The following is a 42,501-nucleotide window of genomic DNA, read 5'->3' as shown; positions in this document are numbered from 1 at the left end:
AGGGAATCAGAAAGGGGATCTGATGCCCATCGGAAGAAAATTCTGTGATAAAGGGAATCAGAAAGGGGATCTGATGCCCGTCAGAAGTGGATTCCGTGATAAAGGGAACCAGAAAGGGGATCTGATGCCCTTCGGAAGAGAAATCGGTGATAAAGGGAACCAGAATGGAGGTCTGATGTCCTTCAAAAGAGGATTTCGTGATAAAAAAAATTTCACAATTAAATTCCGCTTTACATGCAACCAAGAAGTTGCATATAATCATATTATGGATAAAATATTTAAAGCCTTGGCAGATAAAACACGCAGACAGCTGCTTGATCGGTTGTATCAACAGAATGGGCAAACGTTGAATGAGCTTTGCGGGCACTTGGAGATGAGTCGGCAGGCGGTGACGAAGCATCTTTATTTGTTGGAAGAAGCGGGACTCATTATCGTTGAATGGAAGGGGCGTACGAAGGTTCACTATTTGAATGCAGAACCGATTGCTCAGATTTACGATCGTTGGCTGAGCAAATATGATCAACATCGTGTTGCTGTTTTACAAGAATTGAAAAGTTCGCTTGAGGGGGAGAAGGATGAATAATAACACTTTTTATTACGCCACTTACATTGCCGCTACACCTGAAAACGTTTGGAAAGCGCTGACTTCCGGAGAGTTTACTGAAAAATATTTCTTTGGGAGCAAGGTTGAATCAGATTGGAAAGAAGGGTCAAAGGTGACTTATTACAGGCCGTCGAATGAGGTAGATGTTTATGGAACCGTCCTGGCCTCTGAGGAAAACAAACTGCTTTCTTTTACATGGAATCATGTAGACGACCCGTTGGAGAGGGAAGAACCAACGCTTGTCACATTTGAATTGGTGGAAATGAAGGATACTGTTAAATTGACGTTGAAGCATGAAAAATTGGCCGACTCAGATATTGTCGCCGATACATCAACTTTTTATGGGGCCAATAACGGCTGGCCGGCCATCATAAGCAATTTGAAATCCTTGCTGGAAACAGGAAAGACCCTTCCGGCTGTTGAAGTATAAAAAGCGCCATTTGGCGTTTTTTTTTGTAGATTTTCCTCCAACATCGAGATTCTTTTGAGAATCATGCATCCTTTTTCCAAATTCAATCGTCTAATAACAAAACTTTCATAAAATAAATAAAAATAGAATTAGGTGGTCAATGTGCAGGGGGAGCACAATCGGAAACAATCCGAAAGCGAAATGATGAGTGATCTTATAAAAAAATATGGAGAAGAGATAAAGAGACTCATCTTTACCTATGTGAAGGAGTGGAATACAGCTGAGGATTTGACACAGGATGTATTTATCACCGTGTATTTAAAACGGGATACATTTCAGGAACAGTCATCACTGAAAACGTGGATTTATCGGATTGCGATCAATAAATCAAAGGATTACTTGAAGTCATGGGGCAATCGCATGTTGTCCCTAACAAATTTGTTTCCTTCCAGCTATTCGGATATATCAACAGAACGACGCTACTTTACCCGTTTTGAAAACGAAAAGCTCGGCAATGCTGTATTTAAGCTGCCGGTAAAATATCGCGAAGTCATCATTCTTTACTATTATAAAGGGCTGAATACAACCGAAATAAGCGAATTGCTCCAATGTAAGCCATCCACTGTAAAAAGCAGAATTTCAAGGGCGAAAAAGCAGTTGCATTCCAAGCTGGGAGGGTTCCGCCTTGAATAAAAAAGAGTTTAGGAAGTATTTGCATCATTATATTAGTGATAATCCCGTTTTTACTAAAAAGGAGGAACAAAAGATCCTTAAATCCATTTTCAACGATTCGATTCATGATAAACGGAATAGAGGTTTCCGCTATCCAGCCGCGATCATCATGGTGTGCTTATTATTTCTTCTATTTCTGCCGGAATCTGATTACGTGTTCCATTTGCACCATACTTTGAAAGCTCCAGCTTCAAACCACTCCAGGCTTCAATCAGCCGATATAAGCGATAAATTAATCTTGGAAAAAGCAGAACAAATCAAAAGAAAGCTGAGCATGAAAATGACCAAGGAGGAAGCTGAGAAGGAATTCGGCAAACCAACAATAAAAGAGAAAGTGCAAAATCCAGAAGGAGAGCCGTTAGAAGGGTGGACTTATCAATTCTTCAAGGCGGAAAATTCCAAAGGCAACAGCAATCTTCCGTCAGGAGATATTGATGTTGGAAATTTAAAAGAGAGACATATAGGAATCGAACTAAGTTTGAATTGGAATGAAGACGCTGAAATACAAATTGCTACACTTGCTTATGTACAAGGAAAGGAAAATAAGGTGATCATCAACTTCTTCAAAAAAGATGGTTCAGTTCAAACCATTGAACAATGATAAGTATGATCTTTTGGTTGTTTACTGGTAACTTTGTTAAATCAAAAGCTGCCGGTTCATACCCGGCAGCTTGAATAAACTATATAGAACGGTTCCAGTGGCGGTGTTCCGTGATGGCTTCTAGCAGCTGTTCAGAGAATGAATCAAATTTTGTATTTTCGTCGGTCGTGATGATGCCTGCTTCATTTGAGTCGACACCGATGGTAGAGAACAATTCCGTTCCCTCAGTGGAAGCGGCTACTGCCTTGAAATGGCTATACGCTTCCTGAATGAAGCTTACGGCTTCGCGTTCTTTTTTCAGACCTTCCACATTTTCTTTCCCACCGGGTACATAAACCGCATCATATAGGACTGAGTCAACGGTGAGGAATGTATTATCCACATCCAATTCGTTGCCGTCCTTGCTTTTGATCGATCCAAGCGATCCGCTGATGATTTCCGGCATCGCCCCGGAAGCCTTCAACGTATCCATCACTTTTTGGACTGCTTCGTAGTCAAAACCATCCATTGCCAAGATGGCCAATTTCCTTGTGGCAGGGGACTTCATTGTATTCATTTGACTCAATGCCTGGGAAGATCGTTCTTCAGGAGAGCCTTCTGCATGATCCGGAACTTTTGCACCGATCCCTTTCGCGACTTCACCTGCCAAATACGTACAGACATTGCTGAACATGTTGACGACCTGCTGCTGGACTTCTTTGCTTTTGACTTTGCCAAGTTCAAAACGGAAGGCTTTGATGATATGCTGCTGTTCTACATCAGACATGCTGTTCCAGAACAGCTTTGCTTGAGAGTAATGGTCCTCAAAGCTCTCACTTCTTTTCCTCACCTTGTTGCCGTCCACTTTTTCTTGATAATGGACATACCCCCCATCTTCTTCTGCAGCTGGGGCAGGTTCGTTATTTTGCAGCGAGTTCTGGTAATAGGCTACCTGACCTGTATTGACGGTCGTTCTGTGATAGCCGTCGCGCTGGTTGTTATGGAACGGGCATACAGGGCGGTTGATCGGAATCTCATGGAAATTCGGCCCGCCAAGGCGAATGAGCTGTGTATCAGTGTAAGAGAAAAGGCGTCCCTGTAATAGCGGGTCGTTTGTGAAATCTATTCCGGGGACGACATGGCCAGGATGGAAAGCTACTTGCTCTGTTTCCGCAAATACATTATCTTGATTGCGGTTGAGCGTCATTTTTCCGATGATCTTCACAGGCACCAATTCCTCTGGCCAAAGCTTTGTCGGATCCAAAACATCGAAATCATATTTGAATTCGTCTTCTTCCTTGATCAATTGGACGCCAAGCTCATATTCCGGATAGTCGCCGTTCTCAATAGATTCCCAGAGATCTCTCCGATGAAAATCAGGATCTTTTCCGGCAATCTTTTGTGCCTCGTCCCAAACGAGGGAATGAACGCCAAGTTTCGGCTTCCAGTGGAATTTGACAAAATGTGCCTCACCTTTGTCATTGACGAAACGGTATGTATGGACACCGAATCCTTCCATCATCCGATAGCTCCTTGGAATTCCGCGGTCTGACATCGCCCACATGACCATGTGCGCAGATTCTGTATTGTTGGCAACGAAATCCCAGAATGTATCATGCGCTGATGCCGCTTGAGGCATCTCATTATGCGGCTCTGGTTTCACAGCATGGATTAAATCCGGGAATTTGATGGCATCCTGGATGAAAAAGACCGGAATGTTATTTCCGACAAGGTCATAATTCCCTTCTTCTGTATAAAATTTTGTTGCAAAGCCCCGGGCATCACGAACGGTATCACCGGAGCCACGTGAACCGGCAACGGTGGAAAACCTTACAAAGACAGGGGTTTTCACTTCAGGATCATTCAAGAATTTTGCTTTTGTAAATTCTTTCATAGATTCATAAACTTCGAATTCTCCATGTGCACCGTAGCCCCGCGCATGGACGATCCTTTCTGGAATCCGTTCATGGTCGAAGTGAGTCATTTTTTCACGGAAGTGGAAATCCTCCATCAACGTCGGTCCGCGATCTCCTGCTTTCAAGGAGTGCTCCGTATCAGATACCTTCAATCCGTGGTTAGTCGTTAATTTTTTTCCTGAATCATCGACTCGATATTCCTCCAATTGCTGATCTTTTGGGTTTTTTCGTTTGTCATTCATGCTTCCATTCCTCCTTGCTATGTATTCGTTATGCCCTGGATAGCGAGCACCCTTCAACGAAAATCAACCTTGGAAAACTATTGATGAAAATTAATGAACGATATATGTAAAGGTTTAACCGAAACAGAAAGCTATTAAACTCCTTTGTCGCAATTTACTGAAGTTTTACAATATCATTTGAAAAAAATTATACAAAATAAGATGAAGAGAATTGCTTTTTGATGAAAATAAAAAATATTTCTTATATACTGATAAGTAATATCTTTTATATGTAAAGCTAGGGGGAAGCAGTAATGCATCGCAATACAAATTTGTATCATTTTTTGTTAGACAAAGCCCAAAGATTGACTGATGAGTGGTATGATTCACTCGATAAGTCAGATCCAACTGGAGTTTATGCTTCTAAGGATCCAAATGTCATAAAGGGGTTGAAACAACAAAATTTTGATTTTCATAAACATCTTTGTGAAGTATTCATTAAAGATAAACAAGCTTTCATGGAACACTTTGATAAATGGATCCTTGAAGTGGCAAGGGATGAGGAACATTTAAATACGCCGATCCATTTTATCATCAGGGAATTCCTGCGTGTGAGGGATCAGTATTTCAACTTTATAAATGAATATGTGGAATTAAATAAGGAATCTGTTACACAAGGCGAAATCGATTTATGGAATGATGTAATCATAAAGGCGTTTGATACGGCCATTCTCAGGTTTACCGAGGAAATGCAAGCATATTCAAATTCAAGGCTGCAAGCTCAACAGGAGATGATCAACGAGTTAAGCTCACCTGTCATTGCACTGAACAATCATACAGCCATTCTTCCTCTGGTTGGCGATATCGAAACGACAAGGGCAAGGTTGATTCTGGAAAACACTTTGAAAGAGTGTTCTGAGAAAGGAATCGTCCATCTTTTCATTGATTTATCCGGTGTGATCCTGATTGACACAATGGTCGCCCACCAGCTATTTCAGCTGATTGATGCATTAAGTCTGATCGGTGTCAAAACTACACTGTCCGGAATCCGTCCTGAAATTGCTCAAACCGCGGTCCAACTCGGATTATCCTTCGAAAAGATCACGACGACTTCCACGCTAGCACAGGCTATTTCATTGAATAATAAAACCTTATTAGTTTAGTATCGCCAAGGGGGAAAATAAGTGAAAAAATTGCACGAGACCGAACCTCCGAAGAAGCAAAATAAGGATGATAGCAAAACATATACGCCGTTTGAGGAATTACAAAAAATCGAAGGCGGACCATTGAAACTAGAATATATCAATTCCACAGGAATGCCCAAGGGGATCCGTATCATTGGATATTTCATTGCAGGAGTGATGGTCCTCTTTATCCTCGCTGCCGTGATTTTCAGCTTTATTTAGGCTGTGTTCGTAACGTTTGATTGGAGCTGAAAGTGGCCCCAACGCCCCTTGGAAAGCGAGGATCCTGCAGCGGAAATTAACCCGTACTCATCCTTTGATGAATTGCAACCGACTATACGTTCAGGGCCTTAGTTTAAACTTTTTATTAAGCGAAACTGCCAGCTTTGCTCAAGCATAGAGCAAGGCTTTTTTGATGTGAGAAATTCATTTCAGGAGGCGGATGTTCGATTAAGATCGGCATTTCGTGTGCGAACATCGAACGGCCTCACTTCGTGTAAGGCCCCTCGGAAAAGGGGCACCCTTCCGCGGAAATTTACCAAAATCGACCCATAAATCAATGGAGGCAAACTCTGATGATTATAATGAGAAAAGGGAGTTTACAAAAATTACAAATGATAAAGCTAACAAAAAATAAAATATAGTGAAAGAATTGAATGGATCATCCTGTCTAATCATTAGGTACGCCAAGAGGGGGGCAGAACATGTCATCAATGGAAATGATCGAGGAATGGTTTTATGAATACAATCAGGACATTTATAACTTTCTCATATATTATGTAGGATCTACGGATGTCGAGGATATGCTGCAGGAAGTATTCATCCGTGCATTAAAGGGGATCCATACTTTCCGGGGCGAGAGCAGTCCAAAGACTTGGCTCTTCAGCATTACACGAAATGTGGCAGTGGACATGAAAAGGAAGGAACAAAGACATTTGAGAAAGCTGAACCTATTTCAGGAAGCTGCGGGTGATGAAATCGTCCATTCGCGCACACCGGAAGAAGTATATGAAATCGCCGAAAAGCGTTCTGAAATCATCAATGGTATACACTCCTTGAAGCAAAGTTATCAGGATGTCCTCTTTTTAAGGGCATTGAAAGATTTTTCTGTCGAGGAAACGGCAGAAATATTAGGGTGGAGACAGAACAAGGTCAGCGTTACATATCACCGTGCCATCAAAGCTCTGCGGTCGGCATTAGAAAAAGGGGGGGGCGTTTTCAGTGAATGAGTTCAATGATCGAGATCAAGCACTAATCCATGAAATCAAGCAGCTTCCACAAAAGTATAAATTAAGCAAGGAAAAACAAGAATCCATCATGGAGGCGATCCGCAAAGAGCATGAAGCAAGGGCAAGAAAGAAGAAAGTAAAGGCGATTGCGGCATGGACCGGAAGCAGCGCATTGCTTGTTGGGGCGGCAGCATTATTTTTATCCCTGGTATTGCATGAACCGACCGTCAACCAGCCGGGACAACTACAAAAAAATGCACCACAGCATAAAATCGAGAAGCCATCACAAGTAAAAAAGGAATCCATTGCGGAGCTCTTCAACAAGAAGACCTCCCTGCAGGCAGCTGTTATCAGCCCGATAGATGAAAATTGGGTCATCGGTACAGATCACGTATTTCACTTGGTCAATGGCAAGTGGCAGGAAACGACGCCTGAGGGATTTGCGGCAGATGACAAGAAAGTCATGTCTGAAAAAGCTGCTTTTCCTTCTAAACAGCAGGCCATCATTGCGAAGGTCATCTCACCGACTGAAACGAAGATTTACAGTACGAAGGATGACGGCGCGACTTGGAACACTTCATCGTTGAATGACACGATCACGGACGTCGATTTTTCGTTCATCGATGGTGAACATGGGTGGATGCTCGGAAAAGGTGACTCAGGAGCAGGAAGCCAGGGTTACAGGATTTATTCCACTAAGGATGGTGGGGGGAGCTGGACGAAGGTCAGTTCCCAATTGAGTTCAGGGATGAAGTTTGGAATCACTTTTGTGAATGGTTCAATTGGTTTTATGGGAGTTGCGTCAGGTCCTGACGACGGGACTGAGATTGACATCACGAAAGATGGCGGGAAAAGCTGGGATCAACAAACATTGGATTATTATCCAAATGTCAATCCACAGCTGCAAAATGCCATCGATAAGCCGACTTTCCTGGATGCCAGCCACGGCATAATGCCGGTGCGAATCGATCAAAAAATGGTTTTATACGAAACAGGGGATCAAGGGGAAAGCTGGCAACCGATGAATGAGCCACTGGATGCAAAAGGCAATGTAAATAATGTTTATATATTAAATGATAAGACAGCTTGGGCCTTCACATCGGATGAAGTGTATCATACAACCGATGGCGGGAAGACGTGGAAGAACACAGCATTGCCTGAATCTGAATCCTATATCAAACAGGTGTTCTTCACCTCAGAAGAGGAAGGCTATTTGATTACAGAAAAGGATCAAAAAACAAACGTCTATCAAACGAAAGATGCAGGAGCAACATGGACGAATCTCAACAGCTAATTAACAATAAAGAAAGCCTTCAAACGTAATAGTTTGAAGGCTTTTGCTTAACCTAAAAGATTTCCGATGCCTAAAATGATCACCAGCAAGATGGAAAGTCCGAGACTGATCAACACAGTAAACATACTCCGCAAGTATGATTTCCAGCTCCTTGCGCCGGTGAACCCCATCATACCAATAAAAAAGGAAATAACCGCCATAACTAAAACGATGGTTAATGGATGGAAAGGTAAAATACCGTCGATGATGGTAAAAATACCGGTAAAGCTGATGAGAAAAAGAAATAGGATAGAGATGAGTGATAATGCGAATGCGTACACGTTTAACTTATTGGACATTCACTGCCTCCCATTGTTCTATAAAATACTAATCCATCTTTTCAAAACCTTCGAACAATCCCGCGATGATGTCATGGAGATAATAATGCCCAAAGACCACAAAGCATAAGACCCCAAAGTATATCATGAGGCCGTACTTCCTTTTGGGCCCAATTGCAAACAAAATTATTCCGGAAATCAATAGGATCGATTCAAAAATTTCATTTAGCATAAAATGACTCCCGTTTCAAAACGCCTGTTATTTGCTGCTAAATATCAAGTCAGTCCAATCTTTGCCTCCGTTTAGGCTTTTCATTGGCAGCCCCGTCTCGAGATTCATGCCCCAGCCGTCCTGATTGGAGGTGAAATGAAGGGAGGAGAGTGAAAATCCTGCCTGGCCAATTTTTTTCCAGCTCTTACCGCCGTCACTTGTCCTTAGGATCGCAGTAGCGGGGCTTCCAACATCATTCTGCTGAGCAGCCCATCCTTGTTTAGCGTTCAAGAAAAATAAATCATTAATGTTGGATAATATCTTAAATGATTTCCAATGCGCCCCTTGATCCATCGTTTGAAAAAGATAAAGTTCGCTGCCGGACCGGATATAGACAAACCCGTCTGTTCCATTGAAAAAGACAGGGGCTTGTATATCAGGATTTTCATGTTCATACCCCTTCGGATAATGGATCTCGATTGATTTCCACGTTCTCCCGCCGTTCACTGTGCGAAAAAAGGTTTGAGAACCTTCTTTCAATGTTCCGCCAGTGATAAATCCGATTTTCTCGTTGATAAAGGTTATGGAATAAGGAAGTGCTTGAAGTGGGATGGGATCGGCACTTTCGATATCTGAGCTGTAAATGATCTCCCATTCCCTTCCTTCATTTAACGTGTGATAAATATCAAAAGGGTGCTGGCCGCCGGTATTTCCCCGCCCGATAAGTGCCCATCCTTCCTTCTGATTAATAAAGGAAGCCCGTATTTTTGGCGTTTTATCCGCATCGCCGTTTATTGAAAAAGCATTCCATGCATCCCCTGAAGTGGTCGTAGTAAAGAGTGTAGCATCTTTATAAATGATGGCCGTGTGTTGATTGGTTGCAGCAAAGCTGAATTCAGCTTCATCTAATTGGAGCTGCGGCGGTGATACATTTTGTAGATAACCATCCCTTATCGCCCAAATATCATTTTTACTTTTTGCCCAACCGTCCTTATCATGGAGAAAACGAAATTCATCGATTTGTATGGGTTCGGTCATTGCAGCATTTACTGAATGTTCTATAGGTGTAGGTATTGAAGCGGAAGATGTCATTGAATGTTCCATGTTGAGTTCTTCATGAGGTGAGTTTAAAAGAAGATCTTTCAAAGTCGGTCCTTTCGTTAGGAAAAAAATAAAAATGATGAGGACAAAAAATAGACTGCAGCCAAATAAAAAGGTTAACCATTGTCCGATGCGCCTACTCTGCATAGGCATCCCCCCATTCTTCTCTTAGGATAATTTTACCACAATTTTCGTAATAGAATAAGCAGAATTCTCTGCTAAGTCTCAACAGCATTCGATACATTTTGAAGGATTTTCAAACGTTTTGCCGAAATGGAAACGAAAGGAATCGATAGAGAGTTGGAGGATGAAATGGAATTTATTATTGATAGAAACCTGATATTAGCTGCATTGCTGGATGTAAGTTTGGCAGTGAGCACGAAAGATACCATCCCGATTTTAAAAGGTATCAAAATGGAAGTATTTGATGACAAGATCATTCTTACAGGGGGCAATCAAGTAAGCATTATTAAAAAAATTATTAAGGGACCTGCGGTAAGCATCATTCAAACGGGGTCGACCGTACTCGAGGCAAGGTTTCTTGTGGGCTTGGTCAGGAAGCTGGAGAATGATCTTCACGTGAAATCCATCAGTGGAAGTATAGTTGTCCGCTCGGGAGAAGTAGAGACCACTTTTCATGGTATGGATCCAGCTGAATATCCGAAATTGCATGATTCGGAAGCTGGAAGTGAAATGGTTCTAACAATTGAGAAGCTAAAGGAAATCATTTTGCAGACTGGCTTTGCAGCAGCAATCAATGATGCAAGGCCTGTATTGACGGGCTGCCATTGGCGATTCAAAAACCGGATATTGACGTGTGCAGCCACAGATTCACAGCGGATGGCTATGAGAAAAATCGATATAGAAAGTGATCTAAATAGAGTGGCCAATATTCCAACTGCCAGTCTATCAAAATTGCTGAAACTCTTACCGAAACAAGCCGGAAATGTTAATATCCAGATTTCTGACTCATTCATTTTGTTTAAAACCCCGGATTTTGAGCTGTATTCCCTTTTAATCACCGGCAGCTATCCACAGATTGACCGTCTCATTCCTACTGGTATTTCGACGGAAATCACTCTTAATCGAAAGACGTTGGAAAACGCTCTGGATCGGATGAATATCATATCCAATCACCATAAACATCATGACGTCAGATTATCAATATGCAATGGAGAGGTGATTGAGTTGTCTACCATCGCGTATGAATTGGGGAAAATGGTCCAAAAAATAATGCCGAATGAGATTCAAGGTAAAAAGGAATTGGACATTACCTTTGACTCTATCTTTATGTTGGAAGCCGTAAAAAGCATTCAAGATGCGCAGCTGAAATTATCATTCTACGGAGAAAACAAGCCCATCGTAGTTGAATCGACTGCCGGCAATGACCAGCTATCCCTGATATCGTCTGTACGTACAAAATAACACCAACGGAGGAATCAAGTGAAAAAAAAATGGTTTATATATGTCATGATTGCAATGCTCCTTGTCTCATTCGGATGGAATTTATATTTATTTCGAGAAAATAATAGATTCAAAGAATCAGAGGGGTCGAAATATCAATCGGCAGTGAATAAGACGATTTTCAACGTGCAACCGCAATTGCCCGATGAGTGGGCTAAAGAACTGATTGACAATGATGATGTGAAGCTTCAAGAAAGGGAAATCGATAAAATTTATGAACTGTCGCATCTATTTGGATCTTCATCCATGAACCCGCAGATGCAAGACATGATGGTAGACGAACTGAACCATGTAGTTGAACTTATGCGTATGATGCAAAAGGAATACGATAACGGACTGGATATGAAAGCAACAATGGCGGAGCTGCAAATACACGTGGATTTTATTCAAGAAGAACTGGAAGGATTGAAGGGATCCCTGGATGAAGATGGAGTGTACTGGTACAAAGAACTTACTGGGGATTCCGATATGATTGAGAAGATGTGGGGGGAATATAACGAATTTAGAGATAGTCATTGAGTTTTTCTTTAAGGTGCTAGACCTTGCTGCTTCCATCTCCGGAAATCAATCAAAGACAACCTTTGATAAATCGCAGCAAACTTTCCAAAAGTATTAAATTAATATGAGAAGGAACCATGAGAATTTTCTCGATTCTTTATCTGTATTGAGCCAATTTATAGGCTCAATTTTTATTTCTGAACAAAATTCGAAATATATTGAATTTTAAATTCTAAAAATATAGAATATTAGTAACTTAGTTAAAGAGGTGAGAAAATGAAAGTTTTGCATATGACAAGCAAGAAGCGGGAGACCTATCATATCGAAATCAAGTCATCACTGCTTTGGGAATGCGCCTTTGGGATCGCAGCCTTCACCAACGAACCACTCCTGCACACATTGAATAAACCTCAGCACGAGTGGAAACAGCATACACAAACCTTTCCGAAAAGATTATTGAAGAATCTTGACAAAGTCGCTAAACATAACACATGGAAATCACTCCTCCAAATACTGCATCAAGGAGATTTCCCGGATATTCCGTCATTTAAGAAGTATATTATGGATTCGCCCGCAAACAAATTTAAACTTGAGATAATCCCGTTTATTGGCCAAGCACATCAGGAAGATCGGATCTGTGCGGCAAAAGGAGACTCATCAGCACGTACAAGACTGATGGAAGCAGCAAAGGAAAACCCGTTTTTTCCAAGTTATATCGAATACGTCTGTTCATCCGATACCGATGAATTAAAACCCCATTTATGTGAGGTGATGGAGGACTGGCATCAACATTTCATCATGCCACAAGAAGATACAATCGACAGCATTTTAAGAACAGATGCAGAATCCAAGAAAAAGATGCTTCATTCCAAACAGCCGGAAGAATTGGTTGAGTGGGCGACAGGCGGGATCCAATATCATGCGGAACCGAGTGTCCACAGGTGTTTGTTGATTCCCCACTACATATACAGACCGTGGAATATTGAAGCTGACCTGGAAGGAACAAAAGTCTTTTATTACCCGATTGCAGATGAAAGCATCGATTCAGGGGACCGATATCAGCCAAGCTCCCAACTCGTAAACAAATACAAAGCACTGGGGGATGAGACCCGCCTACGCATCGTGAAAATGCTAGCGGACGGTCCAATGACATTGAAGGAACTGACAGCTGAACTTTCACTTGGAAAATCCACTATCCACCATCATCTAAAGCTATTGAAATCAGCAAGGATCGTTAGAGAGCAGAAATCCAATTATGAATTGAACATCCAAACGATTGAAGCCACGCCATTGGAGATGGATCGCTTTTTGAAAAATTAAAGAGGAGGAGTGACAGTTGGCTGAATTGGAGGTAAAAAGGACACAAGTTCCAAGGCTGCGAAAAAATGTACCGGTCTTCGTCTTTATGGGAGGGAACATTATCTCATTCATAGGGGATCAATTATATCTCATCGCCCTTCCCATAATGGTATTAAAAATATCGGGTTCCCCACTCAGCATGGGAGTCATTGCTGCAGTAGAAAGATTCCCGATTGTATTACAGCCATTAATGGGCGTGCTGGCAGACCGGTGGAATCGAAAAAGGATCTTGCTAGTTTGTGATTTCGGCAGGGCAGTCGTTATGGGGCTCATGGGGACTCTTTATCTAATGGACCGCGTGTTATTGCCCGAGCTCTTTGTGGCTGCCCTTGTCATCGGAGTGCTGAGCCAAATCTATCACACATCTCAATTTGCATCCATTCCTGATCTTGTCCAGACCGAAGACATACAAGCTGTCAACGCCATCAATACTGGGGCATTCAATTCTGCAGTCTTGATAGGACCCGCACTTGGAGGATTGATTCTCAGCTATTACAATCCAGGTGTATCATTGCTTATGAATGCCTTCAGCTATATCCTGGCATTTTGCTCTGTCCTAGTTGTGAAAATCCATACTCATAGAAAAAAGGATGCTGCAGCGAATTTTTTGGCAGAAGTGAAGGAAGGGTTTATCTTTGTGAGCAGGATGAAGCCTATCCTATACACAAATATGGCACTGCTCTTTTCAGTAGTGGGAACGACGATGCTGGTGACGATGATTGTCATTCATCTCAAAGAAACAATGGAGTTGACCCCAGAAAAGGTTGGGATTTTGCTATCCATTAGTGGAGGGGGAGCGATTGCAGGTGCTCTCATGACCAGTTTCTTCAATCGGTTCTTTAAAGTACAGCAGGTTTTGTTTGCCTCCTCACTGATCGGAGGAATTTCCATCATCATATTCGGGTTGAGCAGTACGTTTATTTCACTGATGGCGTGGAATGTAGTCGGTATGATTTGTGCAGCAGTGAAAAATCCCTTCATTGCCACGATGAGGCAGTCGCTGACGCCAGCAGAATTATTGGGGAGGGTCCAGGCGACGAGCAGATTCATGACGTGGCTCCTTATGCCTCCAGCTGCATTAGTGTCCGGACTGATTGCCCAGCATTTCGGGACACATGCAGTCATGATCATTGGGGGATCGATTTCGACGATCGCTTCATTTTTCTTTCTACACAAGTCATTACGCATCGATTAATGGACCACGATTTGTTTCAAAAATATTTGACATCTTCTGATTTTCTGATTATGATAGTAAAAATTACAAATGGAACGAACTGGCTGTGATGAGAAGAGTAGCCGTGCGGCAGTGGGATTCAGAGAACTCCGGTAGCTGAGAAGGAGGGAACGCGCGCTAGGTGAAAAAAGCCTCTGAGCTTCGCAAGGAACTGTTTTTACAGGGATGCTGCGACGGGATCTCCCGTTATAGTGATAGGGTATCGCAATTCACATTTGCCGTACCTGAAGAGGTTGATTTGGTGACAGATCGACAAACTGAGGTGGTACCGCGAAGTGAAAACTCTCGTCCTCAAGATGAAAATCTTGGGGGTGGGAGTTTTTTTATTTGGCTGCAAATAAATTCATTAAACAATGAGGTGATCAGATGCATTGGGCATTTAAAATGGCAGGGCAATTAATCGAAGAACATCCAAATGCAGAAACTTTTGTATGCGCTTCTGGAATAAGTCCTTCCGGAACCGTCCATATCGGGAATTTCAGGGAAGTCGTGACGAGTTATTTCGTTGTAAGGGCACTTGAGATGCTCGGGAAGAACACGAGATTTATCTTTTCGTGGGACGATTTTGATCGTTTACGAAAAGTGCCGGCGAATATTGACCCGGCACATGAACAATACATTGGAATGCCGTATTCTAAGATTCCGGATCCGAATGGCTGCCACAAATCGTATGCTGCGCATTTCGAAACAGAATTCGAAAATGCAGTTAAAGCATTTGGAATCGACGCGGAATTCATCTATCAGAACAAAATGTATGAGAGTGGATGTTATCATGAGAGTATTTTAACAGCATTGAACAAACGCAAGGATATTTACGATATCACTATGAAATTTAAAACGGGTGGACCCTGCGAGGAAGACAGGGAAAACTATTATCCAGTTGCCATTTACTGTGATGCTTGCCGCAAAGACGATACCAATATCATTGCATACAACCAACCAGCAGAATCGATCCATTATGAATGCAGCTGCGGGCACCATTCGGAAAAAGCTGTTTCCGACCTTGACTTGAAATTGAATTGGAAAATCGATTGGCCGATGAGGTGGCAAAAAGAATCGGTGATGTTCGAACCGGGGGGAAGGGATCATTCCGCTCAGACGGGCAGCTATAATGTATCGAAGGAAATTGCCAAGGAGATATTTGATTACAAGGCTCCAGCATATATTGCGTATGACTTCATTCATATAAAAGGAAGTCAGAAAAAAATGTCCAGTTCCACTGGTATAAGCTTAACCCCATCTGACTTATTAAACGTTTATTCTCCTGAGCTGATCCTGTTTCTATTCGCCAAATACCAGCCTGATTCGGCCTTTCACATAGGATTGGATGAAGATGTGATTCGTAATTACACTGAATTTGAGCGGTATAAAAGAGCATTCCTCGCTGGCACGCTAAAAGATGATGTCATCCGCCAAGCGCTGGAGCTTGTTCTAGGAGAAGCTTCTGATCGTGAGGAACCATCCTTCAGCCAACTTGCTGGGATCCTGCCGTTGGTGGACTTTAATTTACATCTGCTCCAGGAAGTGCTCCAGCAGAATGGGGAACAGTATACAATGGACCAGCTAAAAGAAGTGAGCGAAAGAGTCGAATTTTGGATCAAGCATTATCGCCAGGAGAATGTGAATGTCATCAATGAAGCACCCTACCAAAAGTATTTTGACACTTTAACTGACAAAGAAAAAGCACAGCTCCATCACTTTGCTGACATTGTCCGGGAAGGGGCTGCTCAATCGGGAGAGGATTTAATGAGGGAGATTTATGATATATGCTCTGCAGAAAATCAAAAACAAAAAAAGCAGGAGCAAAAGAGGTTATTTCAAATCATCTATCAGCTCGTTTTAAATCGGAACAGCGGACCCAGGCTGCCAATCCTGATCCGTGCAGCAGGGGCAGAAAAAATAGTCGAACTAGTAACTTTCGATACGACCAGCTGAATATCAAATAATGCTTGAAATGAAACCAATTGGTGTTATATAATTTTTGATATAAATTATGACACCTTTTGGTTTCTTATTATGTTGTTTCAAATTCAATTTGCTAATTAATTTTGGCTGTTTTCACAAAGATTGTGTTTTTAGCATTTTTTAACTCATCAACTATACGCAACCTTTGATGAAAAGCAGCAATCTTTACGAAGAGAGCCCATATTTTTTGAAGGGAAGTACTTATGTATGGAAATGCTTGTGAAAAAACTTCGCTACAAATCTGGAGAAGCAGTTGTATTGAACGCTCCAGAAGGGTATCAGCTTGGAATTGAGTCGAAAGAAACAAATCACAAAGTTGACTTTCTGCAGTTGTTCGTAAAAAACAGCAATGAGTTATCCGAATGGCTGCCAAAGGTTTTGCCGATGCTCAATGAAGATGCTCTCTTTTGGATCAGTTTTCCTAAGAAGAGTTCTAAGATGGAAACAGACTTAAACAGGGATATACTTGCAGCAAAAATGCAGGAGGAGACGATCTTTAGGCCAGTTAGCAATGTAGCGGTAGATGAAACGTGGTCAGCCCTTCGATTCAGGGATAAGGAAAAAGTGAAATCTAAGAAGTAGGGAGAAATGGTAATGGAACACATTCGAAAGACAGAGATATTCAATGCACCGATAGAAAAGGTATGGAAGGCCGTCTCCACCTCAAATGGTTTGGAAGCATGGTTCATGCCGAATGATTTTGAACCGGTTGAAGGCCACGAATTTCATTTGAACGCCGGTCAATTCGGTATGTCCCCATGCAAAGTAACGATGGTTGATCCGCCTAATGGTCTATCTTTTGACTGGGGCAAGGATTGGTTCGTCATATTTGAATTGAAGGAAGTCGATGGAAAAACGGAATTCACTTTGATTCATGGTGGCTGGGATGCCGACAAGGTAACGGAATTCGGAGCACCTCATAAGGTTGTAAGAGTAAACATGGATCAGGGATGGACAGGAATCGTTGGCAAGTTAAAAGACTTCATTGAGGGATAATGATGTCAGCGGAAAAAGCGAAACACGATGTCTTCCAAGCGGTGGCGGATCCAACAAGGAGAAAGCTGCTAATGCTCTTGGTTGAAAAAGAAATGTCAGTGAAAGCCATTACCGCCGAATTTCCGATAACTCGGACCGCTATTTCCAAGCACCTCCGGATTCTGGCCGATGCAGGGCTGGTAAAGGATAGGAAGACTGGAAGGGAGACGAAGTATAGTCTGACTCCTGAACCCTTGCAGGAATTGAAGAAATGGCTCGACTATTTTGAGCTTTATTGGGAAAATAAACTGTCGGCACTTAAACATTTGGTTGAAAATGAAGAAGATTAGTTATGAGGCTTGAGATGTTATGATCTCAAGCCTTTTGCATAGAGGCTGTTGTGTCAGGATCAGAACAGTAAAATATGTTGTTTCAAGAGAAATTAGTTTAGCTTCCTCAGTTTTTCTGCGGTTTTGCTCAACTGGACATAGGATGTATTCAATTCCTGCATACTGGCAGAATGTTCTTCAGAGAAGGCAGCGACTTGGTGAATGGTGCTGTTCATTTGATTGACGACATGTTGGATGTTTTCCAGCTGCTTCTTGATCGTTTCTGCAGATTCTTTTGATTTGACGGCCATTTTTCGAATTTCCTCCGCAACGACACTGAATCCTCGGCCGTGTTGTCCTGCCCGAGCTGCCTCAATGGCTGCGTTGATCCCAAGAAGATTGGATTGGGTTGCTATCTCATGGACAAATTGAAGGATGCCTTGGATTTGTTTAATATCCTCCGACATTGAGGAAGATTCCTCAGACAGCTCTTGAATGGAAACTGCCACATCATTTGACGCCATAGAAACTTCCTCTGACGTTTCCCTCATTTTTTCTACAGTATCTGAAATGACGATTGCTTCCTGGCGCAGCATTTCATATTTTTCCATACTGGAAATGGTGCTGATGACTCCTGTCAATTCCTCATTATCGTAAATTGGCTCTGCTTTCGATATATAAGGAAAGCCGAAAAGCTCTGGCCCCCGCTCTTCAAACTGCCTCTGTCCCGTTCGCAATGCTGTTTCAGTAACAGTACCGCGATACTTGCTGATATGATCGCCGGGATTGACCGGCAGTTTAATTTTATCGCCTTGAAGGATGGTGAGTACATTTTCTGTATCAGCTACGATGATGCAAACATCTTCCGGGAACGTTTTCTGTAGAATATCCACTGTGTTCAATATACTTTGTAATTTTGATGACATGTCAATACCCCTTTATTATATCTATTAATTAATTTATCGGTAATTTATTTGAAATTTTCACATATTGGATGGTTCAATCAGCGAATAAAAAGCAAATAGACGAACATAATGGCTAGGTCAGCAAAAATATGACTGATGATGGACGCAGTGTTTGTACCGGTTTTTTCTTTGAATATCCCCCATAATACACCTGCCAGGAAGACAGGAAGCGCTGCAACGATGGGAAATGGCCACACAAACATGGGGATAAGCGAAAGTAAATGGTAAAGGCTATAAAAGAAAGCTGTTACCAATATGGACTTTGCCGGCCCAATTGTTTCTTTTAGCATGTTCAGCATAAAAGTTCTCCAATACATTTCCTCCAAAAGAGGATTGATGAATACCAATATGAATACGAGCAAGAATACATGTGAACCGGAAAAATTCCATTCAATGAGCTGCGATTTTAATGATTCCAGATCAAATAATTTCGTCAAAAATAAAGAACACGTAATAAGAAACGCTGCTCCGCAAAGAAGGCCGCTTACAGTTCCAAGTATTATCGATGACGATAATGATACTTTCTTTTCTTTGCAGATAGTAATTTTTATCGACATTGGAATGACCAGGAGCCAGCCATAAAATAAACAAAATGTGATGCGAACACTATTAAACAGCTGAAGACCAATAAAGATCATGATTGCAGGTCCTAATAACAGAATGAAATTCTTCATTATTCCTCCTTGAGTTCAAGCTTTTAAAATGACAATACAGTATTTATCTTGATATGATGAGTACCGGCTAAGTATGTAGCTGGTAAAAAAATATTATTTGACCGATGGGTCACTTTCAGGTTTGGTTTCTGATTAGATTCCTTATGGATAATGGGTTAAGAAGATATGTCAACCGTTTGAATTTTGTTGTTTTATTAAATTTAAATGTTTGACAATGACTGTCTGGTCATTTATACTCCAAAATATCGGATTGACCCTTCGGTTTTGCTCGATGATGGTTAAACTATGAAACGATATAAATATTATTTTACTTGGAGTGTGAGAAATGGCTGAAGCGAAACAACAACCACAGGAAGATTATAACAGAATTGCCATTGTTGCTGTATTATTAGTCAGTGCTTTTGTTGCAATTTTAAACCAAACCTTATTGAATACTGCACTTCCTACCATTATGGATGATTTGAAAATCGAGCCTAATACTGCTCAATGGCTTATGACCGGTTTCTTGCTTGTCAATGGGATTATGATTCCGGTAACAGCGTTTTTGATAGGAACATTTACGACAAGAAGGCTCTTTTTTATTGCCATGGGACTTTTTACAACTGGGACCCTGATTGCTGGGCTTGCACCGAATTTCCCGGTGCTTTTGACAGGAAGGATCGTCCAGGCTGGCGGCGCAGGAATCATGATGCCGCTCATGCAGACGGTGTTATTGATGGTATTCCCACCAGAAAAAAGGGGAGCAGCCATGGGAATGGCTGGTTTGGTCATTGCCTTTGGACCGGCGATCGGCCCAACATTATCAGGCTGGCTCGTTGAACATTATACATGGCGTGTGCCTTTCTTCGTCATCTTGCCGATTGCAATCGGATCAATCATCTTTGGTATTTTTGCATTAAAAAATGTGACGAAGCAAACAAATCCTACAATTGATGTACTGTCGATTGTATTATCTTCAATCGGTTTTGGCGGATTATTATACGGGCTCAGTACGGCCGGAAGCGATGGATGGGATGATGCAAAGGTTTACGTGTCCGTCATTATCGGAGCCATTTCCCTTATTGTATTCATCCTAAGACAATTCAAATTGGAACAACCAATCTTGGAATTCAGGGTATTTAAACACGGAATATTTGCGATTGCTTCTACGACAACGATGATTGTCATGATGGCGATGCTTGGAGCAGAGCTGCTGCTTCCTATATATATGCAGAGCATGCGTGGCTTTTCGGCGTTCGAATCAGGTTTGCTTCTACTGCCGGGGGCAGTGGTGATGGGAATCATGTCTCCGATTGCTGGAAAGATCTTTGATAAAATCGGGGCACGCTGGCTCGCGGTAGTGGGGCTGTCGATTGTTGCTGCTACGACGTATCAATATACAGACCTAACTGTCGACACTTCATACACATTCATTTTGATCATTTATGCGATCCGGATGATGGGGATTTCCATGGTGATGATGCCGGTATCCACAGCAGGATTGAACCAGCTGCCAAAAAGGCTTCTTCCGCATGGGACTGCGATGAACAATACAATGCGTACCGTTGCAGGATCGATCGGGACTGCATTACTTGTGACGGTCATGTCCAATGCGACCAAGAATTTCGATCCAAACATGGCTGACTATAAGGGAGTCCCTGCCGCACAATTAAAGCAAAAAATCATGTCCGACGCTATGATCCACGGAATTGACCGTGCATTTTTCGTTGCAACGATCATTGCGATAGTCGGAATACTTCTTTCATTCTTCCTCAAGAAAACCCCGCCAAACCTAGCGGAATAACTTCATGAGGCTGGGACTAAAGTGTTTTAGTCTAAGAAGAACCCGAACAATTATTCGAAATCTTTCATTAGAATTCGGATTTGTTCGGGTTTTTTTATAAGTTGTGTTAAAGCATGTTTTGCTGTTTTCAGCATATATTCGATTTTGATTGAATGGCGATCAGGAGGGATGGCATGAGGGGGATAAAAATCCCACACGAAGGGAGGAGAGGTTGGGCGGATGTTCGATTAAGTTCGGCACGTCGTGTGCCAACATCCAACGACCTCACATCCTGTGAGGCCCCTCGGAAAGCGAGTATCCTGGAGCGAAAAATCAACCTTACACAATCTTTAATGAATAGCAGCACACTTTTCAAAAAGAGCTATTTAAAATAATGAAATTCATTTTAAAAAAGGATTTTAACCATGGAACCTCGAATAGACAGTACTGGGAATTAGGAGGGAATCAATTGAACTACATTAAACAAATGAGAAAAATGATAGGGAATGAAACACTATTCACTGCAGGATGCGGGATCATTCTTGAAAATGAGGGCAAAATTCTGCTTCAGCATCGAGCAGATGAAGATTGCTGGGGCATTCCCGGCGGCGTCATGGAAATGGGTGAAACCTTTGAAGGGACTGCGCTTAGGGAATTAAATGAAGAAACTGGACTAACGGCTTCAGCACTTCAGTTATTTGGAATCTATTCCGGGGATAGTTGTTTTGTTCAATATCCCAATGGCGACAAAATGTACAGTGTCCAAATTATTTTTCATGCAAAAGAGTATACTGGATCGCTCCAACAGGAAGGAAGCGAAGCAAGAGAGCATAAATTTTTTCGGCCAACAGAACTTCCTGATAATCTGAATCCGCGCCAGCGCTCCTTCATTGTCCAATGGGCGGAAGGAAAAGCGACTCCGGTTATTGAATAATAAGGAAGATGCCCCCACTGAATGATGGCGGCATCTTTTTACTTAAGTGAATGGATATAAGTGGATGCTCCGTATGCCTGATGTGAAAACCCGTAAATGAATAAAATAATCACTCCTGCAACCAGGATATTTAACAAGGTAGCAAAAAATGTAGAATTTAAAGGTCGGTCTGCAGGCTTAAAAAGCCAAAACAAAGTGGTAATGAATAGAGGGATGAGGAAGATGAGGAGTTCCCATTTTCTTCGCAAGTCATGGATGTTCTCACCTAATAAAGCAATGTTCAATTTGTTGCTGGCCTTTAAGGATGAAACGTTGACTGAATGGACCTCTTTATGAAATACCCCATTTGAATAAATCACAAGATTTTTATCCTCATTAAGCTCGTAGGTACAGCCGGTTGGATAAATATGAAAATACAAAAAAAGAATCGCGAGGATAAGTAAAAGAGAGTAATATAACACAAAATATTGACGAAACGTACCTGTAATGAATTGACCCACCTCATTTCTGTTTTAATTTTATCCTTAATATTCCAGTTTGTGAATCTGATTCGGCATTTTTGGAAAACTCATTCCACATCCCAGTGCATTATGGTAAGATTTTTGATAAATAAAGGTTTTTAAAATGAGTATTTTTCTTGATTAACTTTTGTTTGACTGAAGCTAATTTTTATGAAAAGAACCCAAGAAAGACAAAGAAAAGGACAAGTAGTATATACTGTCACCCATAGCGAGCCGGGGGAGGTGGGAGCCTGGTGGAAGGGTATATATGAAAAACACCTTGGAGTCGCTGACCGAACTTGTATTTACGATAGTAGGATTAGACGGATCCGGCCCGTTACAGCTGGGTGGGTATGACTGTACTCATAATAGAGGTCGTATGACGACAATCTGGGTGGCACCGCGGAAATGAATCAACCTTCCGTCCCTTTTTACAGGGATGGAAGGTTTTTTTTCTTGGAGAGGATGTTGTTTATGTTATTCGTAAAGAGCTATTTATTGGGATTTTCGGTTTCTGCACCGGTCGGTCCGATCGGGCTGCTGTGCATCCACCGGACTTTGGCGTTAGGTAGAAGTGCAGGATTCCTGACGGGTTTTGGAGCTGTTGCCGCCAATGTCATTTATGCAAGCATCGCTGCATTCGGTTTCTCCGTGATTTCAGCATTGTTACTGAATCAGGAGGAGTGGCTGAAAATCATTGGGTCGTTTTTTTTACTGTATATAGGAATTAAAACCTTTCTGAAGAAACTTCCGGAAAACGCAGCACATTTAAAGGGAGACAGCCGATGGAGCATGTTTGGTTCTACATTCCTGTTAATGATCACAAATCCAATCACCATCCTGAACTTTGTGGCGATGTTCACTGGGCTTGGATTCGACAAGACCTCAGGAACTACTTTTACTGCGATTGAATTGATCAGTGGGGTGTTTTTGGGCGCAACAAGCTGGTGGTTCATCCTTGCAGTGGGAATCAGCGTGTTCAGGAAGAAAATTACACCATATCTAGGATGGGTCAATAAACTAGCAGGAGCGACGATTATCCTGCTGGGAGTTTTCGCGGTATGGTAGATGGCTTGAATCTCGGATGATATGATTTGGTGACTACATTATAGAGATTGATGTAGACAAATTGTTTGAAGCCCGAATCTATGTTTATGGCGAGAAAACGGGAAGCAAGAGGGCAGTTTGATGCCTGAAAAAGAAGAAATATATAGAAAATGGTCATCAAAGTTCGGGTTTGACGCCCGAATCTATGTTTAAAGCATGAAAAAAGGAATCAAATCGATTGAATGATGCCCGAAAAAGTGGATGTTCATGAAAAACGGGCATCAAGACCCCGTTTTGATGCCGGCGGATCAGTGTGTAAAGTAAGAAAAACATGAATCAAACATGCTGAATGGTGCCCCCAAAAGATGATATCCATTAAAAAACCGGACACCATGAGCTTAACGGGTTCTCTTTTGGAGTAATAAAAGTTAAAAAACATAGAGAATCGCACCCGAGTGTTGAAGAAAATCAAAATTATTATTTACTTATGTCCATACGCCAATTGTTGCAATGCATGAAATTACCTGGTGGGTACTAAAATTTGCAATCTGATATTAATGAAAAGCTGAGATTTTGACAAATGGCATTTGAAGCAGGATTTTCAACTGAAGGGAAAGCGTGTATGTATCGATATTTTCTTTCCTTGATTGCTTCATTAATTGCTAGTCTAACGGCATGTGTTGCTTTCCCTTTCTCTTTCCCCTGAAGTTGTGGTAGTATGCTCCATCCAATTTCATAAACACATTCATTATTCCAAGTTGATTGCCAATATACAACTGAACCAACCGCTTCAATATCAGGACTGAGGGTGATGCTAAACACTTTCCCTTTTTCACCAAGCTCAAGATACCTTTTGTGACGCTTTAGAACCTGTTCATTACTTTCAGCCCCTCCTAAATGTTCCATCATTTCTGGAGCGTTTAATTTAACAAGTAAATCAAGGTCTTTGTCTTCCCAAATGTTAATTTGTATTTGTCGTTCTTCAATTTGTTCTGAAATATCGTCCAGCTCCTTAATTTTATTAAACTTTATCCCACTCCTCATAATTAAACTTTTTTTCCACATTCCTGCTCGTTTGTTGCTTATAATAAATTCGATTTAGCTGTCTATTAATCCTCTTTCGTCAAAATTGGAAAGGCTTTTAACAAGTGAATTCGCAAATCAAGACGCAGCTTGACAATAGTTATTGTCCACTTGATAAAACGTGTGCGAATTGGGATGCTAACTCGGACATGAAAATCTAATAAACCTTGATATAACAACAAAAATAAGCAAGCTGATTCATATGCGAATTAGCTTGCTATTTGCATTGTTTTTTTCTGTTTTGTACTCCAAAGGAGAACCCGTCACCATAATCCTGATAGGTTTTTAAAAATGTACAATAGGTTCATCTTTTATATGAACAACATCAAAAAATCCAGCCCCAAATTGATGGGGGCTGGATTTTTTTCATTCTTTGAAATCTGGATTTCGATTTAGAAATCCTTTCCAAGCTTGCATCATGCCTTCATCGATTTCGTCTCTCGTGGCTCGGAGTCGCTTTTTAGAGTCTCCGTAGCCGATTTCATTCTTTCCTTCGCGAATTTCAGAGAAGACGGAATTTGCAAAGTCATCAAGCGGCGCACCGAATGTATGTAATCCGACTCCGCCTAGATCGGTATTGACAGCTGGCGGGAGTACTTCGATGACATTGACATTTGTGTCTTCAAGCTGCAGCCTGAGCGAACGTGTAAATGAGTGAAGGGCAGCTTTTGTCGCGCTGTAGATCGGCACCCATGCTCCTGGTGTAATAGACAGGCCGGATGATACATTCAAAATTGCTGCATTTTCCTTTTTCATAAGGTGTGGCAGCAATAGCATGGTTAAGTGGATCGGGCCACCAACATTGATAGAAATTTCTTTTTGATAATAGTCCCAATCCTGTTGCGGCTTCAACAAATTGATCCGTTGTTGGATTCCGGCATTGTTGATCAAAATATTCAAGTCAGGGAATTCTGAAACTGCCCACTCACAAAGGGAAATGCGATTTGATTCTTTCGAAACGTCGCAAACGCGATAGTGAAGCTGAGGAAATCTTTCTTTTGCTTCCTTGAGCTTTTCTTCACGTCTCCCAACAATGATCACGTTGTTATCAGTCTCTAAAAATCGCTCTGCAAGGGCCATTCCTATGCCTGATCCCCCGCCAGTGATCAAAACTGTGTTCCCGGAAATTTTCATCGATTCTCCTCCTATCGGTTCTCTTGTCTCTCATATTACGCTTTTCACTGTTTGAAAGCCAATGAGCTGTTTCTTTGAATTTTTCATCAAAAGTTTGGACATTGAAAGCATTCGATGTTAAGAATAGGAATTTTCAGAAAAATACCCTTCAAAATTACATTTAATTATGCAATAGTTAGAATGAGAAAATTATACCAGAATTAATAGGGGGATTTTGATGAGGAAAGGAATCATCAGGCCAATCGTCATCTGTTTATTTCGCTATGACGACAAGATATTAGTCGCAGAAGGCATTGATCCAGCGGATAATAGTTATTTTTACAGACCCATCGGTGGTGGGATCGAATACGGTGAAAAGAGCAGCGCTGCTTTAAAGAGGGAAGTGAAGGAAGAAATAAATGCTTCAATAGATAACTTGGAATTCCTCGGAACAATCGAAAATATTTTCACCTACAACGGCGAGGTTGGGCATGAGATCGTCCAAGTCTATGATGCTATTTTTATTGATGACACATTTTATGAAATCCCTGCTTTTGAAGGAATCGAGGACAGTGGTGATTGTTTTAAGGTGATGTGGAAGCCGTGGTCTGATTTTATCAGCGGAGGGTTGAGGCTTGTACCTGAAGAACTATTGACCTTTGCACCTTCGATTCAGTCGATGCAACGTATTAATTGAAACTTTTTCCAATGTTTTACGTACAAATAAGTATTAGTGTTTTGAGGGGATGAAAAGAGATGTATAAAAAATGGGAATTTGTTGTACTGCCGATTACGAGTGCGGCTGCATTTATCGGTTTGATGTTCATTCTCGGTGAAACTTCAACCTTTTCATTTGTTGGGGCAATCCTCATTTTATTTGCTGTGCTGATTGGTCAAATTAGGGACCATCATGATGTCGAGTTTCATCGAAGGTCAACGAAAAGGAAATTGAGGAGGGAGATTTGGTCTGCAGCATCGGTGTTTTTATTAATCTATTGGATTTTTCAATTGTCTGACGTGACAATTGCAGAGCGATATGCAGCGGTAATCTACTCGTTATCCATCTATTTGCTAATGATTTTTTATCATTTGAAAAAATGGAAAAGATTTGATGAGGATGAAGTGAAATGATCAAGAATGGAATCGTTATATTAAAATGCCTGGAAGGAATGAAACTCGCTGTCATCCTGATCGGTTTATGCTTCATTTTAGATAAGAGCATGCTTAATTGGGTCCTAATAGCGGGGCTGTCAATAGTGGCCATTATCCGAGAATTTGTTTCTGGACCGAGGGTGAAAACGGTGAAATATTATCAAATGCATCTCCAGCAGCAATTTTGGCTGTATCCATTGCTTTTAGCTGTCTTATACGGGGTTGTCCTCATTCATTTCAGCGTGGAAAAGCAAGTTATGGCCGGCGTATTTCTGCTCGGATTTGCATTTTTTGAAATGACATACAGCTATTTGAGATGGAAAAGGGAAGAGCGAAAACAATGGAACAAGGTCTTTTAGGGGGACTGTAATGGGAAGGAAGAAACGAATCATTATTGAAATTATGATGGATATTGTGATGTTTCTTGGGTTTACTATCATCATGGAAGAGCAGATTTCGAGCTGGGTCGGCTTTGTGGGGATCGTAGCTGGCGCTGTTTCTGGTGTGTTTTGGGGCAGGCGGAATGATAATTTTGACGACACACTATCTTATTATCAACATAAGGCAAAACGATCGAAAAAAGGTGGTATTATCGGCGTGCTCTTAGTTCTGTTAATTACTATGCTCTGGGGTGTATCTATAGAAAGAAAGATTTTGTTGGTGGCCTATATTGCACTGATCGCAACTGGGGAATGGCTGTACTATACACTCAAACTAAGGAGACAAGAAAGTTGTCTGACACTGACAGCTATGGAAGATGGGGATTAGTATGTTGAATGTGCAAGAAATTTATCAGGCATTGCCTGAATTGGAGACTGCTCGGCTTCGCCTTAGGAAAATCACTTTGAATGATGTAGAGGATATGTTCTTGTACGGGTCCGATCCTGAAGTTTCTCGGTATGTCACATGGGCTACGCATCAAACCATCGAGGGTGCTTGAGAAAACAAAAATGGCACCTGTCCATGGAAAAGGGGTCGAGCCTGAGATCTATATCAAATGGACGCCAGAACATATCGAACGGGATGTCGATTTGGAAAGGGCACTGGAATTTCTGAATATAAAAGTATGAAAATTGAATTTGATCATTTTTCTTGTTTTATTTATTAAACTTACCGTCGCCAACTGTTGGATTGGAGTGCAAGTCATAGACTCCAGCTCAACGGATGCTTCCGGCCCGCCTGCAAAACAGAAATGTTATCGTAAAGTTTTCTTCCAACCTGCTATGGAGGTCATTCACTTTTTACAATCTATCGAATTCTTCAAAAGTATTGCAACAATCGAGGTTATTTGTGGTACTTTAAATAGGTACATATTCTATCAGCGTTCGATAAAGGAGTTTTAAGTGTAATGAGGAAGTTTTTCTTAGGGTTGACGATGGTATCAGTAATGTTGGCGGGTTGTGATTTGCACAAGTCTGAAAAATCGCAGGATTCGAAAAAGGATACATCGATCGTTGTGCAAGGTTCACCTTCTTATAAATATAAGCGTCCAGCGAATGCGGATAAAAAGAATAATTATATTTCTGAAAATGTAAATAATCCATTGGATTTAAAGGAGCTTCACTTCGGGTTGATGGAGCTGTCCAAGGATTATTTTGATGTGGACAATTATTATTTTCATGAAGGTCAGTATTTGAAGGAAAGCGAACTCAATAAACTTTTGGGCCGGCAGTCGGCAGATAATCCAAAAGGGTTGAACACGGAAATGAAGGCGAAAAAAGATTCATTCGAGGCCGAAAAAAAATATCCAAAGGTGCTGTCTGATATTATCGAGGAGGATTTTGTCGATCAGAAAGGAAAAATAAAAGGGATTTCTTTTTCAATTGTCCTCAATAAAGTCGATTATATCCGTTTTATCGACAGTAGTGGTTTGACACATCGGGCTCAAGTGAAGATAGATCCGGATGAAACGGATAAAAAGGACGTCGTCAAGGAAAAAGGGGAAAAGATTGCAGAGAATTTTATCAGTATGATCCGCAATGAAAAAACGGTTCCGAATGTTCCGATCATGGTAGGGTTGTATGAACAAAATGAGAGCAGCAGTCCTGTTCCCGGCAGATACTTGGAAAAGACGTATGTCGATGCTGGTGCGAACGGTATCAGTGATTGGGAGAAAGTCGACCGAAAATATGTGTTGATTCCATCTGGTGAGTTGGAAAAGATGGACAAACGGACATCGGATGTGTTGGGATATTTTAAGGATGACCTCCAAAAAAGGTTCCCAAGCTTGGGATTGACGTTCATAGGCAAGGCACTGTTCGTTAAGCAGAATTTGACGGATCTGGATTTGAAAATCGAGGCGCCGGTGTTGAATGAGCCCCAAGCGGTGGCGATTTCCCAATATATCGGAAGTCAAATCAGATCAGAAGTCATTCCAAACTACGTACCTATCAGCATCAATATCATGGCTCGAAATGAACCGAGTGCTGTCATGGATTGGGACCCGACTCAGAAAGATTTCAAGGTTCATATTTATCAGAAATAGATAGAAAAAAGGGGGATACCATGGAAAAGGTATACATTGAAAAATTTGATTTGAGCAGCGAAACAAAAGTAAAGGGGTATTTTGATGAACTTTTGAAGAGAGAGATTGATTCAGCCACTTCCCTTGAATCATGGCTCATTGACGTATCAGATTTATATGATGGACTGGGCGAGGCAATGGACGGACATTATATTGATTTTCAGGCTTACAATCAAGATGAGGCAGCAAAAAAGGCTTTTGAATATGATCAGGAAAAGCTTGCCCCGTTGGTCAAGAAATACGAATCTAAAATCGATGAGAAATTTCTTGCATCACCATTCAAAGATGACCTTGATCAAGAAGAATATGGCCGCTTCATTCACAGCAAGTCGATGGCCCAAAAACTTTTTAATGAAAAAAATGTCGAGCTGGAAATCGAAGAGGATAAGCTGGCAACGCAATATTTTGAACTGACCGGGAGCTTGACGGTGGATTGGAACGGGAATGAAATGACGCTTACACAGCTTACTCCGTTCTTGGAAGATCCCAATCGGGAAATTCGGAAAAAAGCGTATAGCTTGATATCCGAATCGATGCTGGAGATTAAAGATCCGCTGCAGGAGATCATGAGCAAGCTCCTTGTCATTCGAAAAGAAAAGGCGGAGAATAGTGGGCTGAAAAACTATCGGGATTATATGTTCAAGAAATATGAGCGCTTCGACTATACGCCAGAGGACTGCAAAGAGCTGGCAGAATCGATTCGAAAACATGCGCTGCCGTTACTGAAGGAAATCCAGGAAAAGCAGAAAACAGCACTTGGTGTGGATAAGCTGCGGCCCTACGATATAAAAGCAGTTCCTGCAGATCAGCGTCCACTGCGCCCCTTTAAAGATATTCCAGAATTAATTGAAAAGACTTCTACTGTATTAGGCGAAATCGATCCCCGCTTTTCTGAATTGATCATTCTCATGAATAAGAAAGGCATGCTTGATTTGGAGAATAGGAAAAATAAATCTCCTGGAGGCTTTTGCACTCCCCTCCCAGTTTCTGAGCTGTCCTATATTTTCATGAATGCATCAAGGACCCATTCAGATATGCTGACGCTTTTCCATGAGATGGGACACTGCATACATAACGATTTCAAACGCTCCATCGATTTATCCTACTACAGGGATACACCGATGGAATCCTCGGAGCTCGCCAGCATGACGATGGAATTGCTGACGATGGATAAATGGCACCTATTTTATCCCGATCAAGAGGATTTAAAGCAAGCAAAGCTTGATCAACTCAAACATACGGTCAAATTCCTGCCGGAGGGCGTAAAGATCGATCTCTTCCAGCATTGGATGTACGAAAATCCGGACCATTCAAAGGAAGAGCGAATGCAAAAATATCTTGAAATCAGTCAAATGCTCGATGCGGGTGTCATTGACTGGGATGGATATGATTATGTGCGAGAGTCACGGTGGCTGTTTGTCCTTCACATATTCGAGGTCCCGTTCTACTACATTGAATATGTTATCGCACAGCTTGGTGCACTTCAAATGTATAAGCAATACAAAGATAATCCAGAAGCAACTCTATCCAATTATAAAGAGGCACTGGCGCTTGGCAATACGAAATCCTTAAAGGAAGTATACGAAGTGGCAGGCATCCGATTTGATTTTTCCGCAGAGATGGTGAAGGAACTGATGGCATTCGTAAAAGATGAAATCATGGAAATCGAAAAAGAAGGATAAACATTGATCTCAGGCTGTTTAGGGAAATCCTAGCAGCCTGTTTTAGTATGAGGAAGGAAGAGGTTGATATTTTATGGATTATTTCATCGTTTTGATTCCTTTAATCGGACTGCTATGGTTTTTGAATTTAACGGCAATGCTTCAAAAGTTGTCCAATAAAAAGGACATCCATAATCAAGTAGTCCTGGGAGGATTTTTGACAATCTTTTTAATCCTTGGATTCATGCTTTGGCATTTGTAAATAGGTTTTTTTTGATCAATGCGAGGTGGTTACTAGCAGCTCGAAATCGTGCCCGTTTCCACAGAGAGGAAGGTGAAATGGTAGCAATTAGCCCGAAATACCGCCCGTTTTCAAAGGCTGAAAACTCAAACGGAACCCAAGCCCGGAAATGCCTAATGAATTTGTTTGGAATTTGGGAATTTATAAATCTGAATGCTATAGACATTTACTATAAAAATATTATGTAAACAAAGACCCTTTATCAATTTATTCAAGAAAAAGGGATTATTCAAATCTCTGATTGCTCACTCTTCCTCATGAAGAAGATGGTGCAGCATCCTCTCTTTGTCATGGAAGAATTGCTTCATAATTTGATAATGCCCCGTGTCTTCGAGAACTGTTTCATGAAGCCCTTCCTTTGTCAGTTCAATGAGTTTTGCCCCTGGATAAGCCATAAGGATCGGGGAATGAGTGGCGATGATGAATTGTGAATCCTTATTAACGAGCTCCTGCAGCCGGCACAGCATTGAAAGCTGACGCAATGGAGACAAAGCGGCTTCAGGTTCATCCAAAATGTAGAGGCCGTTTCCGCCGAATCGGTTTGAAAATAGGGAGAAAAAAGATTCTACATGCGACTGGGCATGCAGGGATAGGCCGCCATAAGAATCGATGATCCGCTTTCCCCCGAGCGGCTCCCGGTCGAGCTCCTCAATTTTTGAAGCGACATTGTAAAACGTTTCAGCCCTAAGGAAAAAGCCGTCTTTTGGTCTATTTGCCCCCTTGATGACTTTTATATAGCGTTCAAGAATGGAATGGGAATAGAATGTGGAAAATGAAAAATTAAGCGTGCCGCCCTCAGGATTGAATCCTGAAGCAATGGCGATCGCTTCCAAAAGTGTACTTTTACCCATTCCATTCTCGCCCATGAAAATGGTGACATTTGGGTGCAAATCAAGTTCATGAAGCTTTTGCAGCACAGGTAGGTGGAATGGGTATTCAGAGTATGATTCGATTTCATCCTGTTTGAGTACGATTCGTCTAATATATGGGTTGCTGGAATTTGATATCATTTTTTGATCACTCCGAAGTACAGGGTTGGCTTTTAATCATTTATGGTGAGCTTTCTTAGTATGGCTATTTGTCCCGTATGGTATAGGATATGCTGGATGACGCCGTGCAGCGTGCGGTAGATGGTGGAAAACCCTTCAACAATGGGGTTGTCCAATTCTGTGTCGGCTAATCGATGGATCTCAGTCAACAGCTGAAGGTGAAGATCCTTCAAATGCTGTAAATCTTCTTCCCAAGAGTCATTTGTAATCGATGTAACTGACGGCCAATCATCTTTTTCATTTGATACAGCATCGATCCCTTGAAGCCGCTTGATCACCAGTTCGTGTGTGGATGTCAGATGGAGGACGATTTCCCAGATGGAATGGACGGATGTACAGGGATAGGCAGCAGCGCGTTCAGCGTCAATTTCGTATAAGAGTTCGAATAAGGAAGGACCGTGCCAAGCATTTCCGTTCATGGAAGCTTCAAGCTGGTCCAAAATGCGATCGATTTCTTTCATTCCCTTCACTCCTTTATATATGTATGGACAGCAGTCAATTATATTGTAACGTGAAATTGTAAATATTTCTTGTTTTTAGGATTAGATTCAGCTAAAATATTCGTAATATTAATTGCATTTAGAAAAAAATAACAAAAGAATATTGTTCTATGTATTGATGGAAGCAAGTAGCTGCTTATTTCCCTGGCACAGAAAGCCGATGGCTGTTGAGAATCGGCGCATAAATAAGCGTGAATTACCTTCTTGAACATCCTTTGTGAACATTGCAGTAGCAAGGGACGGTCGATCCGTTATCCTATGAGTGGAAGAATATTTCTTCAACGAGGGTGGTACCGCGTGATACAGCCACGTCCCTTTTTATAGGGGCGTTTTTTTTATTTTTAGGCTTTGTTAAATATAACGGTTGATTTCCGTGCAAGTCTTCGCTTTCCGCGGGCCTCACAGGAAGTGAGGTCGTTCGATGTTGGCACAGGACGTGCCGAACTTAATCGAACATCCGCGTAGCCCCTCCAGGGTCTCCCTGACTCCGCTTTTCCCGCCGGAGTCTACGACTTGCACTCCAATCAACAGCTGGAAACAGGCTTATATCAACACCAAGGTTTGATATGGCCTATTTTTAAAAGGAGGAATTGGAAATGGAAAACATATTTGAAAAGCTTTCGGCTGAGCAAAAAGAAGAATTGGAAAGGCAGTTTTCAATCTATGCCGGCGGTGTGGAAGAAATCATTCCTTCGATTGAATTGAAACAAAAGCTGGCGCGATCCATTTTGACGGACAAACCGTTGAAAATCAAGCTGGGCCTTGATCCATCCGCTCCAGATGTGCATATCGGCCATACAGTCGTGTTGAATAAATTGAAGCAGTTTCAGGAAAATGGCCACATCATCCAGCTCATCATCGGGGATTTCACGGGAAAGATAGGTGATCCAACAGGAAAGACGGCAGCAAGGAAGCAGCTTACCGACGAGGAAGTCAAGCATAATGCGATGACTTACTTTGAACAATTCGGGAAAGTTCTTGATATGAGCAAAGTGGAGCTCCACTACAATTCAAAGTGGCTTAAGGAACTTAAACTTGAAGATATCATTCATCTTGCCGCAAGTATCACAGTAGCCCGTTTGTTGGAGAGAAATGACTTTTCCAACCGCTTGGCGGAGGGAAAACCGATTTCGCTTCATGAATTTTTCTACCCGCTTATGCAAGGATACGATTCGGTCATGCTGGAAAGCGATGTCGAACTTGGGGGGACAGATCAGCATTTCAATGTCCTCATGGGCAGACATTTACAAGACCATTTCGGCAAAGAGAAACAGGTTGTCATCCTTCTCCCATTGCTGGAAGGGCTTGATGGGGTGGAAAAGATGTCGAAGTCGAAGCATAACTACATCGGAATCGATGAAAAGCCTCATGAGATGTACGGTAAAACCATGTCAATTCCGGACGATCTGATGATAAAATACTTCGAGCTTGTAACCGACCTTACTGTTGAAGAAAAGGAAACAGTCAAACAGGATCTACTGAATGGGACGCTCCATCCACGCGATGCTAAAATGCTCCTGGCCAAAACGATTGTTGCCATGTATCACGGGAATGAGGCTGCTGCCGAAGCTGAAAAGCACTTTACATCTGTTTTCCAAAATGGCGGAATGCCGGATGAGATCCCTGTTGTAGTAGTGGATTTTGATGGGGAGGTACTGGTCATTGACTTGCTGGTAGAATTGGAGCTGCTTAGATCCAAAGGGGAGGCAAGGAAAATGATTTTAAATGGCGGAGTGAAAATCGACGGGGAAAAAATAAAGGATATCCACCAAAATTTGATTGTAGTTGAAGGAATGGTCATTCAGGTCGGGAAGAGGAAATTCGTGAAATTGTTAAGAAAAGAAGGGTAAGTAATGAAAAGAGTATTTGGGAATAAAAAAAAGGAAGTTGAATATCGAGAACGACACGGTGTTTATGCGGTTGTTTTGGATCAAAAAAGTGAAAAGGCAGGAATTGTCCGAACTGGAAGCGGACGATTCTTTTTGCCTGGCGGCGGAATCGAAGAAGGTGAAACCCAATATATCTGCTTAGCAAGGGAATGTCTGGAGGAATTGGGCCACGAGATTGAAATCGCCACATTCATTGGCAGTGCAGATCAATATTTTCTTTCTTCAAAAGGGGAAGCAATGAAAAGCATCGGATTTTTTTATCTGGCATCTTTAGGAGAAAAAGTGACCAATCCGATTGAACCTGATCATGAACTTCAATGGATGAATATAGAGGATGCACAAAAAATGCTTTTCCATGAGCATCAGGCTTGGGCACTGGAGACAGTACATAAAATGGGGAGGGAAAGGAGATGAAAATTGGTCTTGTCCGCCATTTTAAAGTACTCCACGATCAGCCTCAAAACAAAATGGTCTCACAGGAAGATATTATGGCCTGGTTTGCAGAATATGATCAGGCGGAAGTGAAGAAAGGTGAGGTCCACTTGGGCGATGTTAAATGGGAGTGCTGCTACTCAAGCGATTTGCCCCGGGCAGTTACAACAGCAGAGGCGTTGTTTGATGGAAGGATCATCCAAGAACCGGCAATTCGGGAAATCAAAATGTATCCGCTGTTCAAACGAAATGTGAAACTGCCATTTTGGGGGTGGGCGATTCTCCTTCGGATAGCCTGGCTGCTCCATCACCATTCCCAGCTCGAACGAAAACCCCTGATCATTCAAAGGATCAATGTTTTTTTAGATGAATTGGAAAATAGCTTACATGAACAGATCTTGATTGTCGGCCATGGTGCCATGATGATCTACATGCAAAAGGAATTGAGCATGAGGGGGTATCGTGGACCAGCCATCAGGAATCCTAAAAACGGAAGGCTGTATTTGTATGAGAAATAGAATGAGTGACCGTGGGAAAGTGATCAGTTTCTTTAAAGAAGATGAATGGTGTTTGGATATCCTGCAAGAGGTACAGCAGCTGAACCTGCCGGATTGGTGGGTATGCGCAGGATTTGTCAGGACGAAGATTTGGGATGTGCTTCACGGATTCTATGAATGGACACCTTTGGATAATATCGATGTGATTTTTTTCGATGAAGATAGGTTGGAGGAAAAATACGAGAAGGCATATGAAAGACGATTAAGTGAATTGCTCCCAGGTGTTCCTTGGTCGGTGAAAAACGAGGCAAGGATGCATCACATTAACGGAATGAAACCATATAAAAGCTCAGTTGATGCCATATCAAGGTTCCCAGAAACTGCAACTGCGATTGGGTTAAATCTGAATGATTGGGATGAAATCGAACTTGCTGCCCCATGGGGTGTTGAAGACGCCTTAAGCATGCAAGTGCGGCCCGTTCCCTATTTTTGCAAAGATCAGAAGCTTGCATCCATTTATGAAAATAGGATTCTCAAGAAAAATTGGCAGGAAAAATGGCGTTGATCAAGGTGCATCACATTGAGAGATTTTAATCGATAAACAAAGGAGAACAAAAATGGATATTCGCTTAATCGAGTTGACTGCACTGACGATGATCATCCATTTCGTTGATACACTAGCTTATTCAGTGAGGTTGAATTCCGTAAAGAGCGGAAAATTTGCCTTATCGATTTCATTGTTTAATATTTTTGTCTTGCTATCCCGTACTGCCAATATGTTTCAAGCGCCTTTAATCGGCGGGTTGATTGGGTTTAAAATTTTGCATCATGATGATCCGTTAAATGATATCCGGCTCGTAATTTTAGCTTCAAGTCTAGGCACTTTGTTGGGCATTGTCCTCATTCCGACATTCTTGAAGGTTTTTTCCAAAGCTGTGGACCGTCTTGAAGTTAAAGGATCGATTCCATCCATCGTCGTCGAAGCATTGAGTGTCCACAATATAAAACGTATGGTAAAAACCACGACAAAGCCAAGGAAAAGTATGCTTGCAAGATTGAGATACCGAGAAATACCCAAACGATTCCTCCTTTTAAATACACTCATCACCGCAATCTATACAATCGGGGTCCTCTCGGCTTATTATGCGGCCTTTTTTGTCAGCGAGGAGCATAGATTGGCAGCATCGGCATCATCAGGAATGATTAATGGGGTTGCCACCATTCTCTTGACGATACTGGTTGACCCTCAATCAGCCATCATAACCGATCAAGCACTTCGCGGTAAACGTCCTTATGGGGATGTCAAGGCGCTTGTTGTCATGCTCATTCTCTCTAAGTTTTTAGGAACACTGCTTGGACAGGCATTTATTTTGCCGGCTGCAAAAATGATTGCAAGTTTTTATCAATAAATTCATGAAGGAAGCAGTATCTAACAAACTATTACTTAATAAAATTTTGATAGGAGGAAGAGCTCTTGAAAAAAATGTCGCCGCTGGAAGCAGCGAAAAGATTCATCGACGAACAATATTCTGAATGCAGCGGGGCTATGCTGGCGGGGAGTGTTGTCAGAGGGGAGCAAACAGAGACTTCAGATCTGGATATTGTGATTTTTGTAGATGGTTTGCAATCTGCCTATCGTGAATCAGTAATATTCAATGGATGGCCCATCGAAATGTTTGTCCACTCGATGACAAGCTATGAAGCATATTTTAAAAGCGATTATGACCGTGCCCGCCCATCATTGCAAAGAATGTTGGCTGAAGGCATCATCATCAAAGACTTTGCAGGTCTGGAAATGATCAAGAAGCAGGCAGAAGGAATTTTGGATGAAGGACCGGCACCGTGGACGGATGAAACCATCAAGATGAAACAGTATTTTATTACCGACGCGCTTGATGACTTTATCGGATCGAATAAAAGATCGGAAAGTATTTTCATTGCCAGCTCTCTTGCAGATCAAGTTCATGAATTCATTTTGCGGACAAACAGGAAGTGGATCGGAGCATCTAAATGGATTGTACGGGCATTAAGGAATCACGATGAAGGGATTGCCCATCAATTTGTTGATGCCTTCGATAAATTTTACGTGACAGGGGAAAAGGATGCGGTCATTGAATTCGTCAATCAAGTATTGGAGCCGTTTGGAGGGAGTTTATTTGCCGGTTTTTCAATGGGAAAGCAAACGGTAGAAAAAGGAGGTCATTGAATGTTTGCTTCATCTCCACAAGAAGCCTTGACGATGTATGAAAAGGCAACGAATTCCCATGATTTTGATAATGTATGTAAACTAATAAGCGAAGACGCCGTATATTTTTTTTCTGATGAAACGGTAAAGGGACTGGATGATCTTAAACAGTACTTCGAAAAGACCTGGAGTTATATCAAGGAAGAAGTATACAAGATGAATGATGTCATGTGGATTGCAGTTGACGAAACCAGTGCAGTTTGCATCTATCAATTCCACTGGCAAGGAATGATAGAAGGCAGTTTAAGAGAAGGGAAAGGCAGAGGCACAAACGTATTTAGAAAACAAGACCATGTATGGAAAGTGGCACATGAGCATTTAAGCCCAATCTAATGATTATAAAAAAACTTAGTAATTTTGAAAGGGTGGAAAGGAAAACAAACTGATTTCCACCCGATAAAATAATTTTAAGACTGATTTCCACCCGATAAAATAATTTTAAGACTGATTAGACATGGTATGGTATTACTGTGATGCCTTCAGTACTTATTTGTTTGAATAGTTCAACTTTTGAATATTGATTGTGGCAAGGTCCGTTACATGCATTGACAAATCACTCTCATCAAGCCAAACAAGAGCCGATGTTGGCGCAAGCAGTTCTTCTTCGGTTGCAAACTTTAGAAAGATACCCGTACCAATCGTATTGCCTGCTGAATAGACACGAATATAGTCTCCTAATCTAAACATATCATTCTCACCTCCTATTAAAAATCTTGCTTTTTATTTTTAAACAGCCTTTACTTGAATGGGCAGATTTGCAAGTGGTATATTTCCTTCATCAGAAACCAAATCAAGATTAAATAGATACTTTCCTGCTTTATTAAACGTGATAAATGAGAGAATACAGCTATTTAAAACAGGTTCTTCAAAAATGAATATACCGATGTCATTGAATACAATCGGTATAAATTCTCCTCCGACATTGATATATAAATCAAAATCATCTTTTTGAGAGGGTTTTTCTAATGTTACAACCACTCTTGAAGGCAAATCAGGATCTCCGGAAGTGACTGCACAAACGTTAAAAGCCTGCTGGTGGCCAACAAGCACAGTGCGTGGAATATTACTTGAAAGACTCGCTATCATCTAAACACCTCCTTTCCAAAAAAAACTGTTAGAGGTCCTCACACTATACTATTCTTTTATACAAATAAGGCTTGGACAAATAGGGTGATGATAATGTGGATTTTGTGGATTTTCATTTGAAATAAGATATATATGTAACCTTTATCCATCTGTTCCGTCCTATTAGTACATAAAAGTATGGAGGAATTTGATGAAAAAATTCATAGGAATATTAGTTTTGAGTCTTGTTTTGACTGGATGCGGCACTAAGGAGCTTGATCATCAAGTGAAAAGCGCAGATGCTTCAAATCAAGAAAAGGATACGAAAAGCCCTGAAAACAAGTCAGGCTGGAACACCATCAAGGTCGTAAGCGGACGCCCGATCATTGCAAAATTAAAGCCAAACAAGGGAAACTCGGCTAAGAGAGAAGAAATCATTACAAAGATCATGGAAGAAAAAGAGTTTAAGGAAGGAGTATACGGCAAAGCGACCAAAGAATTGGCAGAAGATTTATCTGTCCAGCAAGTGGAAGGACAGATCGCCATTCCTTTGGCGAATAAAATTTATGGAAGCCATCAAGGGTTCGATCAAGCAGGGGTCATATTTTTTGAGAATCAGTCGAGTGGAGATAAACAGGCTGGATTATGGATCGGAATCAAGAAAGCAGATGACAAGTTAAAAAAACTTGTTGATGGTCTTCAGGCGAAAGTCGATGCCGGTGAGATTAATGCGAAGTATATTTACATTTTCTACACTCCTCATACGATGGCAGAGAATAATCAACTCAATAGCAAGGTAGTAAAAGCGCTCAACGATTTAAAAAGAGATAGTGATATTCAATTAAATTCAGCCTTTTCAGCAGTGAGCGTAAATACAATTGATGGCAGCGTGAAAATCGCCCACAATTTCATCACCAAAAAACAACAAGATATGCTTCGTAAACAATTTCCGGACAGAAAATTTCATTTCAAACAACAAGGCCGGATGGTTCCAAGAAAAGGGGAGCCGGATGTCGAGTATCCAAAGGAAAAATATACGGATCAGCCGGTAAAAAAAGGACAGATCATCCTTTCCGTTGGAGATGGGGACTTTATGGTCGGGTCCACCATTTACAAATTTAAAGATGCAGCCAAAAAATTAAAGCAGGGACAGCGGGTCATCGTTGATTCTACCGGTTTTATCCTGGATTCACTCCCAGGAAGAGGGACAGCGGTGTATGTCACTGTGCTGCCTGATTATAAACCGAAAAATGCGGATTTATCCGAATCTGAAGTGGTCCGAAAAGCACTGGCAAAAAATAAAAACAACCGGAACCCGGGCATTGGGCGCCTTGCATACGATGAACAATCCGATTCATGGGTCGTTGGCTTAAAATCAGATGGAATCCTGGACAGCACGAAAACTGTATTCATAAACATTGATGATAAATAAAGATAAGTAAATGATATGCTTATTTAATCCAAAAGCAGTGAAATCAGATGTATGATTTCACTGCTTTTTAAATGATGCGTTTTGCGCCTATGAAGACGGAACGCCAATAATCATCCAATGGTGCGATATGGACTAGTCCGGCATCACGGGTGGTATGCAGCATCTTATTGCGGCCAATGTATAAGGCGACATGTCCGATTTTTTTAATGCCTCTTTTATGTTTTCTTGATTCCGTCGTGAAAAATAGGAGATCACCTTCCCGGATGTTTTCTAATCCTACTCTTTTGCCGGCCATAAATTGCCGGCGCGAATTCCTCGGCAATTTGATCCCATTTTTTTGAAAGATGTACTGGATAAATGAGCTGCAATCGAATGTAGAGGCCTGAAAGGGAGGAGCATTGAATACATAGGGTATCCCCCTGTAGCGCAAACCGGTTGATATGATTTTTTTGACTAACATAATAAAGCCTCGTCTCAAGCTTTTTTTCAGTATATTCACGAGCTATGAAAATGCTTGGACAAACTGCTTCATTTTTTCGTTTTTTTCTTTTTGATCTGGATTACACGCTTAAATAGCGGATAGAACGCAAACCCTAGAAATACACCGCACATATTGAGGATGAGATCATCGATGTCCAGACTTCCTCTATGTGTCAAGTGCTGCATGATTTCAATCATGGAAATCGCTGTGAGCGGGTAGAATACTAGACTGAATAAAGACAATCCATCGCGGGATTTCTTAATTAATAGGAAGATTCCATATGGAACGAAAAGAATGACGTTGGCGGTCAAATTATAAAATTCCACAAGGAGCGGAACGCGTCCTGATATGAAGAACTTGATTGTTTGAAACGGCACCAGGTTCCAGTTGTCATAATTTTGGTTGCTTGGCCGGACGAATAGCAGCACCAGCAATGCACATGTATACATAAGCATGATGATGAAAAACAAATAATAGGGGATGACAATTTTGTGGTTGCGCACTGACAATACCAGAAAGGTGACGGTAAAGGTCAAGAATGCCCATATGACAGCAAAAGCAACAGGATGTATATACGAGAATAAATGGATGATGACTGGAAGCATCAGGATATAAATTGTCTGTGAAACAATAAATGAAAGAATAAAGGATTTTTTCATAGGTTCACCACATCTAGTTTTTAAACATAATTATACCATTTCACTGGGACAATATTTCGTTGAAAAATATTTTAAAAATTTTCTATTGTACAAGTTTAAAATTATGTGATATATTAAATTCGTCAAGTTAGTGCAAACGGTTTCACACCCGATTGCATAAAAACTTGAATGAAAAGATAGCAGAATTTGTATGATGTGGATACAAAAAGGTGTACTTAGCCAATATAAAAATCCCATCACTCATTTTTGCTATTTTGTGCAAACGGTTTCGTAAGATGCACTCAATAAATTTTAATGGGGGATTTACGATGAAAGGAAAAAAAATAGTAGCAGTCATTTTCTCAGCATTACTACTTTTAAGTGTTGCGCTGACAGGTTGTTCGTCTAATTCAGGCGGCAAGGATGAAGTAACTTTGGATGTTTTCCAATTTAAAGTCGAATTCAAGAAGCAATTCGAAGATTTAGTCAAGAAATATGAAAAAGAGCATCCAAACGTCCATATCAATATCACAACTGTCGGAGGCGGCCAAGATTACGGTGTCGCTTTAAAATCTAAATTTGCTTCTGGCAAAGAGCCAGCAATCTTTAACGTTGGTGGTCCTCAGGACGTAAAAGATTGGGAAGCGAAATTAGCCGACCTTTCAGATACGAAAGCAGCAGAAAACGCGCTTGATGGAACACTTGAAGGCGTTAAGAAAGATGGCAAGGTGCTTGGTGTCCCTTACAACCAAGAAGGCTACGGTTTAATCTATAACAAAGCGATCTTCAAAAAAGCAGGCATCAATCCTGAAGACATCAAAGACTTCAACAGCCTGCAAGCGGCAGTAGAAAAGCTGGATTCACAAAAGAAAGATTTGGGCATCAAAGCAGTATTCGCACTCCCAGGAAAAGAAACTTGGGTAACTGGTTTACAT

Annotated in this window: 51 protein-coding genes and 2 other annotated features (1 of these 53 only partly in view); of the genes, 37 read left to right on the top strand and 14 right to left on the bottom strand. The window is 41.4% G+C overall.

Annotation, left to right across the window (positions count from 1 at the left end):
• The 4 genes from D9X91_RS22910 to D9X91_RS15010 form a co-directional block, all read left to right on the top strand.
• Positions 1-583 (top strand): ArsR/SmtB family transcription factor (locus tag D9X91_RS22910; RefSeq protein ID WP_233569811.1); only part of this gene is annotated, 583 nt, incomplete at its 5' end.
• The gene (locus D9X91_RS15020) at positions 576-1,034 is read left to right on the top strand and encodes an SRPBCC family protein (protein ID WP_121681453.1); all 459 of its coding nucleotides are present in this window, start codon (positions 576-578) and stop codon (positions 1,032-1,034) included. The genes D9X91_RS22910 and D9X91_RS15020, both read left to right, overlap by 8 nt.
• Before the next feature lie 141 nt (positions 1,035-1,175).
• On the top strand, positions 1,176-1,706 hold the full coding sequence (locus tag D9X91_RS15015) for a sigma-70 family RNA polymerase sigma factor (RefSeq protein WP_121681452.1): 531 nt from the start codon (positions 1,176-1,178) through the stop codon (positions 1,704-1,706).
• Positions 1,699-2,346 (top strand): hypothetical protein, encoded by a 648-nt coding sequence (locus tag D9X91_RS15010; protein WP_121681451.1) that lies wholly within the window; start codon positions 1,699-1,701, stop codon positions 2,344-2,346. The genes D9X91_RS15015 and D9X91_RS15010 overlap by 8 nt, the downstream gene beginning before the upstream one ends.
• A gap of 79 nt (positions 2,347-2,425) precedes the next feature.
• Here the strand turns inward: D9X91_RS15010 and D9X91_RS15005 are convergent, their stop codons facing one another.
• On the bottom strand, positions 2,426-4,483 hold the full coding sequence (locus D9X91_RS15005) for a catalase (protein WP_121681450.1): 2,058 nt from the start codon (positions 4,481-4,483) through the stop codon (positions 2,426-2,428).
• A gap of 293 nt (positions 4,484-4,776) precedes the next feature.
• Here D9X91_RS15005 and D9X91_RS15000 point away from each other — a divergent pair, with 293 nt between their 5' ends.
• The 4 genes from D9X91_RS15000 (at position 4,777) to D9X91_RS14985 (ending at position 8,169) form a co-directional block, all read left to right on the top strand.
• A complete protein-coding gene (locus D9X91_RS15000; RefSeq protein WP_121681449.1) occupies positions 4,777-5,625 on the top strand; it encodes an STAS domain-containing protein in 849 nt (282 codons plus the stop codon).
• A gap of 21 nt (positions 5,626-5,646) precedes the next feature.
• A complete protein-coding gene (locus D9X91_RS14995; protein WP_121681448.1) occupies positions 5,647-5,868 on the top strand; it encodes a hypothetical protein in 222 nt (73 codons plus the stop codon).
• A 482-nt stretch (positions 5,869-6,350) separates the two neighbouring features.
• Positions 6,351-6,875, top strand: coding sequence for an RNA polymerase sigma factor (locus D9X91_RS14990; RefSeq protein ID WP_121681447.1), 525 nt, complete (start codon positions 6,351-6,353; stop codon positions 6,873-6,875).
• On the top strand, positions 6,868-8,169 hold the full coding sequence (locus D9X91_RS14985) for a VPS10 domain-containing protein (protein WP_121681446.1): 1,302 nt from the start codon (positions 6,868-6,870) through the stop codon (positions 8,167-8,169). The genes D9X91_RS14990 and D9X91_RS14985 overlap by 8 nt, the downstream gene beginning before the upstream one ends.
• Positions 8,170-8,216: 47 nt before the next feature.
• On the opposite strand, the gene D9X91_RS14980 is transcribed toward D9X91_RS14985, so the two are convergent.
• Positions 8,217-8,507: a hypothetical protein gene (locus D9X91_RS14980; RefSeq protein WP_121681445.1), complete on the bottom strand. Its 291-nt coding sequence runs from the start codon at positions 8,505-8,507 to the stop codon at positions 8,217-8,219.
• 238 nt (positions 8,508-8,745) lie between these two features.
• Entirely contained in the window at positions 8,746-9,945 is a 1,200-nt protein-coding gene (locus D9X91_RS14970) for a WD40/YVTN/BNR-like repeat-containing protein (RefSeq protein WP_121681443.1), read from the bottom strand.
• 165 nt (positions 9,946-10,110) lie between these two features.
• Between D9X91_RS14970 and dnaN the strand changes: the two genes are divergently transcribed.
• From dnaN to D9X91_RS14925, 8 genes are all read left to right on the top strand, one after another.
• Positions 10,111-11,223 (top strand): DNA polymerase III subunit beta, encoded by a 1,113-nt coding sequence (gene dnaN / locus D9X91_RS14965; RefSeq protein ID WP_158598339.1) that lies wholly within the window; start codon positions 10,111-10,113, stop codon positions 11,221-11,223.
• Between the two features lie 18 nt (positions 11,224-11,241).
• The gene (locus D9X91_RS14960) at positions 11,242-11,781 is read left to right on the top strand and encodes a hypothetical protein (RefSeq protein WP_121681441.1); all 540 of its coding nucleotides are present in this window, start codon (positions 11,242-11,244) and stop codon (positions 11,779-11,781) included.
• A gap of 255 nt (positions 11,782-12,036) precedes the next feature.
• Positions 12,037-13,080: an ArsR/SmtB family transcription factor gene (locus tag D9X91_RS14955; protein ID WP_121681440.1), complete on the top strand. Its 1,044-nt coding sequence runs from the start codon at positions 12,037-12,039 to the stop codon at positions 13,078-13,080.
• Positions 13,081-13,096: 16 nt separating this feature from the next.
• A complete protein-coding gene (locus tag D9X91_RS14950) occupies positions 13,097-14,314 on the top strand; it encodes an MFS transporter (RefSeq protein WP_233569810.1) in 1,218 nt (405 codons plus the stop codon).
• 405 nt (positions 14,315-14,719) lie between these two features.
• Positions 14,720-16,288 (top strand): lysine--tRNA ligase, encoded by a 1,569-nt coding sequence (gene lysS / locus D9X91_RS14940; protein WP_121681438.1) that lies wholly within the window; start codon positions 14,720-14,722, stop codon positions 16,286-16,288.
• Positions 16,289-16,525: 237 nt separating this feature from the next.
• Positions 16,526-16,900, top strand: coding sequence for a hypothetical protein (locus tag D9X91_RS14935; protein ID WP_121681437.1), 375 nt, complete (start codon positions 16,526-16,528; stop codon positions 16,898-16,900).
• 12 nt (positions 16,901-16,912) lie between these two features.
• A complete protein-coding gene (locus D9X91_RS14930) occupies positions 16,913-17,314 on the top strand; it encodes an SRPBCC family protein (RefSeq protein ID WP_233569809.1) in 402 nt (133 codons plus the stop codon).
• A 2-nt stretch (positions 17,315-17,316) separates the two neighbouring features.
• A complete protein-coding gene (locus D9X91_RS14925; RefSeq protein ID WP_121681435.1) occupies positions 17,317-17,643 on the top strand; it encodes an ArsR/SmtB family transcription factor in 327 nt (108 codons plus the stop codon).
• A gap of 92 nt (positions 17,644-17,735) precedes the next feature.
• Here the strand turns inward: D9X91_RS14925 and D9X91_RS14920 are convergent, their stop codons facing one another.
• Complete coding sequence (locus D9X91_RS14920) at positions 17,736-18,548, bottom strand: methyl-accepting chemotaxis protein (RefSeq protein WP_121681434.1); 813 nt, start codon at positions 18,546-18,548, stop codon at positions 17,736-17,738.
• Between the two features lie 77 nt (positions 18,549-18,625).
• The gene (locus D9X91_RS14915; RefSeq protein ID WP_121681433.1) at positions 18,626-19,261 is read right to left on the bottom strand and encodes a CPBP family intramembrane glutamic endopeptidase; all 636 of its coding nucleotides are present in this window, start codon (positions 19,259-19,261) and stop codon (positions 18,626-18,628) included.
• A 325-nt stretch (positions 19,262-19,586) separates the two neighbouring features.
• Here D9X91_RS14915 and D9X91_RS14910 point away from each other — a divergent pair, with 325 nt between their 5' ends.
• Together D9X91_RS14910 and D9X91_RS14900 are read left to right on the top strand one after the other, a co-directional pair.
• A complete protein-coding gene (locus tag D9X91_RS14910) occupies positions 19,587-21,044 on the top strand; it encodes a DHA2 family efflux MFS transporter permease subunit (RefSeq protein ID WP_121681432.1) in 1,458 nt (485 codons plus the stop codon).
• 448 nt (positions 21,045-21,492) lie between these two features.
• On the top strand, positions 21,493-21,957 hold the full coding sequence (locus D9X91_RS14900) for an NUDIX hydrolase (RefSeq protein WP_233569808.1): 465 nt from the start codon (positions 21,493-21,495) through the stop codon (positions 21,955-21,957).
• Between the two features lie 38 nt (positions 21,958-21,995).
• Here D9X91_RS14900 and D9X91_RS14895 read toward each other — a convergent pair whose 3' ends face one another.
• On the bottom strand, positions 21,996-22,316 hold the full coding sequence (locus D9X91_RS14895) for a hypothetical protein (RefSeq protein ID WP_121681429.1): 321 nt from the start codon (positions 22,314-22,316) through the stop codon (positions 21,996-21,998).
• Between the two features lie 326 nt (positions 22,317-22,642).
• Positions 22,643-22,889 (top strand) — a binding site (T-box leader).
• A gap of 42 nt (positions 22,890-22,931) precedes the next feature.
• Between D9X91_RS14895 and D9X91_RS14890 the strand changes: the two genes are divergently transcribed.
• Complete coding sequence (locus tag D9X91_RS14890) at positions 22,932-23,525, top strand: LysE family translocator (protein ID WP_121681467.1); 594 nt, start codon at positions 22,932-22,934, stop codon at positions 23,523-23,525.
• Positions 23,526-24,038: 513 nt separating this feature from the next.
• Here the strand turns inward: D9X91_RS14890 and D9X91_RS14885 are convergent.
• Entirely contained in the window at positions 24,039-24,548 is a 510-nt protein-coding gene (locus tag D9X91_RS14885) for a GNAT family N-acetyltransferase (RefSeq protein ID WP_121681466.1), read from the bottom strand.
• A gap of 405 nt (positions 24,549-24,953) precedes the next feature.
• Positions 24,954-25,721, bottom strand: coding sequence for an SDR family oxidoreductase (locus tag D9X91_RS14880; protein WP_121681428.1), 768 nt, complete (start codon positions 25,719-25,721; stop codon positions 24,954-24,956).
• A 217-nt stretch (positions 25,722-25,938) separates the two neighbouring features.
• Between D9X91_RS14880 and D9X91_RS14875 the strand changes: the two genes are divergently transcribed.
• The 9 genes from D9X91_RS14875 to D9X91_RS22750 all read left to right on the top strand — a co-directional run bounded on the left by D9X91_RS14875 (position 25,939) and on the right by D9X91_RS22750 (position 31,299).
• Positions 25,939-26,397 carry an NUDIX hydrolase gene (locus D9X91_RS14875; RefSeq protein WP_121681427.1) on the top strand — a complete coding sequence of 153 codons (459 nt, stop codon included), beginning with the start codon at positions 25,939-25,941 and terminating at the stop codon, positions 26,395-26,397.
• A 59-nt stretch (positions 26,398-26,456) separates the two neighbouring features.
• Positions 26,457-26,831, top strand: coding sequence for a hypothetical protein (locus D9X91_RS14870; protein WP_121681426.1), 375 nt, complete (start codon positions 26,457-26,459; stop codon positions 26,829-26,831).
• Positions 26,828-27,211 carry a hypothetical protein gene (locus tag D9X91_RS14865; protein WP_121681425.1) on the top strand — a complete coding sequence of 128 codons (384 nt, stop codon included), beginning with the start codon at positions 26,828-26,830 and terminating at the stop codon, positions 27,209-27,211. The genes D9X91_RS14870 and D9X91_RS14865 overlap by 4 nt, the downstream gene beginning before the upstream one ends.
• Before the next feature lie 10 nt (positions 27,212-27,221).
• Entirely contained in the window at positions 27,222-27,620 is a 399-nt protein-coding gene (locus D9X91_RS14860) for a hypothetical protein (RefSeq protein WP_121681424.1), read from the top strand.
• A 4-nt stretch (positions 27,621-27,624) separates the two neighbouring features.
• A complete protein-coding gene (locus D9X91_RS22565) occupies positions 27,625-27,792 on the top strand; it encodes a GNAT family N-acetyltransferase (protein WP_158598338.1) in 168 nt (55 codons plus the stop codon).
• Positions 27,752-27,922, top strand: a complete 171-nt coding sequence (locus tag D9X91_RS22560) for a hypothetical protein (protein ID WP_158598337.1) — start codon at positions 27,752-27,754, stop codon at positions 27,920-27,922. Before D9X91_RS22565 ends, D9X91_RS22560 begins: the two co-directional genes overlap by 41 nt.
• Before the next feature lie 278 nt (positions 27,923-28,200).
• Positions 28,201-29,337 (top strand): CamS family sex pheromone protein, encoded by a 1,137-nt coding sequence (locus D9X91_RS14850; RefSeq protein ID WP_121681422.1) that lies wholly within the window; start codon positions 28,201-28,203, stop codon positions 29,335-29,337.
• Positions 29,338-29,357: 20 nt separating this feature from the next.
• Entirely contained in the window at positions 29,358-31,058 is a 1,701-nt protein-coding gene (locus D9X91_RS14845) for a M3 family oligoendopeptidase (protein WP_121681421.1), read from the top strand.
• Positions 31,059-31,131: 73 nt separating this feature from the next.
• Positions 31,132-31,299, top strand: coding sequence for a hypothetical protein (locus D9X91_RS22750; protein WP_199738119.1), 168 nt, complete (start codon positions 31,132-31,134; stop codon positions 31,297-31,299).
• 284 nt (positions 31,300-31,583) lie between these two features.
• Here the strand turns inward: D9X91_RS22750 and D9X91_RS14840 are convergent, their stop codons facing one another.
• Complete coding sequence (locus D9X91_RS14840) at positions 31,584-32,348, bottom strand: AAA family ATPase (protein WP_199738118.1); 765 nt, start codon at positions 32,346-32,348, stop codon at positions 31,584-31,586.
• Between the two features lie 32 nt (positions 32,349-32,380).
• On the bottom strand, positions 32,381-32,848 hold the full coding sequence (locus tag D9X91_RS14835; protein WP_121681420.1) for a DinB family protein: 468 nt from the start codon (positions 32,846-32,848) through the stop codon (positions 32,381-32,383).
• Between the two features lie 145 nt (positions 32,849-32,993).
• Positions 32,994-33,206, top strand: a binding site (T-box leader).
• A gap of 277 nt (positions 33,207-33,483) precedes the next feature.
• Here D9X91_RS14835 and tyrS point away from each other — a divergent pair.
• The 7 genes from tyrS to D9X91_RS14800 all read left to right on the top strand — a co-directional run bounded on the left by tyrS (position 33,484) and on the right by D9X91_RS14800 (position 38,283).
• On the top strand, positions 33,484-34,737 hold the full coding sequence (gene tyrS / locus D9X91_RS14830) for a tyrosine--tRNA ligase (RefSeq protein ID WP_121681419.1): 1,254 nt from the start codon (positions 33,484-33,486) through the stop codon (positions 34,735-34,737).
• A 3-nt stretch (positions 34,738-34,740) separates the two neighbouring features.
• A complete protein-coding gene (locus D9X91_RS14825; protein ID WP_121681418.1) occupies positions 34,741-35,190 on the top strand; it encodes an NUDIX hydrolase in 450 nt (149 codons plus the stop codon).
• Positions 35,187-35,726, top strand: coding sequence for a histidine phosphatase family protein (locus tag D9X91_RS14820; RefSeq protein ID WP_121681417.1), 540 nt, complete (start codon positions 35,187-35,189; stop codon positions 35,724-35,726). The genes D9X91_RS14825 and D9X91_RS14820 overlap by 4 nt, the downstream gene beginning before the upstream one ends.
• 1 nt (position 35,727) lies before the next feature.
• Positions 35,728-36,270, top strand: coding sequence for a nucleotidyltransferase family protein (locus D9X91_RS14815; RefSeq protein WP_121681416.1), 543 nt, complete (start codon positions 35,728-35,730; stop codon positions 36,268-36,270).
• Positions 36,271-36,322: 52 nt separating this feature from the next.
• Positions 36,323-37,114 carry a lipid II flippase Amj family protein gene (locus D9X91_RS14810; protein ID WP_121681415.1) on the top strand — a complete coding sequence of 264 codons (792 nt, stop codon included), beginning with the start codon at positions 36,323-36,325 and terminating at the stop codon, positions 37,112-37,114.
• 74 nt (positions 37,115-37,188) lie between these two features.
• Entirely contained in the window at positions 37,189-37,911 is a 723-nt protein-coding gene (locus D9X91_RS14805; RefSeq protein WP_121681464.1) for a nucleotidyltransferase domain-containing protein, read from the top strand.
• The gene (locus D9X91_RS14800) at positions 37,912-38,283 is read left to right on the top strand and encodes a YybH family protein (RefSeq protein ID WP_121681414.1); all 372 of its coding nucleotides are present in this window, start codon (positions 37,912-37,914) and stop codon (positions 38,281-38,283) included.
• A gap of 153 nt (positions 38,284-38,436) precedes the next feature.
• Here D9X91_RS14800 and D9X91_RS14795 read toward each other — a convergent pair whose 3' ends face one another.
• Together D9X91_RS14795 and D9X91_RS14790 are read right to left on the bottom strand one after the other, a co-directional pair.
• Entirely contained in the window at positions 38,437-38,637 is a 201-nt protein-coding gene (locus D9X91_RS14795) for a hypothetical protein (RefSeq protein ID WP_121681413.1), read from the bottom strand.
• A gap of 39 nt (positions 38,638-38,676) precedes the next feature.
• A complete protein-coding gene (locus tag D9X91_RS14790) occupies positions 38,677-39,036 on the bottom strand; it encodes a hypothetical protein (RefSeq protein WP_121681412.1) in 360 nt (119 codons plus the stop codon).
• A gap of 190 nt (positions 39,037-39,226) precedes the next feature.
• Between D9X91_RS14790 and D9X91_RS14785 the strand changes: the two genes are divergently transcribed.
• On the top strand, positions 39,227-40,447 hold the full coding sequence (locus D9X91_RS14785; protein ID WP_121681411.1) for a hypothetical protein: 1,221 nt from the start codon (positions 39,227-39,229) through the stop codon (positions 40,445-40,447).
• Between the two features lie 67 nt (positions 40,448-40,514).
• Here D9X91_RS14785 and D9X91_RS14780 read toward each other — a convergent pair whose 3' ends face one another.
• Both D9X91_RS14780 and D9X91_RS14775 read right to left on the bottom strand, forming a co-directional pair.
• Complete coding sequence (locus D9X91_RS14780) at positions 40,515-40,907, bottom strand: C40 family peptidase (protein WP_121681410.1); 393 nt, start codon at positions 40,905-40,907, stop codon at positions 40,515-40,517.
• 68 nt (positions 40,908-40,975) lie between these two features.
• The gene (locus D9X91_RS14775; protein WP_121681409.1) at positions 40,976-41,587 is read right to left on the bottom strand and encodes a VanZ family protein; all 612 of its coding nucleotides are present in this window, start codon (positions 41,585-41,587) and stop codon (positions 40,976-40,978) included.
• Positions 41,588-41,895: 308 nt separating this feature from the next.
• On the opposite strand from D9X91_RS14775, the gene D9X91_RS14770 reads away from it, so the two are divergent.
• On the top strand, positions 41,896-42,501 hold the 5' portion of the coding sequence (locus D9X91_RS14770; protein ID WP_121681408.1) for an ABC transporter substrate-binding protein. The gene runs 678 nt beyond the window's last position; only the first 606 of its 1,284 coding nucleotides appear in the window; it begins with the start codon at positions 41,896-41,898; its stop codon lies beyond the right edge, outside the window.

Origin of the sequence: Falsibacillus albus (assembly GCF_003668575.1) — a bacterium.
In the GTDB taxonomy this organism is placed as follows: domain Bacteria; phylum Bacillota; class Bacilli; order Bacillales; family DSM-25281; genus Falsibacillus; species Falsibacillus albus.
Note: the sequence above shows the minus strand (reverse complement) of the source record. Positions and strands in the feature narration are given on the sequence as shown.

What these genes read in the sequence shown, in the direction of transcription:
- D9X91_RS15020 (WP_121681453.1), top strand. Translation starts at nt 576, where the DNA reads ATGAATAATAACACTTTTTATTACGCCACTTACATTGCCGCTACACCT.
- D9X91_RS15005 (WP_121681450.1), bottom strand. Translation starts at nt 4,483, where the DNA reads ATGAATGACAAACGAAAAAACCCAAAAGATCAGCAATTGGAGGAATAT.
- D9X91_RS15000 (WP_121681449.1), top strand. Translation starts at nt 4,777, where the DNA reads ATGCATCGCAATACAAATTTGTATCATTTTTTGTTAGACAAAGCCCAA.
- D9X91_RS14990 (WP_121681447.1), top strand. Translation starts at nt 6,351, where the DNA reads ATGTCATCAATGGAAATGATCGAGGAATGGTTTTATGAATACAATCAG.
- D9X91_RS14980 (WP_121681445.1), bottom strand. Translation starts at nt 8,507, where the DNA reads ATGTCCAATAAGTTAAACGTGTACGCATTCGCATTATCACTCATCTCT.
- D9X91_RS14970 (WP_121681443.1), bottom strand. Translation starts at nt 9,945, where the DNA reads ATGCAGAGTAGGCGCATCGGACAATGGTTAACCTTTTTATTTGGCTGC.
- dnaN (WP_158598339.1), top strand. Translation starts at nt 10,111, where the DNA reads ATGGAATTTATTATTGATAGAAACCTGATATTAGCTGCATTGCTGGAT.
- D9X91_RS14955 (WP_121681440.1), top strand. Translation starts at nt 12,037, where the DNA reads ATGAAAGTTTTGCATATGACAAGCAAGAAGCGGGAGACCTATCATATC.
- lysS (WP_121681438.1), top strand. Translation starts at nt 14,720, where the DNA reads ATGCATTGGGCATTTAAAATGGCAGGGCAATTAATCGAAGAACATCCA.
- D9X91_RS14935 (WP_121681437.1), top strand. Translation starts at nt 16,526, where the DNA reads ATGGAAATGCTTGTGAAAAAACTTCGCTACAAATCTGGAGAAGCAGTT.
- D9X91_RS14930 (WP_233569809.1), top strand. Translation starts at nt 16,913, where the DNA reads ATGGAACACATTCGAAAGACAGAGATATTCAATGCACCGATAGAAAAG.
- D9X91_RS14925 (WP_121681435.1), top strand. Translation starts at nt 17,317, where the DNA reads ATGTCAGCGGAAAAAGCGAAACACGATGTCTTCCAAGCGGTGGCGGAT.
- D9X91_RS14920 (WP_121681434.1), bottom strand. Translation starts at nt 18,548, where the DNA reads ATGTCATCAAAATTACAAAGTATATTGAACACAGTGGATATTCTACAG.
- D9X91_RS14915 (WP_121681433.1), bottom strand. Translation starts at nt 19,261, where the DNA reads ATGAAGAATTTCATTCTGTTATTAGGACCTGCAATCATGATCTTTATT.
- D9X91_RS14910 (WP_121681432.1), top strand. Translation starts at nt 19,587, where the DNA reads ATGGCTGAAGCGAAACAACAACCACAGGAAGATTATAACAGAATTGCC.
- D9X91_RS14890 (WP_121681467.1), top strand. Translation starts at nt 22,932, where the DNA reads ATGTTATTCGTAAAGAGCTATTTATTGGGATTTTCGGTTTCTGCACCG.
- D9X91_RS14885 (WP_121681466.1), bottom strand. Translation starts at nt 24,548, where the DNA reads ATGAGGAGTGGGATAAAGTTTAATAAAATTAAGGAGCTGGACGATATT.
- D9X91_RS14880 (WP_121681428.1), bottom strand. Translation starts at nt 25,721, where the DNA reads ATGAAAATTTCCGGGAACACAGTTTTGATCACTGGCGGGGGATCAGGC.
- D9X91_RS14875 (WP_121681427.1), top strand. Translation starts at nt 25,939, where the DNA reads ATGAGGAAAGGAATCATCAGGCCAATCGTCATCTGTTTATTTCGCTAT.
- D9X91_RS14870 (WP_121681426.1), top strand. Translation starts at nt 26,457, where the DNA reads ATGTATAAAAAATGGGAATTTGTTGTACTGCCGATTACGAGTGCGGCT.
- D9X91_RS14865 (WP_121681425.1), top strand. Translation starts at nt 26,828, where the DNA reads ATGATCAAGAATGGAATCGTTATATTAAAATGCCTGGAAGGAATGAAA.
- D9X91_RS14860 (WP_121681424.1), top strand. Translation starts at nt 27,222, where the DNA reads ATGGGAAGGAAGAAACGAATCATTATTGAAATTATGATGGATATTGTG.
- D9X91_RS22560 (WP_158598337.1), top strand. Translation starts at nt 27,752, where the DNA reads ATGTCACATGGGCTACGCATCAAACCATCGAGGGTGCTTGAGAAAACA.
- D9X91_RS14850 (WP_121681422.1), top strand. Translation starts at nt 28,201, where the DNA reads ATGAGGAAGTTTTTCTTAGGGTTGACGATGGTATCAGTAATGTTGGCG.
- D9X91_RS14845 (WP_121681421.1), top strand. Translation starts at nt 29,358, where the DNA reads ATGGAAAAGGTATACATTGAAAAATTTGATTTGAGCAGCGAAACAAAA.
- D9X91_RS22750 (WP_199738119.1), top strand. Translation starts at nt 31,132, where the DNA reads ATGGATTATTTCATCGTTTTGATTCCTTTAATCGGACTGCTATGGTTT.
- D9X91_RS14840 (WP_199738118.1), bottom strand. Translation starts at nt 32,348, where the DNA reads ATGATATCAAATTCCAGCAACCCATATATTAGACGAATCGTACTCAAA.
- D9X91_RS14835 (WP_121681420.1), bottom strand. Translation starts at nt 32,848, where the DNA reads ATGAAAGAAATCGATCGCATTTTGGACCAGCTTGAAGCTTCCATGAAC.
- tyrS (WP_121681419.1), top strand. Translation starts at nt 33,484, where the DNA reads ATGGAAAACATATTTGAAAAGCTTTCGGCTGAGCAAAAAGAAGAATTG.
- D9X91_RS14825 (WP_121681418.1), top strand. Translation starts at nt 34,741, where the DNA reads ATGAAAAGAGTATTTGGGAATAAAAAAAAGGAAGTTGAATATCGAGAA.
- D9X91_RS14820 (WP_121681417.1), top strand. Translation starts at nt 35,187, where the DNA reads ATGAAAATTGGTCTTGTCCGCCATTTTAAAGTACTCCACGATCAGCCT.
- D9X91_RS14815 (WP_121681416.1), top strand. Translation starts at nt 35,728, where the DNA reads ATGAGTGACCGTGGGAAAGTGATCAGTTTCTTTAAAGAAGATGAATGG.
- D9X91_RS14810 (WP_121681415.1), top strand. Translation starts at nt 36,323, where the DNA reads ATGGATATTCGCTTAATCGAGTTGACTGCACTGACGATGATCATCCAT.
- D9X91_RS14805 (WP_121681464.1), top strand. Translation starts at nt 37,189, where the DNA reads ATGTCGCCGCTGGAAGCAGCGAAAAGATTCATCGACGAACAATATTCT.
- D9X91_RS14800 (WP_121681414.1), top strand. Translation starts at nt 37,912, where the DNA reads ATGTTTGCTTCATCTCCACAAGAAGCCTTGACGATGTATGAAAAGGCA.
- D9X91_RS14795 (WP_121681413.1), bottom strand. Translation starts at nt 38,637, where the DNA reads ATGTTTAGATTAGGAGACTATATTCGTGTCTATTCAGCAGGCAATACG.
- D9X91_RS14790 (WP_121681412.1), bottom strand. Translation starts at nt 39,036, where the DNA reads ATGATAGCGAGTCTTTCAAGTAATATTCCACGCACTGTGCTTGTTGGC.
- D9X91_RS14785 (WP_121681411.1), top strand. Translation starts at nt 39,227, where the DNA reads ATGAAAAAATTCATAGGAATATTAGTTTTGAGTCTTGTTTTGACTGGA.
- D9X91_RS14780 (WP_121681410.1), bottom strand. Translation starts at nt 40,907, where the DNA reads ATGTTAGTCAAAAAAATCATATCAACCGGTTTGCGCTACAGGGGGATA.
- D9X91_RS14775 (WP_121681409.1), bottom strand. Translation starts at nt 41,587, where the DNA reads ATGAAAAAATCCTTTATTCTTTCATTTATTGTTTCACAGACAATTTAT.